Origin of the sequence: Salinarimonas sp. (assembly GCF_046292825.1) — a bacterium.
Lineage (GTDB): Bacteria > Pseudomonadota > Alphaproteobacteria > Rhizobiales > Beijerinckiaceae > Salinarimonas.
In genome coordinates, this window is record NZ_JBKBQG010000029.1 from 1 (window position 1) to 44,636 (window position 44,636).

Below are 44,636 nucleotides of genomic sequence, written 5' to 3' on the forward strand. Positions count from 1 at the left end.
GTGGGGGACGGGCGCCCGGCGGCGCCGCCCCCGGGGCGGAGGGGGGTCGTGCAGGATGATCTCTATCGCCTCATCCTGCACGACCCCCACCCCCGACCCCTCCCCCAAGGGGGAGGGGAGACCGTCGAGTCCGTCGCATACCTCTGGATCTCCAGGGGTACCGATCGGCAGCGATGTGCTCAATTCGTAGCACCTCGAAAGCCGGGTGGCGCGGAGCCTTTCCTGCAGGCTTCGTGCCCCACCCGACCCTTCTCGCTTGCGCTCGAAGGGCCACCCTTCCCTACGGGGAGGGATGCTCGCGTCCGCCTTCGCCGCCTCAATCCTCATAGGAATGCCCCGCGCGAAGGCCCTCGCGGACGCGGTGGGCGATCTCGAGGAAGCGTGGCGTCTCGCGGATCTCGAGCGGGCGCTCGGGGCCGAGATCGCAATCGATGACGTCGATGATGCGCCCGGGGCGCGGGGACATCACCACGATCTTCGTCGACAGGAACACCGCCTCGGGGATCGAATGCGTGACGAAGACGACCGTCTTGCGGGTCTTCTCCCACAGCTTGAGGAGCTGCTCGTTGAGATGGTCGCGGACGATCTCGTCGAGCGCGCCGAAGGGCTCGTCCATCAGGAGAAGCTTCGGGTCGAAGGAGAGCGCGCGGGCGATCGAGGCGCGCTGCTGCATGCCGCCCGAGAGCTGCCAGGGATATTTCTTCTCGAAGCCGCCGAGATTGACGAGCTCGAGCATGGCGCGCATGCGCGCGCGTCGCTCGGCCTTCGGCATGCCGAAGATCTCGAGCGGGAGTTCGACGTTGCGGCCCACCGTGCGCCACGGGTAGAGCGCGGGCGCCTGGAAGACGAAGCCGTATTCGCGCCGGATCCGCGCCTCCTCCGGGCTCACCCCGTTCACCGAGATGTGCCCGCCCGTCGCGCGCTCGAGATCGGCGATGACGCGCAGGAGCGTCGTCTTCCCGCAGCCGGAGGGGCCGATGAAGGAGACGAACTCCCCCTCCCCGATCGCGAGATCGACGTCGGAGAGCGCGTAGACCGGCCCGTCCGCGGTCTGGAAGGTGAGCGAGAGCCCACGGATGTCGATCACCGTCGGGCCCGCCTGCGGCAGAGCCCGCGCCGACGCGGTCGCGTCCGAGCGCGCGTCGCGCATCGCCTGCGAGGGGGCCGCCTCACCCATCCTGTCCTCCACTACACGCACCCTGCCGTCCTCGTCGCCACAACTTCCCCCGCCCGCGCACCGCGCGCAAGAACTTCCCGCGACGCGATCCCCATCGCGACTGGCAATTCGCGTGCCGTGTCCGCTCCGCGCGGGTCCCGGTGCCGCTTGCGCCGCGAAGGGCCGTCGCCATAGGCTCCGGCATCGGGTACGGAGCGGGCATGGACGAGATCGAACGCGTGCGGGAGAGCGGTGAGCCGGTCGCGGTGGAGGGCCCCGTGCGGGCGCTGCCGCGCACGCGCGCCGGCGAGGCGAATGTAGAGCGCATCCTCGACGCGGCGCTCGACGCCTTCGCGGAGCGGGGCTTCCACGGCGCGCGCATCGACGCGATCGCCGCCGCCTCGGGGCTCTCGAAGCCGAATCTGCTCTATTATTTCCGCACCAAGGAGGAGCTCTACACCGCGGTCTTGCGCCGCACGCTCGACATGTGGCTCGAGCCCCTGCGCGAGCTCGACGAGAGCCGCGATCCGCGGGTCGCGCTCGAAGCCTATATCGCGCGCAAGCTCGATTATTCCCGCGCCGCCCCGGCCGCCTCCCGCCTGTTCGCGCTCGAGATCCTCCAGGGCGCGCCGCTCCTCGGGCGCGTGCTCGACGGCCCGTTGAAGGAGCTCGTGGACGAGAAGGTCGCGATACTCGAGGGCTGGATCGCCGCGGGACGCCTCGCCCCCGTCGACCCGCACACCCTCGTCTTCGCGATCTGGGCGACGACGCAGCATTACGCGGACTTCTCCTCCCAGGTCGCGGCCGTCACGGGCCGCACGTTGGCGGACGAGGCCTTCTTCACGCGCACCCGCGACAGCCTCGTGCGGCTCCTGCTCGACGGGGCGACGGCGCGCTAGGCCGGACGGCCGCTCGCGCCGCCGGTCGGGGGCGGGACGCCCCCTCCCCTCTCACTCGGCCGGCTCGAGCGCCTCGTCGCTCGTCTTGTGAGCCGGGGTCGCGACGGGCGTCTTGACGATCGGGTCCTTGGCCATCGGATTGTTGGGGTGCTGCGTCCAATTGCGGTAGGAGCCGTCGACGAGCATGCCCGTGCGGCGGTCGATCTCGTTCTCGAGCGGCACCATGGTGATGCAATTCTCGACCGGGCAGACGACCGCGCACAGATTGCAGCCGACGCATTCCTCCTCGATCACCTCGAAATGGCGCTTGCCGTCGACGAGATGCGTGATCGCCTGGTGCGAGGTGTCCTCGCAGGCGATGTGGCAGCGACCGCACTTGATGCACAGGTCCTGGTCGATCTGCGCCTTCACCGCGTAGTCGAGATTCAGGTATTGCCAATCGGTGACGTTGGGCACCGCGCGACCGACGAAGTCGGAGACGCGCGCATAGCCCTTCTTGTCCATGAATTCCTCGAGGCCGGCGATCATCTCCTCGACGATCTTGAAGCCGTAGACCATCGCCGCGGTGCAGACCTGCACGGTGCCCGCGCCGAGCGCCATGTACTCGGCCGCGTCCTTCCAGGTCTCGATGCCGCCGATCCCGGAGATCGGGATGCCGCGCGTGTTCTGCGAGCGGGCGATCTCGGCGACCATGTTGAGCGCGATCGGCTTGACCGCCGGCCCGCACATGCCGCCATGGGTGCCCTTGCCGGCCGTGTGCGGCCAGGGGGACATCGCGTCGAGATCGACGCCCATGATCGAGTTGACGGTGTTGATGAGCGACACCGCGTCCGCACCGCCGCGCTTGGCCGCCTCGGCCGGGCCGAGAATGTTGCCGACATTGGGGGTGAGCTTCACGATCACCGGCATGCGCGTATGCGCCTTGCACCAGCGCGCGACCATCTCGACGTATTCGGGCACCTGGCCGACCGCCGAGCCCATGCCGCGCTCGGACATGCCGTGCGGGCAGCCGAAATTCAATTCGACGCCGTCGGCTTCCGTCTCCTCGACGCGCTTGAGGATCGCCTTCCAGCTCTCCTCGGTGCAGGGCACCATGAGCGAGACGACCATCGCGCGATCGGGCCAGCGCTTCTTGACCTCCTTGATCTCGCGCAGGTTCACCTCGAGCGGGCGATCGGTGATCAGCTCGATATTGTTGAAGCCGATCACGCGACGGTCGGAGGAATGGATCGCGCCGTAGCGCGGCCCCGACACGTTGACGACCGGCGGGTCCTCGCCGAGCGTCTTCCAGACGACGCCGCCCCAGCCGGCGCGAAAGGCGCGCTCGACGTTGTAGGCCTTGTCGGTGGGGGGCGCCGAGGCGAGCCAGAAGGGATTGGGCGCCTTGATGCCGGCGAAAGTCACGGAGAGATCGGCCATGTCGTCCTCCTCTTACTCGGCGGCTTGCGCGACGCGGGCGGCGAGCGCCCGGTCGATCGAGAGCGCGGCCTGCTTGCCGTCCTCGACCGCGACGACGGTGAGATCCGAGCCGCCCGCGACGCAATCGCCGCCCGCCCAGACCTTCGCGAGCGAGGTGCGCCGCTCGGCATCGACCTTGATCTTCGTGCCCTCCATCTCGATCAGCGCCTTCTCGTCGGCGAGATCGGTGGGGAGGAACACCTGGCCGATCGCCTTGAAGAGCTGATCGCAGGAGATCTCGAAGGTCTCGCCGGTGTCGACGAGGCGCCCGTTCTCGAGGCTCGTGCGCACGAAGACCGCCTTCGTCAGCGCGCCGCCCTCGCCCACGACCGCGTAGGGCCGCGCGAAATGGCGGATGACGACGCCGTTCGTGAGCGCCACCTCCTGCTCGTAGCGCGAGGCGGGCATGGCGTCGGCGCCGCGGCGATAGACGATCGTCACCTCCTCCGCGCCGAGCTTCTTCGCCTGGACGGCGGCGTCGATCGCGGTCATGCCGCCGCCGACGACGACGACGCGCCGCCCGATCGGAAGCGTCGCGAGGTCCGGCGTCTGGCGCAGGCGCTCGATGAAGGCGACCGCGTCCTCGATGCCGGTGAGGCCCGCCTCGTCGATGCCGAGCGCGTTCACCGCCTGCAGGCCGACCCCGAGGAAGACCGCGTCGTATTCGCCGCACAGCCCCGAGAGGGTGACGTCGCGCCCGAGCCGCCGGCCGTGATAAACCGTGATGTTGCCGACGCCGAGCACATAGTTCACCTCGCGCTGGGCGAAATCGTCGGTCGACTTGTAGGCGGCGATGCCGTGCTCGTTGAGCCCGCCCGCCTTCTCGCGCGCCTCGAACACGTCGACCGTATGCCCGAGCGTGGCGAGCTTGTGGGCGCACGACAGGCCCGCCGGCCCCGCGCCGACGACGGCGATGCGCGCGCCGGTCGACGGCCCCGCGCGGTAGAGCTGGCGCCCGGAGGCGAACAGGACGTCCGTCGCGTAGCGCTGGAGCCGCCCGATCTCGACGGGCTTGCCCTCGCTCTCCATGCGCACGCACGCCTCCTCGCAGAGCGTCTCGGTCGGGCAGACGCGCGCGCACATGCCGCCGAAGATGTTGGCGTCGAGGATCGTCTTCGCCGCGCCCTGCGGGTTGTGCGTCGCGATCTGGCGGATGAAGAGCGGGATGTCGATCCCCGTCGGGCACGCCCGGATGCAGGGCGCGTCGTAGCAGAAGAAGCAGCGCTCGGCCGCGACCCGCGCCTCGTTGCCGACGAGCGGCGCGTGCAGATCCTCGAACGCCGTCTCGAGCGCGGCGGCGGAGCGGCGGCCGGCTCCGATATCGGGTTGCGTGCTCATGCGACCTCCCTCGCGCGCGAAGGCGCGACGCTGGCTAGTGCGATCGACCGTTCCCTGGCCCGTCTCGTTTGGACGGGCTCTAGTTTTGACCATTCGATCAAAGGACGGGGCGGCTGTCAATTTCCAGGCAGGGACAAAAGAGAGGCAGCGATGGTCAGGGGATAGGCAGGGCGGCGGCCAGCGTCGACACGAGCCCGCTCGCGAGGGCCGGCAGAAGAGCAGGATCGTAGAGCGTGGGCCCGACGAGGCCCGCCCCCGTCGCCGCCTGGAGGACGAAGATCGCGAGGAGCCGCGTGCGGAAGGGTTCCTTGCGCGTCTTGTGGCGAAGGACGCGCTGCGCCACCAGCGCCGCCGGCGATCCGCCGACGAGCGCGAGCTTGAGGAGCGCGCTCTCGGGCACGCGCCAGGCGCCGCGCCGCGCCGCCGACTTGTCGAGCGCGAAGGCGACGTAAGCCGAGACGTTGGCGGCGACGAGCCAGGCGGCGAGCGCGTGATGGATCGTGAAAGCGGAGAGCGCGTCGAGGAGCATGGCGCAATCCTAGCGCACGAGCGCGTGCGAACCCATCTCGAAAATCGTTTCAATCCTATAACAATGTTCGCTAGACCGCCCGCCCGGTTCCGGTATCCTCCCGCATACAGGATATCGGAGACGCGCTTTGGGCTATCAGGTCGGCTGGCGTGTCGTCGGGGCGGACGATCGTGCCCTCGACGAGGACGCTTTTCCCCAAAACTTCGCGCAGCACGAGGAGGCCGTCGCCTTCGTGCTCGAGAAGCTCTCCGCCTTCCCGCGGCTCGGCTACGACCGCTCGCGCGGGTTCTGGGGCCGCGCCTGCGAGGACGCCCCCTGCGAGACGCGCTTCACGATCGCGCAGACGGTGCGGGCCGAGGGCTGAGAGCGAGCGCCTCGCCCCCGCTCACAACATCGGCAACAGATTGCGCGCCATCTCGAGCGTGCCGGCGTAATCGGTCTTGCCCGAGCCGAGCACCGGCACCGAGGCCACCACGAGGACCGCGCGCGGCACCCACAATTCGGGAAATCCCTTCTCGCGCGCGAAGGCGTGCAGGGGCTCGCGCTCGGCGTCGGGCTTGTCGGTGACGAGCACGAGCTGCTCGCCCTTGCGCGGATCGGGGAGCGCGACGACGACGTGGTCGTTCTCCGGCCACAGCTCCTGGACCATCGTCTCGACCGCGCCGAGAGAGATCATCTCCCCGGCGATCTTGGCGAAGCGCTTGGCGCGGCCGCGGATCGAGACGAAGCCGTCCTCGACGGCGACGATGTCGCCGGTGTCGTGCCAGCCGTCGACCGGGCGGACCAGTCGGTCGGGATCGTCGGCGAGGATGTAGCCCGCCATCACGTTCGGCCCGCGCACCGAGAGCCGCCCGGCCCCGGCGATCCCTTCGACCGCCGAGAGCCGCCATTCGAGGCCGGGCAGGAACGGTCCGACGCTGCCGGAGCGGTTGCGCGTCGGCAGGTTGCAGGCGAGGACGGGCGCGCATTCGGTGGCGCCGTAGCCCTCGAGGATCACCGTGCCGTGGCGCGCGTAGAGCCGCCGCGTCTCGTCCTTGACGCGCTCGGCCCCGGCGATGACGTAGCGCAGGCTCGACAGATCGCTCTCGCCCGCCGCGCGGGCGTAGCCCTGGAGGAAGGTGTCGGTGGCGAACAGGATCGTCGCCCCCGACGAGCCGATCAGTTTCGGCACCTGCCGGTAGTGCAGCGGGCTCGGATAGAGGAACACCCGCATGCCGTTGAGGAGGCCGACGAGCAGCCCCGCCGTGAGCCCGAAGGAATGGAACACCGGCAGCGGCGAGAACATCACGTCCGCCGTCGAGAGGGCTTCGTCGGCGTGCTGCGCGATCTGCGTGGCGTTGGCGATGAGGTTCCGATTCGTGAGCGCGACGGCCTTCGGGGCGCCCTCGGCGCCGGAGGTGAACAGGACGACGGCGATGTCCTCCGGCCGCCCCGAGGCACGGGCGATCGCGCGGGCGCGGGCGGTGTCGAAGAGCGCGCGGAACTTGTCGAGCGTCGTGATCGCCTTGCGCACGTCCTCGAGATAGACGACCCGCCGCCCTTCCGCGATCGCGGCGAGGGGCTCGTCGAGCCGCGCCTCCTCGACGAAGCGCCGCGAGGTGACGATGGTACTCACCCGCGCCGTCTCGCAGGCGAGCTTCAGGTTGCGGGCTCCGGCGGTGAAGTTGAGCATCGCCACCGCACGCCCGAAGGCGTTGAGGCCGAACAGCGCGATCGGGGTCGCCTGCACGCTCGGCATGAACAGCCCGACCCGCTCGCCGGGCTGCGTCCCCGCGATCAGCTTGCGCCCCAGCACGAGCGCGCCGAGCACGAGCCTGCGGTAGCTCACCGGCTGGCGCTGCGGGTCTTCCAGCGCGATCGTCTTCTTGCCGTAGGTGTCGCGCGCGCGCACGAGCGCGCCGAACAACGTCGTCTCGAGGGCCGGGACCGGCATCAGGGGCGGCGACATTTCCATAGGGAAAGCCTAAGCGGCGCCCGCTTTCGCCTCAACGCCTTTCGTCGCCGCATTGCGAAAACGCGGGGCCGCGCCGGCTCCCCGACGAAGCGCGCCCGCCCTCAATCGAGCCCCCGCGCGATCTCCCGCGGACCGACGATCCGCTTCTGGATCACGTAGGCGATGCCCGCGAGCGCGAGCCCGACGGCGTCCGTCTCCCAGCCGCCCTTGATGAGGAAGAGCGCCGCGACGAAGAGCACGAGCCTCATCACCACGCCCACGCGCCCGAAGAACCAGCCCGCGACGGCGGAGGCGAGGAGATAGATGCCGATCGACGCCGTCACGAAGACATGCGCGATCTGCCCCCAGGTGCCGTCCATCAGCAGCGCCGGGCTGAAGAAGAACATGAACGGCACGATGAAGGCGGCGAGCCCGATCTTGAAGCTCTCGACCGAGGTCCGCATCGGCTCCGACCCCGCGAGCGCCGCCCCCGCATAGGCCGCGAGCGCGACCGGCGGGGTGATGGCGGACATCACCGCGAAGTAGAAGATGAAGAAGTGCGCGGTCAGCGGGGGAATGCCGAGCTGGATCAGGCCCGGGCCGATCACGGAAGCCGCGACCGCGTAGGCGGCGGTGGTGGGCATGCCCATGCCGAGGATGATCGAGATCAGCATCGCGAAGAAGAGCGCGAGGATCTGGCTCTGCTCGGCGATCGCGAGGAGGAGCGAGGAGAAGCGCGTGCCCACGCCCGTGAGCGCGATCACGCCGACGATGATGCCGGCGCAGGCGCAGACCGCGATGAGCTGGATCGACATCTTCGCGGCCAGCTCGAAGGCCCGCAGGATCGCGCGCGGCCCCATCGCATGCGGCGTCAGCCAGGACACGACGGCCGCAGCCACCATCGCGAGCGTGCCCGCGCGGATGACCGAATAGCCGATGAACAGCGCCGAGATGAGGATGACGATCGGGATGAAGAGATAGACCTGCTTGACGAGGTTCGAGAACAGCGGCAGCTCGCTCTGCGGCAGGCCCTTCATCTTCAGCTTCTGCGCCTCGAAATCCACCATCAGGTAGACCGAGAGGAAGTAGAGGATCGCCGGGATGATCGCCGCGACCACGATCTGCGTGTAGGGAATGCCGGTGATCTCGGCCATGATGAAGGCGCCCGCGCCCATGATCGGGGGCATGATCTGCCCGCCCGAGGAGGCGCCGGCCTCGACGGCCGCGGCGGTCTGCGGCTTGTAGCCGACGCGCTTCATCAGCGGGATGGTCAACGAGCCCGTCGACACGACGTTGCCCGCCGAGGTGCCGTTGATCATGCCCATGAGGCCCGAGGCGAAGACCGCGACCTTCGCCGGCCCGCCGCGCGCGCGCCCCGCCGCCGCGAAGGCGAAGTTCACGAAGTAGTCGCCCACCTTCGACGCCTGCAGGAAGGCGGCGAAGGTCACGAACAGGATGATGTAGGTCGAGGAGATCGCGGTGGTCGGCCCGAGAATGCCCTGGTCGGTGTAGACGTAGGTGAAGAAGCGCATCGGGGTGTAGCCCTGATGGCGCAGGAAGCCCGGCAGCCAGGGGCCGACGAAGGCGTAGACGATGAACACCGCCGCGATCACGACGAGCGCGAGCCCGGCGACGCGGCGCGTCACCTCGAGGATGATCAGCACGCCCGCGAGCGCGGCGTAGAAATCCGCCGGCTGGGCGAGCGCCGTGCCGGCGCGCAGGCGCAGGCCCTGGATGTTGAAGACGATGTAGAGGCACACCGCGATCGCGGCGAGCGACAGGACGATGTCCGCCCAGTGCATGCCCGCGCGGTCCTCGGTCTTGAAGACCCAGGCGGCGCCGATCGCGACGACGGTGCCGATCAGGAGCGGCAAGCCGAAGAAGTCGAACACCCACGGCTCGGGCCGTCGCACGCCGGCGGCGTACCAGCCGACCCAGGCGACGAGCGTCATCGCGAGCGCATAGGCGACGAGGCCGCCGGCGACGATCAGGAACGGCCATTCGACCGGGCGCATCACGAGACGCGCGCGCGCGCCCTCTCCGGGCGCCGCCAGCGCGTAGGGCGCGAACAGGAGGAGGCCGAGGACGAGACCGCCGGCCACGTGGATCAGCCGGTAGGTCCACGGCTCGAGCGGGTAGAAGTTCATCACCCACAGGTGAAACGCCGTGTAGGCGATGCACAGCGAGAGAATCACGTAGCCGGCGAAGCCGGAATAGTCGCGCTGATTCGACGCGAGCGGCTCGACGTCCACCCCCTGCGCGAGAATGGCCGAGGTCGGCTCGGCGGTCGGCGCAGCCTGACCCGCGATGATCTTCTTCTCGTCCGCCATGTCACCCCTCCCGGGCCTCCCTCGCCCGACGATCTGACGCCGTCTGAGCGATCGGGGTTCTCTCGCTTACGAAAGAGGCGGGCGGCTCGTCGCCGTCCGCCTCCCGATCATGGGCGCGTCAGCCGCGCAGCTCGTCGGGGACGGTGATCCCCTGCTCCTCCAGGTAGCGCACGGCGCCCGGATGGAACGGGAGGAACGAATTGTTCTCCCAGTTCTCGATCAGCGTCTCCGCCGCGGCCTGGTGGATCGTCCGCATGCGCTCGTTGTTCTCGAGCACGAGCTTCGTGATCTCGTAGGCGAGGCTCTCCGGCATGTCCCTGTGGGCGATGGCGAAGTTCCAGAGACCGACGGTCAGCTGCTCCTCGTCGATGCCCGCATATGTGCCGGCGGGGATCGTGTGCGCGGCCATCTCGGGATGAGCCTCGAGGATGCGCTCGAGCTCGTCCTCGGTGAAGGCGAACATCACGACGTCCGCTTCCGCCGCGAGCTGGGCGAAGGCCGAGATCGGCAGGCCGGCCGCGAAGGCGAAGGCGTCGATGAGGCCGTCGCGCAGCTGGCTCGCCGCGTCCGCCGCGCCGGCATAGCTGACCGTGGCGTTGATATCGAGCGTCTCGAAGAAGCGCGGCCAATAGGTGCCGGGGGTGCCGCCGGCCGGACCGACCGAAACGCGACGGCCGTCGAGATCGGCCATCGATTCGATGCCCGAGCCGCGCAGCGCGATCACCTGGAAGGGCGTCGTGTACATCGGGAAGAGCGCGCGGATGTCGCGATGCTCGAGCCCGGGGGCGAGCTCGCTCTCGCCGTTCCAGGCCTCGTAGGCCGGGCCCATGGTGACGAGGCCGATGTCGTGGTCGCCGGTCTGGACGAGCGTCACGTTCTGCACGGGGCCGCCGGTCACCTCGCCCGAGGCGGTGATGCCGAGGCGCTCCGCGATGAAGCTCGCGAGGCCGTTGCCGTAGATGAAGTAGGTGCCGCCCTGGCTCGCGGTGCCGATCGTGATGCTCTCCGGCCAGCCCTCGCGATCCTGCGCGACGGCCGCGCCGCCGAGAACGAGGCCTGCGGCGGCGAGCGCGCCGATGATGGTCTTCTTCATGAGTTATGTTCCTCCCGTGAACGCTGACGAACGTGTCGTGCGGGTAGGCGCCGAGGCCGCATGGGCATCGACACACCCGCTTTCCGTACCCTCTTCCCGCTGCAAAGCAAAGCCGAAACGCGCGATCCGCGCACCTGTCCACGCTCAGGCGTGGTCGGGATCCGGCTTCTGCATCCAGCGGATGAGCGGCATGACGGGGATGATCCAGGCGAGCCCGATCACGCAATAGGCGATCACCTGCACCCAATGCGGCGCCTCCATGATGCGGCTCTCCGCGAGCGCCATCGCGACCGGCCCGTAGGCGAGGACGAAGAGGATCATCACGATCGTGCCGATCAGCTTGCGGGTGCGCTGGCGCATGGGGTCTCTCCTCGAACCTCCGGGGGCATCCCCGCGACCGCCGCGGGTGCGGCGATCGGAGATCTGGCGGAGCCGTTCGCGATCCTCTATGTCCGCGGCGACGACCGCGATCAAGCGCACGCGATGCCGCGGCCGAGCAGGACCGGATTGAGCCCATGCCGACGACCACCCTCGATTCCGCCGCCGCCGCGCCGGCCCCCTCCTCCGCCGCCGCAGGCGACCGCGGCGCCGTCCGCGCCTGGATCTGGACGCTCGTCGGCCTGGTCGTGCTGATGGTGGCGGTCGGGGGCGCGACGCGGCTCACGGGTTCGGGCCTCTCGATCACCGAATGGCGCCCCGTCACCGGCGCGATCCCGCCGCTCTCGCACGAAGCGTGGATGGCGGAATTCGAGCTCTACCGGCAGATCGACCAATACCGGCTCCTCAATGCCGGCATGAGCCTCGCCGAATTCCAGGTGATCTATTGGTGGGAATGGGGGCACCGGCAGCTCGGCCGCGTGCTGGGGCTGGTCTTCTTCGTGCCGCTGGTCTTCTTCTGGCTCAAGGGCCGCGTCTCGACGAAGCTCGCGGCGGTCCTCCTCGGCATCGGCGCGCTCGGCGGCCTGCAGGCGATGGTGGGCTGGATCATGGTCGCCTCGGGCCTCGAGCCCGGCATGACGGCGGTCGCCCCGATCAAGCTGACGCTGCATCTGACGATCGCGACGCTGATCCTCGGCGCGCTGGCCTGGGTGGCGACGGGCCTCTCGGACCGCGCCCGCCCGCCGGTCGCGCCCGCGATCGCGCGCGGCGCCTGGATCGTGCTGGGGCTCCTCGTCCTGCAGATCGCGCTCGGCGGCCTCGTGGCGGGCTCGCGCGCGGGCTTCGCGTTCAACACCTGGCCCTTGATGGACGGCGGCTTCGCGCCCGCGCTCTCGACCCTGTTCGCCAAGACGCCGCTCGTCGAGAACTTCGTCGACAACGTCGCGCTCGTGCAGCTCCAGCACCGCCTCGTCGCCTACGGCCTCGTCGCCTACGCGATCTGGCATGCGTTCGTCGCCTGGCGCATCGCGCCCGGCTCGGCGGCGGCGCGGCGGGCGCGGGCGCTCGCTTCGATGATGCTCGCGCAAGGCGCGCTCGGAATCGTCACCCTCCTCCTCGTCGTCCCGCTCTGGGCCGGCCTCGCGCACCAGGTCTTCGCGATGCTGATCCTGGTGATGGCGGTCGCCCACGTGCGGGCGAACCGGACGGACGCGGTCGAGGCGCCGGTGACGGCCGGGGTCGCGCGCGGCTAATCGCACGTCATTCTCCGTCGCACGGCTGTCATCCCGGACGCCAGAGGGCGATCCGGGACCCATATCCACGACGCCTCAGTCGCAGCCTGTAGGCTGCGCCTCTGCGACGGGAGCCACGGGTGTGTGGCGGAGCGAGCGCGCATGCGCGCTCGAACGATCGTCGCGTGTATGGGTCCCGGGTCCGCTTCGCGGCCCGGGATGACAGCGTCCCCTCGCTTCGAGCAGTCCGAGCCGCCCGCCGCGCTACCACAAGAGCGCGAGCGTCAGGAACGGGAAGGCGATGAGGATGCCCACGCGGACGATCTCGACGGCGAGGAAGACGGACGCGCCCTTGAAGGTCTCCCACATCGGCACGTCCTTGGCGATGCCGTTGATGATGTAGACGTTCAGCCCCACCGGTGGCGTTATCAATCCCAGCTCCACCACGATCAGCACGATGATCCCGAACCAGATCGCGGTGTGCTCGGGCGTCAGGCCGAAATCGAGCGCCATGATCACCGGAAAGAAGATCGGGATCGTCAGCAGGATCATCGACAGGCTGTCCATCATGCAGCCGAGGAGCAGGTAGAGACCGAGCAGCACGAGGAGCACGATCACCGGCGCGAGGCCGAGATCGGACACCCACGCCGCCATCGCGGCCGGCATCTGGGTGCGGGCGAGGAAGGCGTTGTAGAAATCGGCGCCGAGCAGGATGAGGAAGATCATCGCCGTCTGCACGGCGGTGTCCTTGAGCACCGCGATCACCTCGGCCGGCCGCATGCGCCCGATGATCAGAGCGGCGAGGCCGGTGCCGAAGGCGCCGATCGCGGCCCCCTCCGTCGGCGTGAAGAGCGCGCGGCCGAAGAGGTTCTCGCCGTTCATGCCGACGAAGACGGCGAGAAAGATCACGACGACCGGCCACACCCGCGCGAGCCGCGCCATCCGCTCGCCCCAGGGCACGCGCTCGGAGGGCGGGCCCGATTGCGGGGAGATCGCGAGATAGAGCCGCACCGCGATCATGAAGCCGATCACCGCGAGCAGCGCGGGAATGGCGGCGGCGAGGAACATCTTGGCGATGTTCTGCTGCGTGAGGATCGCGTAGATGACGAGGACGACGGAGGGCGGGATCAGGATGCCGAGCGTGCCGCCCGCCGCGATCGAGCCCGTCGCGAGCGCGCCCGAATAGCCGTAGCGCTTCATCTCGGGGAGCGCCACGCGCCCCATCGTGGCCGCGGTCGCGAGCGAGGAGCCGCAGATCGTGCCGAAGGCCGCGCAGGCCCCGATCGAGGACATCGCGAGCCCGCCGCGATAATGCCCGAGGAAGCCGTTCGCCGCCTTGTAGAGGCTCGCCGACAGCCCCGAGCGCGCGGCGAAATTCCCCATCATCAGGAAGAGCGGGATGACGGAGAGCGAGTAGTTCGCGAACACCTCGTAGGGCGTCTGCTTGAGATAGGCGAGGAAGGGGTTGAGCCCCGAGAGATAGACGAAGCCCGCCGCCCCCACCGCCGCCATTGCGACGCCGATCGGGATGCGCAAGGTCAGGAGGCCGATCAGGACCGCGAAGGAGACGAGGCCGAGCGTGACGTTCGACATGGGGCTGAGGCTCAGAGTTCGGAAGTCCCTTACAGGGCTGTCATCCCGGACGCCGAAGGCGATCCGGGACCCAGACCCACGACGCTTCAGTCGCAGCCTATAGGCTGCGTTTCTCCGACGAGCGCCGCTGCAACGTCGCGCAGCGAGCGCGGCATGCGCGCTCGGACGGTCGTGGAGCGTATGGGTCCCGGGTCCGCTTCGCGGCCCGGGATGACACCGTTCGAACGATTCGCACGCTCTCAGTGCTCCGAGGCGGTGGCGGGGCCGATCGGGCGGTCCACGATCAGCTCCTCGACGCTGCGCCAGACCGTGAAGGCGCACACGATCGCGAGCAGCCAGGCGCAGCCGAGCGCGGCGGCGAAGGGATAGGCTTCCGGCAGGCGCAGCACCATCGTGGTGTCGCGGAAGGCGATCTTGTCCTGCAACCCCGCGATCAGCCGCCAAGCGATCAGGCTCGCGAGCGCGAGGAAGATCGCGTTGCCGAGGAGGTCGAGCGCGGCGCGCACCCGGTGGCGGGCATTCGCCGTGAAGAAATCGACGATGACGTTGCCGCGGCGCAGCTGGCAATAGGGCAGGAAGGCGAACACGGCGATGCCGAGCCCGTGCTGGACGAGCTCGATGTCGCCGGGGATCGAGCGCGCCCGCATCGGCATCCCGAGAAGGCCCGAGATCGGCGGCAGGATCGAGCGGCCGACGATCGAGACGACCGAGACCGCGATCATGCCGACGAGGACGAGGCCGCCGAGAACGGCGACGGCCCCCGCCACCCGGTCGAGCACATGGCCGACGGCGGTGAGAGCCGCCGTCGGTCTGCGGGTGGCGGTCGCCTCGCTCATGGCCCGCGCGTCAGTTCGAGGCGTGCTTCTCGACGAGGGCGCGCGCCGCGTCGACGAGGGCCTGACCGTCGCGACCGGCGGCGTTCTGCTCCTCGATCCAAGCCTGGATCACCGGCTCGCCGGCCTCGCGCCAGGCCTGGAGGTCGTCGCCCTCGATCGTGCGGATCTCGTTGCCGGTGGCGCGGATCGCCTCGAGGCCGGGCTCGTCCCACGAATCCCACTTGGCGCCGATCTCGCGGGCGAGCTCGAGGCCGGAATTGGCGTCGATTACCGCGCGGTTCTCCTCCGAGAGGCCCTCGTAGGTCGCACGGTTCATCACGAAGAGGAACACGGCGGTGTAGAGCGAGCGGTCGCCGGTGAAGGCGCCGACATGGCTCGTCAGCTCGTTGACGCGAAGCGCGGGCACCACCTCGTAGGGGAAGACGACGCCCTGGACGACGCCGCGCGAGAGCGCCTCCGGGACGCCCGGCGCGGGGATGCCCTGCGGATTGGCGCCGAGATTGGCGAGCGTCTCGTTGATGACGCGGTTGGGCACGCGGATCGTCATGCCGTCGACGTCGGACGGGTTCACGATCGGCCGCTCGCGGGTGAAGAAATGGCCGTGGCCGTGGCCGAACACCGCGAGGACGTGGACCTCGTCGAGCTCCGCGCGCGCGTGCTCCTCGAAGAACTCGTGAGCGGCGGCCGAGGTGACCTCGCCGAGCGCGTGGGGCACGAAGGGCAGTTCCAGCGCCTCGAGGCTCGGGAAGCGGCTGGGCGTGTTGCCGGCGAGCGTCCAGACGATGTCGACGATGCCGTCGCGCGCCTGGTCGAAGAGCTGCGGCGGGCGGCCGCCGAGCTGCATCGCGGGGAAGATCTCGACGGCGATGCGCCCTTGCGAATCCTCCTCCACCTGGCGCGCCCACGGCTCGAGCCAGTTCTGGTGCGCCTGGCTGGCGGCGGGCAGGAAATGGTGGATGCGCAGCGTCACTTCCTGCGCCGCGGCGGAGCCCGCGAGCGCGACGCTCGCGACGAAAGCGAGCGCGACCGGCTTCATCGACGTCATGGATCGGTTCTCCCTTGGCAAAGACGGCCCCTTATGGAGGCTTCGTGTCCTCTCGCGCACGCCGGTCTTGCCGGCGGTCAAGGGAAATGGACATGAAATTAGTTGCGCCGTCAACCGTCCCGGCTGCGTGTTTCTCCCGATGCGCCGCCAACGGGCGAGGGGTCAGCGCGCGGCCGTGCGCCGCGGATCCGTCAGCGTCAGGATGCGCGCGGCGACGGGGCCGAGCACGAGGATCGCGAGCCCGCAGAGCACGAGCGTCGGGATCTCGCCGATCGCGGCGAAGCCGAGGCTGACGAGGGCCGGGCCGCAGGCCGCGCCGAGGAAGAAGAAGCAGGCGTGGAGCGCCGTGGCCGAGCCGCGCGCCTCGACGGTCAGTTCCGTCACCTGCGTCTGGTAGGAATTGTGCATCAGATAGAACGCGAAGCCGAGCAGCCCCAGAGACGCGGCCATCAGCCGCCAATCGGCCGCGAGCGCGACGCCGACGAGCGCGACGGCGCCCAAAACCCCGCCCGCCGCGATCATCCGCATCGAACCGACGACCCGCAAGAGCCAGCGCACGAGCGCCGAATAGAGGAGCCCGCCCACCGCGAAGGCGGCGATCGCGATGCCCGCCTCCGCCGCGCCGCCCGCGCCGCGCGCCTCGAGCAGAACCGCGATGAACGGGAAGACGCCGAACATCGCCGCCGCCTCGACGAAGACGAAGGAGAACAGAGCCCGCGCGCGCACCATCGCGAACAGCCCGCGATAGCGCGCGAGCGCGAGCCCGAAATCGAGACGTCCCGGCGCCGATGTCTGCCGCCGCGCGCCGAGCGTCACCGCCGCGAAGGCGATGCCGGCGATCGCCGCCGAGAGCACGAAGACGCCGCGCCAGCCGATCCATTCGGCAAGCAGCCCCGACAGAGCCGTCCCGGCGAGCTGGCCGAGGATGATCGCGACGAGGAAGCGGCTGATCGCGACCTGCCGCCCCTCCATCCCGACCCGGTCACCGATCGCGGCGAGCGCGAGGGGGATGATGCCGCCCGCCGCCGCACCCGAGACGATGCGCAGGACGAACAGGCTCGTCTCGTCCGGCGCGAAGGCGGCCGCGATCAGGCTGAGCCCGAGCACGCCGACGCAGACCCGCATCACCTTGAGCTTGCCGAGCCCGTCGCCGATCGGCCCCAATACCGGCTGGATGAGCGCGTAGGGCAGCGCGAAGGCGGTGGCGAGGAGCGCGATCGTCTTCACCGAGACCGCGAGATCGCCCGCGATCACCGTCACGAGCGGATCGGTGATGCGCCCCGCGAAGGTCGAGGCGAAGCCCGCGACCGCGAAGGTGAGGATCATCGCTCGCGTTCGTCTCGCCTCGTCGCCCGAACCCGTCATATCGTCGCGCCGCAGCCTCTTTCCGGCCCGTCGCAGAGCGGGCCTCGCGAGGATAGCCGCTCGCGCGCGCAACGGAATGCGCAGCCGCGCCCATCGACCTTGCGTCCCGTGCATGGCCGCGCCGCGACGCGCGGGACGGGCGCGGAGCTCAGGCGGCGCTGGCGCGGCCGCTGCGCGGCGCGGTCGGCGCCCGCGCGGCGAGAAAGGCGGCGATCGCGTCGGCGGGCATCGGGTGGCCGTAGAGGAAGCCCTGCGCCTCCGCGCAGCCGCAATCCGCGAGGAAGGCGGCCTGCCCCGGTGTCTCGACGCCCTCGGCCGTGACGCGGATGCCGAGCGCGTGGCCGAGGCCGACGACGGCGCGCACGATCAGCGCATCGTCGGCATCGCGCTCGACGTCGCTGACGAACGAGCGGTCGATCTTGATCTCGTCGACGGGAAATTGCTTGAGATGGGTGAGGGAGGCGTAGCCCGTGCCGAAATCGTCGAGCGCGATGTGGATGCCGGCCTCGGCGAGCGTCCGCAACGTCTGCGCGACGCCGTCCGCCCGGCGCCCGACGAAGACGCTCTCGGTCACCTCGAGATCGAGGCGGTTCGGGCTCACGCCGCGGCGCGCGAGGGTGGCGAGGATCCGCTCGGCGAGCGCGGCGTCGCGGAACTCGGCCGCCGCCAGGTTCACCGCGATGCGGCCGAAGGAGAGCCCGGCGTCCTCGAGGCGGGCGATGTCGCCGCACACGGCCTCGATCATCGCCTCGCCGATCGCGGCCGCGATGTCCGGATCCTCGAAAGCGGCGCCGAACACGTCCGGGCCGACGATGCCGCGCTCGGGATGGCGGTAGCGGGCGAGCGCCTCGAAGCCGACGACGGCGCCGGTCTCGATCAGGACCTTGGGCTGGTAATGGGGCACGATCGCGCCCGCGCGCACGCCCGCGGCGATCTCCGCGAGGAGGCCGACGCGCGCCTCGAGCTCGCTGCGCATCGTCCGGTCGTAGAAGGTGGCGCGGTTGCGCCCGCCCTCCTTGGCGGCGTAGAGGGCGAGATCGGCGTCCTTGACGAGCTCGCTCGGCTGCGTGTCGTGGTCGGGAAACAGGGCCACGCCCACGCTGCCGCGCGTCGCGAGCACCCGATGGTCGTGGACGAAGGGCTGGCGCAGGGCGGCGAGGATCGCGCTCGCGAGCGTGCGGGCCGCCGGCTCGTCCGCCGGTCTCGCGAGGACGGCGAACTCGTCGCCGCCGAGCCGTGCCACGAGGGCCCCCTCCCCCGCGGTCGCGACGAGGCGCGCGGCGGCTTCGCGCAGGAGCGCGTCGCCGGCATCGTGGCCGAGCGTGTCGTTGACCTCCTTGAGCCCGTCGAGATCGACGAGGAGGAGCGCCGCGCCCATTCCCGCGGCGCGCGCCTCGGCGAGAATGCGCTCGATCGCCCCTTGGAAATAGGCGCGGTTCGGCAGGCCCGTGAGCGAGCAATGGTTCGCCGCCCGCCAGATCCGCTCCTGCGCCGCCTTGTGATCGCTGATGTCGACGATCGCCGAGAGCACGGCCTCCCGACCGCCGATCTCGACGGGGATCGCCTCGACGACGACGTCGCGCAGATGGCCGTCGGGCCGCAGAGCCCGGGTCTCGAAGCCGTGCACCTGCCCATTGCGCGTCAGCTCGTCGAGGAAGGCGTGACGATCCGCCGGATCGGCGTAATAGCTCGCGATGCTCGCCGAGCTCTCGGGCGCCACCCCGCCGAGAAACGCGGCGGCGGCGGCGTTCGAGGCGACGATGCGGCCGCCCTCGCGCTCGGTCACGATCACCGGGATCGGCACGAGGCGGAACATCCGCTCGAAATTCGCCCGGCTCTCCTCGAGCGCCCGCGCCGCCTCGCGCTCGCGCCGAACCGCCGCCCATTCGAGCCGCCGCAGCCGATTGGAGCGCACGACGACGAGGAGCAGCGCCGCGTTGAGCATCACCACCGCGAGCGAGAGGCCGAAGGGCGTCGTGTTGACGCCGGGCGCGCCCTCGCCGAGGGCGAGGAAGCCGACGAGCATCGCCACCGAGCAGCCCGCGCCGGAGACGAGCCCCCAGCGGAAGGTGTTCGGAACCGCGAGGTGAAAGACGAGCGGCAGGAGCAGGACCACGAACAGAGCGAGGTCCGAGCGCGAGGAGACGAGCAGCATCACGCCGAGCGCCGTCACCAGCTGCCAGCCGAGCATCACGCCCTGGGCATGCGCGACGCTGCGCGCGGGTGCGATCGCGAAGAACGCGGCGAGCGACACCGCCACCACCGCGAGCCGCGCCGACACCGCGACGAAGAAGTGCGGGTCGCCGAAAAAGCGCGCGTCCGAGGCGAGGAAGAGCGTGTTCAGGATCGCCGAGAGCAGGAACAGGAGCCGCGCGTGGCGCACCGTTTCCGGCAAGCGCTCGGTGCGGAAAGCGGCTTCCGTGTCGGGGAGGCGGAACTCCCCGCTCAAAGGATGGAGCGCGAAGGCGGGCATGCACCCTCGTCGCACGCCCCTGGATAATGTGCGGTTAACTCGCCCGGGTTCGAACCCCCTCGGTCGCGTTCGACCTCGCTCCACCGGCCGCTCGCCTACTCCCCAAAAGCTCCTTCAAGAACTGTCGCGCACCCGGAATGCTCGACTGATGGAGACCTCGATGCATGATCTGCCGGTCGCCCTCGTCCATGTTTTGTATCCATTGCTCGACGCGCGCTCGCAGTTCCTTGAAGTCGTCGTCGGTCCAGCCCTTCTCCTCGACGCTCCGTAGGCGCTCGGCCATAGCCATGTCTTGACGGACCAGACATTCGACGGTCGCTCTTGCACGAGACTTTGCTCTGAGTGCTTGGATCGTCGCCAGAACCCCGACGAGAGCGGCGACGAACGAGAACGACGCCAGCAGGAGCGATAGTCCCGAAAGAACGACAACGGGGGACAGGCCTTCAGCCACTGAACTCATTTGCCGCCTCCGGAACGATTGAGTTCCAGCTGCTCCGGAAACGGCCGGCTCATCACCATGTGCCACCAGATCCGTTCCGACGCTTGCAAGATTACCACAGACGCCAGGAGAGAGCCCCCTATTCCCGAGACGAATTCGGGAGAGGTCGGCCCCGCCGTGAGGTTGATCAGCAGACTGAAGATACACAACAGAATGTACAGGCAGAAATACAGCATGTGGCCTGCAGTGAATATGAAGACAGACGCCAAAACCGCCGCTGTAAGAGTGGGATTATCCTCCCTAACGGCACCAGACTTCAAGAATTCGACGAACAATGGCAGGCAGGGTATCAACAAGGTCGCGATAAGGCTCAGAATGCAAACGCCGAAACGGTGAGACTGCTCCGACAGGAAACCTCCGAAGCTTTCAACCCAGTTCATCCGCCTGATTCCAAAGCCCGTTCGATGCAAGCCTGAATTTATAGACCCCGTTCCTGCATGTCAACATCGTGCCGAACCGTCGGCGAAGACAGTACCGACGGTCCGGCATTCCCGAATTCACGACAGCCGCGCGAGCGCCTCCGCGATCTTCGCCTTGCGGGCGGCGGCCGCGTCGCGGCGGTCGCGCTGCTCCTCGACGACCTCTTCCGGAGCGCGGGCGAGGAAGTCGGCATTGCCGAGCTTGGCGTCGATCTTGGCGATTTCGGCCTCGAGCTTGCCCGTCTCCTTGGTCAGGCGCGCGCGCTCGGCATCGAGATCGACGACGCCCTCGAGCGGGAGCGCCGCGGTCTCGCCGCGCACGATGAGCTGGACGCTCGCTTTCGGTGCGGCGTCGGCCTCGGAGATGTTCGAGAGGCGCGCGAGGCGCTCGATCATCGCCGACCAGCGCGGCAGGCGCTCGCGGGTCTGCGCCGAGGGCGCGATCAGCAGGAGCGGGATCTGGCTGCCGGCGGGCACGTTCGTCTCCGAGCGCGCCGAGCGGATCTCGGAGACGAGATCGACCACCCAGCCGATCTCGGCCTCGGCCGCCGCGTCCGCGAGGTGGGAGAGGTCCGGCCAGGCGGCGAGCGCCAGCAGCGGCTCGTCGCGCGCGGGCCCCTCCTGCCCCTTGGCCTCCCACAAGGCCTCCGTGAGGAAGGGCATGAAGGGGTGCAGGAGCTTGCAGACCTGGTCGATCAGGAAGGCCGCCGTCGCACGCGTCTCGTCCTTGGCCGGCCCGTCCTCGCCCTGGAGAACGGGTTTGGCGAGCTCGAGATACCAGTCGCAGAACACGTTCCAGACGAAGCGATAGGCCGCGCCCGCCGCCTCGTTGAAGCGGTAGCCCTCGATCGCCTCGGTCACCTCGGCGAAGGCCCGCGCGCATTCGGAGAGCGCCCAGCGGTTGAGCGTCTCGCGCGCGGCCGTCGGATCGTAGCCGGCGACGCGCACGCAGCCGTTCATCTCGGCGAAACGGGCCGCGTTCCAGATCTTCGTCGAGAAATTCCGGTAACCCTCGACGCGCGCGACGGAAAGCTTGATGTCGCGCCCCTGCGCCGCCATCGCCGCGAGGGTGAAGCGCAGGGCGTCGGCGCCGTAGGTGTCGATGAGGTCGAGCGGGTCGATGACGTTGCCCTTCGACTTCGACATCTTGGCCCCCTTCTCGTCGCGGACGAGGGCGTGGATGTAGACGGTGTCGAACGGCACCTCGTCCATGAAGTGAAGACCCGCCATCATCATCCTGGCAACCCAGAAGAAAATGATGTCGAAGCCCGTCACCAGGACGTTGGTCGGATAGTACCGCTTCAGCTCGGGCGTCGCGTCGGGCCAGCCGAGCGTGGAGAAGGGCCAGAGCGCGGAGGAGAACCAGGTGTCGAGCACGTCCTCGTCGCGGGTGAGCGCGACGTCGCGGCCGTGCCTCTCGCGCGCCTTGGCGAGCGCCTCCGCCTCGGTCGGGGCGACGAAGGTGTTGCCCTCCTCGTCGTACCAGGCCGGGATCTGGTGGCCCCACCAGAGCTGGCGGGAGACGCACCACGGCTCGATGTTCTCGAGCCATTGGAAGTAAGTCTTCTCCCAATTCTCCGGCACGAAGCGCGTGCGCCCCTCGCGCACCGCGGCGAGCGCGCGCTCGGCGAGCGGGCCGACGTTCACGAACCATTGGTCGGTGAGATAGGGCTCGATCGGCACGTTCGAGCGGTCCCCGTGCGGGACCATGTGGACGTTCGCCTGGATCTCGGCGAGGAGCCCGCGCTCCTCCATCAGCGCGACGACGCGTCGGCGCGCCTCGAACCGGTCGAGGCCGTGGAGCGCCATCGTCTCGTCGTCCGGCGAGGCGCCGGCGAGAAAGGCCTCGTTGCCCGCGATCTCGATGCGGGCCTCGCGATCGAACACGTTGACGAGCGGCAGCTTGTGCCGCTTGCCCACCTCGAAATCGTTGAAATCGTGCGCGGGCGTGATCTTGACCGCGCCCGAGCCCTTCTCGGGATCGGAATAATCGTCGGCGACGATCGGGATGCGGCGCCCGACGAGCGGCAGGATCGCGTACTTGCCGACGAGATCGGCATAGCGCTCGTCGCTCGGATGCACCGCGACGGCGGTGTCGCCGAGCATCGTCTCGGGGCGCGTCGTCGCCACCGTGATGAAGCGCCCCTCCTCGCCCTCGATCGGGTAGCGGAAGTGCCAGAGATGGCCCTTCACCTCGATCTGCTGCACCTCCAGATCGGAGATCGCGGTCTGGAACTTCGGGTCCCAATTGACGAGGCGCTTGTCGCGGTAGAGGAGGCCCTGGTCGTGGAGATCGACGAAGACCTTGGTGACCGCGGCCGAGAGGCCCTCGTCCATGGTGAAGCGCTCGCGCGACCAGTCGCAGGAGGCGCCGAGCCGCTCGAGCTGGCGGCGGATCGTGCCGCCCGACTGCTCTTTCTGCGCCCACGCCTCGCGCAAGAACGCCTCGCGCCCCATCTCGCGCCGCGAGGGCTTGCCCTCGGCGGCGAGGCGGCGCTCGACGACCATCTGCGTCGCGATGCCGGCATGGTCCGTGCCCGGCTGCCAAAGCACGTCGCGCCCGCGCATGCGCTCGAAGCGGCAGAGCACGTCCTGCAGCGTGTTGTTGAGCGCGTGGCCCATGTGGAGCGAGCCGGTGACGTTCGGCGGCGGGATCACGATGGTGTAGGGCACCGCCCCCGCGCGCTCGGGCCGGCCGGCGCGGAAGGCACCGGCCTGCGTCCAGGCATCGGCGATGCGCGCCTCGACGGCGGCGTGGTCGAAGGTCTTGTCCATCATGACGGGTCGGCCGATCGTGTCTCGTGCGAATGGCATGCGCGCCGCTGGGGCTGCCGGTAGAAACCGGACCACGGCGCGCAAGTCAACGGGGCAAGTCGACGAGACAAGTCGACGGGGCTGATCGATGGGCGCTGCGGAGGACGGGCGTCGACGGCTGCCCGCCGCGCGCCCCGCGCCGGTCAGCGGCCGCGCGAGACGCGCTCGATCTCGGCCCGCACGAGCCGCTCGACGATGACGGGCAGGTTGTCGTCGAGCCAGACCTTCAGCATCGGCCGCAGCATCTCCTTGACGAGATCGTCGAGGGTGCGGCCGTTATTGGCGAGAACCGTGTGGGCGAGCATGTTGAAGGCGCCGCTCACGGCCGCGTCCGTCGTGTCCGAGAGGAGACGTTCCTCGTCGAAGTCGCGCCGCGGCGGCGGGGGCTCGAAGGCGGGGCGCGGACGCGGGGGCGGCGGGGCCGGCATGGGCTCGGGCGCCGCGAAGGAGAAGGCGTCCTCCGGCTCCGGCTCGGGCTCCTCCTCCTCGATCTCGGGCTCGTCGAAGCCCGCGAGCGGCTCGAGATCGGGGCCGGCCTCGCGGAAATCGATGTCCTCGTGGTCGAGATCGAGCGGCGAGGGTTCGCGCGCCTTGGCGACGGGCTCGGCCACCTCGGCGAGATCGAGCACGTCGTCCTCGTCATCGTCGCCGCCGGCCTCGGCGAACATGTCGTCGATCGCCGATTGGGATTGCGGCTCGTCGTCCGCCGGCTCCGGCTCGGGGTCGGGCGCCTCGTCCTCTTCCTCGACGGCCTCGGCCTGCGCCGCCGCCTGATCGTCGGCGATGATCCGGCGGATGGAGGCGAGGATCTCCTCCATCGTCGGCTCTTGAGTCTTGGGACTGGCCGGGCTCATGCGCGCCTGCAACGAAACGAGTTACCCTCCGACGAGCAAGACGCCCGCCGCACCGAATCACATTCTACCAAGGAGCGGCTTGTCGGTGCAAAGACGAACCCGTCCGACGCACAGCTTTTCGCGGGCGACCACCTCGGCTGAGAAACCTCGGCGGGCGCGCCGCTCATCAGTCGCCCGTCGGAGTCTGCGTGCCGAACCAGAGGCCGCGAACCTGGTCGAAGTGGACCGAGGGATCGTAGAGCTGCGTGGCGAGCGCGAGACGGGTCGGCGTCAGGCGGCCCATCGCCTGGATGACGCTGAAGCCGGCGACCACGCGGTCGCGCTGCGCGGTGATCAGGTTGACGCGCGCGACGAGGAGCTCCTGCTGCGCGTTGAGCACGTCGAGCGTGGTGCGCTGGCCGACGCGGGCCTCCTCGCGCACGCCCGAGAGCGCGGTCTCGGCAGCCGCCACCTGAGCCTGCGCCGCCGCGATCTGCGCGGTCGCCGCGTCGAACTGGCCCCAGGAGGCGATCACCGCCGCGCGAACGCGCTCGCGCTCGATGTCGATCTGGAAGCGGCGCTGCGCGGCGATGTGCTTGAGCTGACGGATGCGGGCGAATTCCTCGCCCGCCTGGTAGATCGGCACGTTGAGCTGCGCGGTGACGCGCGCGTCCGTCGTGCTGCGCCCGCCCGTCGCCGAATGCGACAGGCCCGCCTGGAGGCCGACGGTCGGCAGGAGCGCGCCCTCGGCGACGCGGACCTCCGCCTGCGCCACGTCGAGCGCGTGCATGGCCGCGGCGATCGCGGGATTCTCGGACAGAGCGATCTGGATCGCCTGCTCGACGGAACCGGGCACGAGCCGCTGCGGGACGCGGCCCGGCGCGAGCTGGCGCGGCTCGGTCCCGACCACCTGACGATAGATGGCGATGCTGGCGCGCAGATTGCCCTCGGCGACGTTCACCTGAGCCCGCGCCGCCGCCTCGCGCGCCTCGGCCTGGGCGACGTCGGTACGGGTGACCTCGCCGACGTCGAAACGGTCGCGCGTCTGCCGCAGCTGCTCGCCGAGCACGTCGATGTTGCTGCGCTGCAGGTTGAGGATCGCGGTGTCGCGCAGGACGTCCATATAGGCGCGTGCGGCCTCGAACAGCACGCTCTGCACCTGCGCCTCGAGGTTCTCGCGGCCCGCGAAGACGTTGCTCTCCGCCCCCCGGACGGCGCTCGCCGTGCGCCCGCCGTCGTAGAGCGTCTGGTTCAGCTGCACGCCCACCGAGACGGGGTTCGTCGTGTCCGTCGTCGTCGGCAGGCCGGGAACGCGCGTCTGGGTCCACACCTGCGCCGCCGAGGCCGTCGCGCTCACCCGCGGCCGATAGCCGGAGAGCGCGACGTTCACGCCCTCGTCGGTCCCGCGCAGGAACGCCCGCTGGCTGTTGATGATCGGGCTCGAAGTGTAGGCGCGGGCGAGCGCCGATTCCAGCGTCTCGGCCGACACGGGAAGCGATCCGGTCGAGAGAAGACCGGCGGCGATCAGCATCGAGGCGAACGTTGCCGCTGTTCTCTTGTGCATTGCTTCTTCCAAACACGCCCCGCGACACGGCTTCTGCCCGACGCGAGAATCGAGAGGCTGCATCCTTCTTCGAGCGAAACAATACCGATGCGTCGCATTGCGGCAAGCCGCGGCCTCGCCTTGGCCGCAATTATGCAAAGGGCGTGGCATTTCGGGCACGCAAGCGCGACGGGCGCGAGGAGACGCACGCGTGCACGAACGCGCACGCGATAGCCGGAATTGCGTATGTCGCGGAAGTCGCGGAAGGCGTGCGCGCGCGCCGCCCTCAGAACACGAAGCCCGGCTCCTCGCGGAAGGGCGCGAGCACCGGCGCCGCCGCGTCGAAGACCGCACGCGCGCCGAACGCGTCGTGGCTGCGCACGAAGACGCTCGCGCGGGAGGTGCGGCTGCCGTCCCCGACGATCGCGCCGAGGCGTCCGCCGTCCACCAATTGCTCGAGGAGCGCGCGGGGACGCACCTGAACCGCGCCGTTGACCAGAATCGCGTCGAACGGCGCCTCCTCGGGGCAGCCCTCCGCCATCGGGCCGATGGAGACGACGACCGCGCCCGCACCGTGCTCGGCGAGATTGGCGCGGGTGCGCTCGGCGAGCGCGGGATCGGGCTCGCGGACGACGACCCGCGCGCCCTGGCGCGCGATCACGACCGCCTCGTAGCCGAGCCCGCCCCCGACGACGAGCACCTTCTCGCCGTGGCGGATCGCGAGGTTCTGGAGGAGGCGGGCGAAGATCATCGGCGGCAGGAGGTGTCGCGCGCCCTCTGCGCTCTCAGGCCCCGCGACCTCGAGGCTGCGGTCGGTGTAGGAGAGATCGCGCAGGGGATCGGGCACGAAACGCTCGCGCGGCACCTCGTTCATCGTGCTCAGGATGCCGAGATCGGTGATGTCGTAGGTGCGCAGCTGGTTGTCGATCATCATGCGGCGCACGCGGGCGAAATCGATCATCGGAGCCTCGTCCAGTAGCGGAATGGTCCGGCTTTTGGTGGATCGGCCGGAAAAAGGCAAGCGCGCAAGAGCCCTGAGGGCGCCTGCCCGTGATCCTATCCGATCCCGCGCCCGCGAGCGCCTCAGGCGGCGGCGCGCGCGAGGCGCTGACGGAACGCGTCGCGGATCATCTCGGCGAGCACCTCGGCCGCGCGCAGATCGAGGCCCGGACGGCGGTAGAGGCTCACGCGCAGCTCGGGCAGCGCCGGCAGCCCGGCCTCGCGGGGGAGGATCGCGAGCCCCTGCGGCAGCGTCGTCGAGAGGCGCGCGCTCACCGCGAGATCGCTGAGCACCGTCGCCTCGTGCGCCTCCACGTTCGAGATCTCGCCGACCTTGCGCCAGGAAATGCCCGAGGCGTCGAGCGCGGTGACGATCGGCTTGCGGAACGAGCAGGTCTCCGAGCCGACGGTGACCGGCAGCGGACGCTCGCGCCAGGCCTCGCCGCCCTCCGCGCCGACCCAGACGAGGGCGTCGATCATGATCGTCTCCCCGTGCGGGAGCGTCTCGAGCTCCTCGACGAGGCCGAGATCGACCTCCCCGCGCGCGACCGCCGTCGCGACCGCCTGCGAGGTGACGCAGGTGAGCTGCAGGCGCATCCGCGGGTAGCGCTGGGCGAAGCGCTTGAGGACGCGCGGCATGATCCCCGGCACGAGGTCGTAGGGAATGCCGAGGCGCACCTCGCCCGCGCCCAGGGGCTCCGTCATCTCGGCGATTACGGCGTCGTTCGCCGCGAGCATGCGCTTGGCGAGCGGCAGGAGCCGCTCGCCGGCGGGCGTCGGAACGAGGCCGCGCCGATCGCGGTCGAAGAGGCGCAGGTCGAAGGTCTCCTCCAGCCGCTTGATCTGCTGGCTGACGGCGGCCTGCGTGAGGTTGAGCGCCCCCGCCGCGGCCGTCATGCCGCCGGCATCCGAGACGGCGACGAAGGCCCGCAGGAGGGCGGTGTCCAGATTGCGCGGCACGGTTCGGCTCCGTTGGCATAAAGGCTCTTTATCGTTCGCATCATAAACAATCGTTTCCCTTATGCAACGTGTCTTCCTACCCTCTCCTCGTCACGCCTGCCAGGAGAGGAGGCTCCCATGTCGACCTGCTTGTCGCCCGAATGCGCATCCGCCGCCTACCCGCCCCGCTCCGCCGCCGCCTGGCCGATGTCGGTCCTGCGCAGGTCGGGCGCCGCGCTCGCGCAGGCATTGCGCGCGTTGGAGCGGGCGCATCGCCTGCGCAGCGACGCCCAACGCCTCCACGAGATGTCCGACGCCATGCTCTCCGACATCGGCGTGTCGCGCGGCGACATCGATCACGCGGTGCGCCACGGCTCGCTGCCGGGCGAGCGCGGGCGCCGCCCGGACGGGTGCGGAATTCACGCGCCGCGTTGAGGCGCGTGCGGAGGCCCCCCCGTCCGGACGGGAATGCGAGCAGAAACCCGGACGGGGGTCACTCCGCATGGCGGCGCCGGCTCGAGCGCTCTAAGTTCGTCGTCGCGGGATGTGCCACACGGCGCGTGCGACCCTCCCGCGACGATCGAAAAAGGACCTCGATGCTGCCGTCGGCCCACATACTCGTGGAAGATCCGTCGCTCGCGGACGCGCTCGACGCGTTCCTGGCGGCGCACGATTACGTGGTCGCGGCCCATGCCAGCGCGGACGACCTCCTGCGCGCGCCGCGCCCCATGCGCCCCGTCGCGGCGATTCTCGACATCTTCCTGTGGACCGCGCCCGCCCAGGCGCTGTCGCGCTGGCTCGGCCGACCGCTCTCGACGCCGGGCATCGTCGGGCTCTCGGCGCGCTCGGCGCACGAGACCGCCTCCCGCAGCGCGGCGCTCGCGGGCCTGCGCATCGTGCGCCTGCCCTTCGACGGGGCGATTCTGACGGCCGCGCTCGCGCAGCCGACGCCGGAACCCCGGATGCTTCGCGCGCGGGCCGGCTCAGGGCGAGCGCACTAGGAGCCCTCCCCTCTTCCACCACGGCAGACCGCCCCCGGCGCGGCCGACAGCTTGCGTGCGCCGGCTGCTGCGGCGACCCGGCGGTAATCGCATCGGGCTCCGGACGATGCGGGAGGATGCAATTCCTTGTCGAGCACGTCATCTTAGAATATGGCCATACTACGACCTTAGATACCTCATATTGTCGCATTGCCTGCACCTTTCGATGGCTTTAAACACAACCTGCCGCCAATGATCGGGCCGGTGCGGCGGCCCTCGAAGCACTCGGCCGTCGAACCAAGGAAGGAAAAGCTATGCAGAACGATCGCTACGTGAAGCCCGCCTTCGTCTCGATCCCGGTTGCGGGGTGCATGAGCTCGCTCACGGCTTCCGATCCCTGGGGCTGAGCAAGATCATCGTCGACGGGGTCAGGCCAACAGGCCTGACCCCACCGGGTTGAATTGGCAAGAATGGGAGTCTCGCGACATGAATACTGCGAAAACAGCTGCGCCTGTGCCCGTCTTCAGTCTGAACTTCCCCCTTTTCGCGAATTGGTACATTACCGGCAAGTGCAACCTCCGTTGCACTCACTGCTATTTGACGGACTACACGAAGGACGCACCTTTGGAGACCGTGCTGCGCATCATCGATTACGTTGCGAAGAACGGAATGCGCAATATGAGCTTTCTCGGCGGAGAGCCACTCGTCCGGCAGGATTTCGAACAAATCGTCGCCGCCTGCAAGTCGGCAGGAATGGGAACCAAGCTCGCAACCAATGGTGTCCTCATCGACGCGAAGCGAGCCGCCCGGCTGAAGGCCGCCGGCCTGGACAAGGCGCAGATCAGCCTGGAGGAACACTCGCCGGAACTGAGCGATCCCGTTCGCGGCGAAGGCACCTTCGACGCGGCGCTGGCGGGTATCGAGCTGTTGAAGCGCGAGGGGATCTGGACCGCCATCTCGCTGGTCCTCAGCCACCAGAACGTTCCCCACCTCGAGACGATCTACAGCCGAGCCGCCGAGGTGGGCGTTCGCCAACTCAAGCTCGCCGCATTCGTTCCCGTCGGCACGGGCCTGGCGGCGGCACCGGAATTCATGCTGACCGAGGCGGACGTCGAGGAGGTCAAGGCGCGCTTGCCCGCACTCCGGAAACGCTACCCGCACGTCGCATTGAATTCCGCGTTCAGCCCACGGCGAGAGCACCCGAAGGAGACCTGCGGCACGTTCGGCTGCGGCGCGGGGACCCATACGATCGTCATCAACAACGACCTGTCGATATCCGCCTGCGACCTCCTCACCGAGGAGGATCGCTCCAAGGAGCGGATCGAGGAGCCGGAAGACATCGGCCGGATCTGGCGGGAGCACGCGCTCTTTCGCAAATGGCGACGCGAGGCTCCGGGCTCGACGCGAACCGTCGGCGACTTCTCGCAGGTGCATGCGCAGGGCTGCCATGTCGCATTCTCGACCTACGGTCGGAACATGCTGGCGGAGCGATGAGCCAAACGCGTCTCCTGCTCGTCAGGCGGTACTATCTGGCCTGCGCGCTGACGCCCCTCGAAGCGGTCCTGGCGCCTGTCGTCGTCCTCTACTATGTCGACTTCCTGGACAAGAGCTTCGCGACCTATACGGCCTTCCTCTCGCTGATATTGGTCATGAATCTCGTGCTCGAAGTCCCGCTCGGCATGCTGTCGGACAGGATCGGCAGAGCCGCCGCGCTTCTCGTCGGGAACGCCGTGTCGATCGCGGCTCTCGCCGCCACCTTGTTCGTGTCCGCATCGTGGCAGCTGTTCGCGATCGCCGTAGCGCTGAGCTTCGGCCAGAGTCTGACGAGCGGAAATCTCCAATCGATCGCTTTCGAGGTCTTCTCTCGTGCAGGCGTGAGGGATCAGTTCGGGCGGTTCCTGGCGCGCAACGCGTCGATCACGATCCTCGCGTCGGCGGCGGCGGCGCTCGTGGGCGGCTTCTTGGCGGATCTGTCGCTGGCGCTGCCGATGCTCGCGGATATCGCGCTCGCTGCGGTGCGCTTGGGCATCGGAATCGTCGTCTTCGTGCTCCTCTGGGGAGCGGCATCCGGGGCGGAGCGTTCCTCGGCCGTGCCGTTGCGACCCGACCGCCTCGGAGCGCTCGCTCAGATCGTCGATGTCGTCGCGGTCGTCAGGCTGCCGAGCTTCTGGGCCGCGGCGTGCGCGGGCGCGATCTGCTTCGCCGTCCTGCGCGCGAGCCTGAACTTCTATCAGCCGTTCCTCGCGAGCAGGGATTGGAGCGGGAGCGAGATCGGTATCCTGTTCTCCGTCGCGATCGTCGCCTCGGCCCTCCTGTCGCGACTCCTGGTCCAGGACGGAAAGGAAGTGACGGCGCAGAGCACGGTGTGCGTCCTGATCGCCGCGCTCGTCGTCTCGGGCCTCTGCTTCGCGCTGGCGGATGTCGCGATCGGCTTCTTCCTCGTGGCATTCGCCCTCCACCAGATGACGCGGATCACGGTGCCGTCATTCGCGACCGGCGCGGAGCAGGCGTCGATGCCGGAAGGATATCCGCATCGGACGACCGCCGCATCGCTCTCGATGGCGCTCAGATCCGTCGTCGCGGTCGTCGCGATCAGCGTCTCGGGGCAGCTCGCCGCGCATATGGACCACGCGCTGACCCTCGCTGCCCTCAACATCGTCGGCGCGCTCCTCTGCGGCGCCGTTCTGTTGATGTTCTGGCGAAGCCAAAGGCCGAAAGGGGTGAAGTCATGATCCGGGTCCCGATGAGCGCCACCCTGTACCTCACCAATCATTGCCAGTACCGATGCGATCACTGCTTCCTCACCGATAGCGGAGCGTTGAATTCCTTCCATCTTCCGACTGCCGATGCACGCAAGGTCATCGACGACTTGTCCCGAAACAAGGTCTTGATGGTGGTGATCTCGGGTGGCGATCCTATGCTCCACCCGGATTTCATCGAGATCGTGAGATATACGCGATCGCGATCTCTCGTGCCGTTGATCGGCATCAACGCGCTCGAGTACGACGAGGAGCGCCTCGATGCTCTCCTCTCGATCGGCATCACCGACTTTCAGGTGAGCATCGACGCGGTCGCCGGTCACCTCCACGGCTCTCGGACCCTGGAGGATCACGAACCGGCGCTGCGCCGGATGACGACGAAGGGCTTCCGAGTCGCGGTCGCGGTCACGGTCCATTCCGGAAACGTCGACGGCTGTCCCGCTCTTGCCGCGCGACTCTTGGAGCTGGGCTGTGCAAGCCTGAAGATCTCGATGTGGCGGGAAACCGGGACGGGTCGGTCGAGGGGCCTGCGCCAGGTGACCGACGTCGAAGCGGCAGACCTGCGTCGGCGCCTGGTCGATATCGCCGGCGCGCGTTCGGACGCCTTGAGGTTCCCGGAGATGTACCAGGACGCGGACGGCGTCTGGCGCCTCGAGAGGTTGCCGCCCGAGCGTCTCGTGATCCGCGCGGACGGGACGATCGGATCGTCGGAGACCAGCCGGGCCATCGGTCGCATCGGCGACGGCGACGTCGTGCGTCTCTATCGCGAGACGAAGGCGAGGAGCGCGCAGGACGCGCGCACCCGCGTTCTCGGCCGCGCGATGGCGGAAGTGGGCGTCGGGCGCGTGTGGGACGTCCCCCGCTCCGCGCTGGGGGCGGGCGGCGCCGTCGCCGCGAGCGAGACCGAGCGCATCATCATGATCGCCGACGATCTTTCGCCGGCGGAGCGGCTGTTCACGGCGCTCCACGAGATCGGTCACCTGAAAGCGGGCACGCTGTCGCGGGAGCCGCGATCCACCCCACGTCGCGTCGAGATCGACGCCAACCTCGCGGCGATCGAGACGCTCGCCGAGATCATCCCGGCGCGTTTCGCGGAAAAACTACGCCTGATCGCCCGCTCCGACGATGAAGACGCCCTGTTTCGAGAGATTCGCCACAAGCTCGACGAGCAGATCGCGACGCTGGAGCACGCACCGACCTGATGGAAGCAGGGCGAAGTCTTCGTTTCCGAGCATCGTCCCGCCCGCCGACCGGCATCCTTCGGCGGAATGGTGCTCCCAACACGAGAGGATCGAGAGCATGAAGTACAGAATCGCCTCCCACGTCGTGATCCGCGAAGACGAGGGCGTGGCTTTCGACTCGCAGAGATTCGTCGTCCACAAGCTCAACGAGACGGCGATGAGGATCGTCGCCGAGATCGTCGCCGAAGCGAAATCCGTCGACGCATTGTCGAGCGCGTTGCCCGACATTCCCCAAGACGACGTCGGCGAGTTCCTCGCCGCCGCGGCTTCGGCGGGCTTCGTGAGCGCGCAGGACGACGGAGCCGATGGTGGCGAGGGAGCCGCTGCGGCCCGTTGAACCGACCGGGCGCCTCGACTATCGCGATCGGGCGGCCGCGACCTGCGCGCGCATGAAGGCGAGCGCGTCGCGGGCGAGGCCGAGCTCGTCTTCGAACATCCGGCGCCAGATCCGCGTCGCGGCGGCGAGGTCGGGCAGCGCGAGCCCGAAGGCTTCGACGACGAGCGGGCCGTCGTAGCCCGCCTGCGCGAGCGCGTCGAAGGTCTCGCGCCAGCGCACCTGGCCGAGGCCGGGGGTCGAGCGGTCGTTCTCGGAAATGTGGACGAGGGTAATCGCGCCCGCATGGGCGCGGATCGCCGCCCCGGGGTCCTTCTCCTCGATATGCGCGTGGAACGTGTCGTAGAGGATGCCCGCGTCCGAGCCGATCGCCGCGACGTAATCCGCGGCGGAGGCGACGTCGTTCAACAGATGGCACTCGAAGCGGTTGAGCGGCTCGATCGCGAGCCGCACCCCGTTCGCGCGACCGTGCGCGGCGGCCTCGGCGACCGCCTCGACGCTCCAGGCCCGCTCGTCCCCGGTGGGCGGCTGCCCGGTGAAGGCGCCGATCGCCGAGTGGAGCGGCCCCGACAGGCTCGGCGCGCCCATCGCAGCCGCGCAATCGATCATGCCGCGCAGAGCCGCGACGCCCGCGCGCCGCACCTCCCGATCGGACGAGGCGACGTTCTGCCCTTCGTTGAGCGCCGAGACCGCGAGCGGCGCGAGCCCGAGCGCGCGGATCTCCTCGCCGAGCCGCGCATAGGCCTGCGGGTCGGCGTGGTCGAAGACCGGCACCTCGACGAGGTCGTAGCCCATCTCGGCGAGGCCTGAGAGGATCGGCCGGTGCTCGGGGCCGACCCGCGTCGTCCAGAGGAGGAGGTTCATCCCGAAGCGCATGGTGGGGCCTCTCAGCGGTAGAGGAGATCGCGCAGAGCGAGCGAGATGCCCGGCACGAGCGCGATCGCGACGAGGCAGGCGGTCACCACGCCGATGAAGGCGATGGTGGGCGCGATGATCTTCTGCACCGGCAGCTTGGCCACCGCGCAGGCGGCGAACAGGTTGAGCCCGAAGGGCGGCGTGATGAAGCCGATGGCGAGGGTGACGATCATCACGAGCCCGAAATGGACGGGATCGATGCCGAGCGCGATCGCCACCGGAACGAGGATCGGCGCGAGCACGATGATCGCGGCCGCCGCCTCGATGAACATGCCGACGAGGAGGAGGACGGCGATCACCACGAACAGGAAGGCCTGCGGCGAGGTGAAGTTCGCGACGAGCCAATTCCCGATCGCCATCGGCACCCCCTCGCGCGTGATGATGAAGGCGAACAGCCCCGCCCAGGCGATGATGAACATGATGATCACCGACGAGATCACCGAGCGCTCGAGGATCGGCAGGAGGTCGCGCCAGCGCAATTCGCGATAGACGAAGATCCCCACCACGAGCGCGTAGGCGACCGCGACGGCGGAGGCTTCCGTCGGCGTGAACACGCCGCCATAGATGCCGCCGAGGACGACGACCGGCATCAGCAGCGCGAAGAAGGCGCGGCGGAAGGCCGGCCACGGCTCCAGCCCGGAGGCCGCGTCCGCCTTGCCGTGGCCGGTGACCCGCGCCCAGATCAGCACGTAGGCGATGAGCGCCCCGCCGATCAGGAGCCCCGGCCCGAAGCCTGCGATGAACAATTCCCCGATCGAGACGTCGGCCGAGACGCCGTAGAGGATGAGCGGGATCGAGGGCGGGATGACGATGCCGAGCTCGGCCGAGGTCGCCTGCAGCGAGGCCGCCCACGGCCGCGGATAGCCCGCCGCCACGAGGGCGGGGATCATGATCGCACCGATGGCGAAGGTCGTCGCCGTCGAGGAGCCGGAGACCGCGGCGAACAGCATGCAGGTGACGACGCAGGTCGCCGCGAGCCCGCCCTGGGTGTTGCCGACGATGACGCGCGCGAAATCGACGAGGCGGCGCGAGATGCCGCCCGTGTTCATCAGGTTTCCGGCGAGGATGAAGAACGGGATCGCGACGAGCGGGAACTTGTTGAGCGAGACGTAGAGCTGCTGCCCGATGATCACCGGATTGATCGCGCCCATCACCTGGATGCCGAAGATCGCCGCGAGCGCGATGGCGACCGCGATCGGCACGCTCAGGACGAAGAGCGTGCACATCACCACGATCAGCGAATGCGCGACCATGGCTCAGCCCTCCCCGCTCGTCTCGGAGGGCGGCGGATCGAGATGGTGCGCGATCGCCGCGATCGCCGCGAAGACCGCGCCGACGGGGATCGCCGCGAAGGCGTAGAGCATCGAGATGCCGAGCGTCGGGTGGATGTTGTTCTGCGCGCGGGCCGCCATCGCCCAGCCGTACCAGAACATGTGGCCGAGCACCGTGAGGATCGCGAGGAGGATGGTCCAGCGCAGGAGCGTCGCGAAGCGGCCCCTGGCGAAGGTGACGAGGATGTCGATCGAGACGAGCGCGCCCTTCCGGAAGGTGATCGCGAGCCCGAGATAGACCATGTAGATGATCGACAATTGCAGCACCGGCTCCGACCAGGCGATCGGCTGGCGGATCACGTAACGCATGAGGATCTGATAGCAGGCGAGCCCCGCCGCGAGCGCGAGCGCCGCGCAGGCGAGCAGCGTCACGAGCCGCGTGGCCAGGCGCTCGATCGTCAGGAATCCGCGGCGGAGATGGCTCGTCATGCGGCGGCTCTTCGCGAGGCTCGGCGGCGGGGACGGCGGGCCGCAACGCGACCCGCCGCCGCTCTCTGCGCGTCAGCGGAAATCGCGGATGCGCGCGATGTTCTCCTCGCCGAATTGCTGGCCGAACTCCGCGTAAGCCGGCGCGAGCGCCTCGACGAAGCCCTCCTGGTCGAAGCTCTCGGTGATGGTCATGCCGCGCTCGCGCAGCGTGTCGAGAGCGGCTTCGTCCTGCGCGTCGGTCGCCTCGCGCATCACGGGGATCGACTCGCGGGCCGCCTCGCGCAGCAGCGTGCGATCCTCCTCGGAGAGGCCGTCGTAGACGTCCTTCGAGACGAGGAAGAGCGCGGAGGCCATCAGGTGGCCGGTGAGGGTGAGGTCGCTCTGCACCTCGTAGAAGCGGCTCGCGACATGGATCGAGAGCGGCTGCTCGTTGGCGTCGACGACGCCCGTCTGCAGCGCCGCGTAGAGCTCGTTGAAGCCCACCACGGTCGGCTGGAAGCCGAGCGCGCGATAGGCGGCGAGGTGGATCGGGTTGTCCTGCGAGCGCAGCTTGACGCCCTCGACCGCCTGGACGGTGTCGAGCGGGCGCGGCCCCGTCATGTGCCGGAAGCCGATGTCGCCGAAGGCGAGCCCGACGAGGTCGCGCGCCTCCATCGCCGCGAGGAGCTCGTCGCCGATGTCCCCGTCGAGCACCGCGCGGGCATGCTCGAGATCGCGGAACAGGAAGGGGATGTCGAGGATGCGCATCTCCGGCACGAACGGCCCGAGCGCGGCCGAGGAGGTCACCACCATGTCGATCGTGCCGATCTGCGCGCCCTCGATCATGTCGCGCTCGTTGCCGAGAGCGCCCGAGGGGAAGACCTCGACGGCGAGCCGCCCGTCGCTGCGCTCGGCGACGAGCCCGGCAAAGTGCTCGGCGGCGAGATGGTAGGGCGAGCTCGTCGAAATGTTGTGGCCGAGCCGCAGCGTCTGCTGGGCCTGAGCGGCCGGGACCGTCACGAGGATCGCGGCCGCCGCCGCGGCGAGGCTCGCGAGGAAACGAGAATTCATGGCGTTCTCTCCCTTGTCTCTCGGTTTGTCGTTTCTGGTTCTCCCCCACCGGACGGCGTGTCGAACCCGGCCGGTCGTACACCTGTGACGCGTCGTTTCCGCGGGATCTCAGCGTTCATCGAGATCTCGACGGTCTCCCCTCCCCCTTGGGGGAGGGGCCGGGGGTGGGGGTCGTGCAGGATCGAGCGATCGAGATCATCCTGCACGACCCCCATCCGTCTCCGGCCGGCTATCGCCGCCCGGAGCCACCTTCCCCCAGGGGGGAAGGACAAGAGCCGCACCCGCCTGCCGCAGAGCCCTCCCCTCGCCGCTCTCGCGCCGTCACGGCGCGAGTTCGACGAAGGTGGCGCCGGCGCGGGAGGAGCGCAGGCAGGCGTCGATGAAGGCCATGCCTTCGAGCCCGTCGGCGATGTCGGGGAGCAGGCTCTCCCCTCCCCCGCCGCCGGCGCGATGCGCGCGGATCGCCTGCGCGGCCTCCGCGTAGAGCGTCGCGAAGGCTTCGAGATAGCCCTCCGGATGCCCGGCCGGCAGGCGCGTCGCGGCAGCTGCCGCATCGAGCGCGCCCGGACCGCCGCGGGTGAGGCGCTGCGTCGGCGCGCCCCGCGGTGTGTGCCAGAGCACGTTCGGCTCCTCCTGCGCCCAGGCGAGCCCGCCCTCCTCGCCGAAGACGCGCAGGCGCAGACCGTTCTCGCAGCCGACCGCGACCTGGCTCGCCCAGAGCGCGCCGCGCGCGCCGCCGCGAAAGCGCAGGAGGACGCGCACGTCGTCGTCGACCCGCCGGCCCGGCACGAAGGCGGTGAGCTCGGCGGCGAGCGCCTCGGTCTCGAGCCCCGTGACGAAGCGGGCGAGATGGTAGGCGTGGGTGCCGATGTCGCCGAGCGCGCCCGCGCCGCCGGTGCGCGCGGGGTCGGTGCGCCAATCGGCCTGCTTCGAATGGCTCTCGGCCGCGAGCCAATCCTGCGCGTACTCGACCTGGACGAGCCGCAGCCGCCCGAGCCGCCCCTCGCGGATCATCTGCCGCGCCTGGCGGACCATGGGATAGCCCGAATAATTGTGGGTGAGGACGAACAGAGCCTCGCTCGCGCGTGCCGCCTCCACGAGCCCGCGCGCCTCCTCGACGCTCGTGCAGAGCGGCTTGTCGCAGATCACGTGAATGCCGCGGGCGAGGAAGGCGCGGGCCGGCGCGGCGTGGAGGTGGTTCGGCGTGACGATCGCCACCGCCTCGATGCCGTCCGCGCGCGCCGCCTCGGCCTGCGCCATCGCTTCGAAATCGTCGTAGATGCGATCCTCCGCGAGGCCGAGATCGCGGCCCGAGGCGCGGGCGCGCTCCGGGTCCGACGACAGCGCGCCGGCCACAAGCGTGAAGGCGCCGTCGAGCCGCGCGGCGATCCGGTGGACGGCGCCGATGAAGGCGCCGCGCCCGCCGCCGACCATGCCGAGACGAAGGGGCCGAGAATTGCTCATCGCCTCACCTCTCGATGCCGAGGATGCGGCGGTTGGCGGCGGGGTCGCCGCCGCCGGCGAAATCGTCGAAGGCGCGCTCGGTCACGCGGATGATGTGATCGCGCACGAAGCGCGCCCCCTCGCGCGCGCCGTCCTCCGGGTGCTTGAGCGCGCATTCCCACTCGACGACCGCCCAGCCGTCGAAATCCTGCGCCGCGAGCTTCGAGAACACCGCGCCGAAATCGACCTGCCCGTCGCCGAGCGAGCGGAAGCGGCCCGCGCGGTCGACCCAGGACTGGTAGCCGCCATAGACGCCCTGGCGGCCCGTCGGGTTCAGCTCCGCGTCCTTGACGTGGAACATGCGGATTCGCTCGGCATAGATGTCGAGATTGGCGAGATAATCGAGGTGCTGGAGCACGTAGTGCGACGGGTCGTAGAGCATGTTCGCGCGCGCATGCCCGCCCACCCGCTCGAGGAACATCTCGAAGGTGATCCCGTCGTGCAGGTCCTCGCCGGGATGAATCTCGAAGCACAGGTCGATTCCGTGCTCGTCGGCGAGGTCGAGGAGCGGGCGCCAGCGGCGCGCGAGCTCGTCGAAGGCCTCCTCGATCAGGCCCGCCGGGCGCTGCGGCCAGGGATAGACATAGGGCCAGGCGAGCGCGCCGGAGAAGGTCGCGAGCGCGTTGCAGCCGAGATTGCGCGAGGCGCGGATCGCCTTCTCCACCCGCCCGACCGCCCAGGCCTGGCGCGCGGCCGGGTCGCCGTGGACGGCGGGCGGCGCGAAGGCGTCGAACATCCTGTCGTAGGCGGGGTGGACCGCGACGAGCTGGCCCTGCAGATGGGCCGACAATTCGGTGACCTCGACGCCGTTCTCGCGGGCGACGCCGGCCCATTCCTCGCAATAATCGCGGCTGTCGGCGGCGCGGTCGAGATCGAGGAGGCGCGCGTCCCAGGTCGGCACCTGCACCCCGACATAGCCGCATTCGGCCGCCCAGGCGGTGATGCTCGGCCAATCGTCGAACGGATGCGCGTCGCCGACGAACTGCGCCAGGAACAGAGCGGGCCCTTTGAGCGTCCGCATGGTTCGGCTCCTCCCCAGGAGACGGGAGTTTCCATGTCGCGCCTGTGGAAAGAAGCGCGCTGGAAACGATTACAGAGGATGATATCCGACTTGTAACCGATTACAAGAGCCTTGTGGCATGCGGGGAGACGGATCGGGGATGAGGGGTCGCAGCGCCAAGATCGTGGACGTGGCGCGCGTCGCCGGGGTGTCGGTGGCGACGGTCAGCCGCGCTTTGTCGACGCCCGAGATCGTCTCCGCGGAGACCCGCGCGCTCGTCCTCGCCGCGGTGAGCGAGACCGGCTACACGATCAACCAGGCGGCGCGAAACTTGCGCCGTCGCCAGACGATGAGCGTCGTCGCGCTGGTGCCGAACCTGTCGAACCCCTTCTTCTCGCAGATCCTCTCGGGCATCGCCGGCGTTCTCGCGCCGGCGGGATACAATCTCCTCGTCGTCGACACGAAGGCGCCCGGCGCCGATCCCCACCTCGTCCTGAGGCTCGACCGCAGCCGCGCGGACGGGCTCATCGTGTTCGACGGGCTCGTGCCTGCGGCCGATCTCGAGCCCGACGGCGAGCGCCCGCCGGTCATCATGGCCTGCGAATGGATCGACGGGCTCGACCTGCCCTCGATCCGCGTCGACAACGAGGGCGGCGCGCGGCTCGCGATCGATCACCTCGTCGGGCTCGGCCACCGCGCAATCGGCCACGTCGCGGGCCCCGCCGGCAACATCCTCGCGCGCAGCCGCGCGGAGGCGACGCGCGCGGCGCTGCGCGCGCACGGCCTGCCGGTGCGGCCGGACTGGCATTTCGACGGCGATTTCTCCCTCGAGGCCGGGCGGCGCGCGGCGCTCGCCTGGCTCGCGCTCGAGGAGCGGCCGACGGCGATCTTCTGCGCGAGCGACGAGATGGCCTGCGGCTTCATCGGCGAGATCCAGACGCGCGGCCTCGTGGTGCCCCGCGACGTCTCGGTGGTCGGCTTCGACGACATCGAGATCGTCGCCCACATCACGCCCGCGCTCACCACCGTGCGCCAGCCCCGCCGCGCCATCGGAGAGGCGGCGGCGCGCGATCTCCTGCGCCTCGTCGAGCAGCGCACGCCCGCGCCGGCCCCCGCCGGGGAGTCCGCGCCGCACGCGACGATCCTGCCGGTGGAGCTGATCGCCCGCGCGAGCACCGGCGCGGTGGGCTAGGCGACGGCGGCCCTACTCCTTCCCCTGAGACTGAGAGCCTGTGAGTCTTTCGGAGGTTGTCATCCCGGGCCGCGAAGCGGACCCGGGACCCATATCCGCGACGATCGTCCGAGCGCGCATGCCGCGCTCGCTGCGCGACCGAGCGAGGTCCGCGAAACGCAGCCTACAGGCTGCGACTGAGACGTCGTGGATATGGGTCCCGGATCGCCTTCGGCGTCCGGGATGACACCGCAACGAAAGATTTTCAGACTCCGAGCGGAAGGACGGCGTCGGCCGCGCATCATATCGGCGCGGCGGCGGGGAGCGCGGTCGCTCCCCTGCCGATCAACCCTCGCGGCTCTCCGCCGACGACTCGTCCAACCCCTCGTCCACCCCCTCCTCCGCCTCCGCGACGGCCGGCGCCGCGAGCTGGGCGGGGGGCGGCTGGGTCGCGCCCTCCTCGAGCTTGGGCCCGACATTCCGGTCGAGATAGGTGCCGACCGCGCCCATCAGCTCGTCGACCTTGCCGTCGAAGAAGTGGTTCGCGCCCTCGATCACCGCGTGCTCGATCTGGATGCCCTTCTGGGTCTTCACCTTCTCGATGACGCTCATCACCTCGCGGACGGGGGCGACGCGATCCTCCGATCCGTGGACGAACAGACCCGAGGACGGGCACGGCGCCAGGAAGGAGAAGTCGTAGCGGTTCGCCATCGCCGCGATCGAGACGAAGCCCTCGATCTCGGGGCGGCGCATCAGGAGCTGCATGCCGATCCAGGCGCCGAAGGAGACGCCGGCGATCCAGCAGGCGCGCGCGTCCGGGTTCACGGATTGCGCCCAGTCGAGCGCGGCGGCGGCGTCCGAGAGCTCGCCGGAGCCGTGGTCGAAGGCGCCCTGCGAGCGGCCGACCCCGCGAAAATTGAAGCGCAGCACCGAAAATCCGCGCTGCACGAAATCGTAGTAGAGGTTGTAGACGATCTGGTTGTTCATCGTCCCGCCGAATTGCGGGTGGGGATGCAGAACGATCGCGATCGGCGCCCCCTTCTTCTTCGAGGGCTGGTAGCGCCCCTCGAGCCGTCCGGCGGGGCCGGCGAAGATCACCTCAGGCATGCATCGTCCTCTCGTCGCGAAAGACGCGTCGGGCTCGTTCGCGTGCGCATGGCACACGCCGTCATTGTCGCACGCGGCGAGAGCGCGCGCGCTGCGGAGGGTCAAATCGCGACGGAGCGCTTGACTCCACGCGGGTGGCCTCCCTAAATCCGGTCTTAGAATAATTCTAACCGCTTAGAACCGTTCTAAGTCCGGCGCCGATCGGACGGTCCGCTCGGACCCGACCGATGTGGTGAGGTGCCTGTAGCACGGCAAGCGGGGTGGCGTGCAAGGTTTTCGTGTGGTTTCGCGCATGTGTGCGGGGTCGCGAGCGAGGAGAGGACGACGAGGACCGATGGTGGAGGCGAGCCGCGCCTATCTCGACTACAACGCCACCGCTCCGCTTCGCGCGGAAGCGGCGTCGGCGCTCGTCGAGGCGCTCGGCGCGTGCGGCAACGCCTCCTCGGTCCACGCGGAAGGCCGCGCTGCCCGCGGGCGGATCGAGGCGGCGCGCGAGGCCGTCGCCGCTCTGGTCGGCGCCGATCCGAAGGGCGTGATCTTCACGAGCGGCGGCTCGGAGGCGAACGCGCTCGCCCTCTCCCCCGGCTTCCATCGCCCGGGCGAGCGGGCGCCGGAGGTGCTTCTCGTCTCGGCAGGCGAGCATCCTTGCGTGCTCGAAGGCCATCGCTTTCCGGACGGCGCCGTCGCGGTGCTGCCGCTCGATTCGCGCGGTGTCGTCGATCTCGACGCGCTCGCCGCGCGCCTCGCCGCCATCGCACCGCGCCGCGCGCTCGTGTCGATCCAGGCGGCGAACAACGAGACGGGCGTGATCCAGCCCATCGCCGAGGCCGCCGCGATCGCCCGCGTCCACGGCGCGACGATCCATTGCGACGCCGTCCAGGCGCCCGGCCGGATCGCGGTCGACATGGCGGCGCTCGGCCTCGATGCGCTGAGCCTCTCCGCCCACAAGATCGGCGGGCCGCAGGGCGTGGGTGCGCTCGTTCTCGCCGACGATTCGATCCGCCTCGATCGGCTCGTGCGCGGCGGCGGCCAGGAGCGCGGGCGGCGCGCGGGGACCGAGCCCGTCGCGGCCATCAGCGGTTTCGGGGCCGCCGCGCGCGCCCTTCTCGCACAGGGAGAGGGCGAGATCGCACGCATTCTCGGCTTGCGCGACCGCCTCGAGGCCGCCATCCGGAACCACGCGCCGCAGGCTTTCGTCTTCGGAGACGGCGCCGCGCGGCTGCCGAACACGGTCGCCTTCGCCGTGCCCGGCCTGAGGGCCGAGATCGCGCTGATCGATTTCGACCTGAAGGGCGTCGCCCTCTCGTCGGGATCGGCCTGCTCGTCGGGCAAGGTGAAGGCGTCCCACGTGCTCGCGGCGATGGGGGTCGAGCCCGCGCTCGCCGCCTGCGCGCTGCGGGCGAGCCTCGGCCATGCGTCGACGGAAGCCGATGTGATCCGTTTCGCATCGGCGCTCGAAGATCTGATGCGCCGGCGCGACAGAGGTGCCCGCGCCGCCTGAGGCGCCGTGGTTCATGTGTATACGAAACCGTTCCACGGTCCTTGAAACCGTGAGAGGAGGGATCCGATGCCTGCCGTTCAAGAGACGATCGATCGCGTCAAGGCCATCGACGTCGACCAGTACAAGTACGGCTTCGAGACCATCGTCGAGGTCGACAAGGCGCCCAAGGGCCTCAACGAGGACGTCATCCGCTTCATCTCGGCCAAGAAGGACGAGCCGGAATGGATGCTGGCCTGGCGGCTCGATGCCTACAAGCGCTGGCTGACGATGCAGGAGCCGAACTGGGCGCGGGTCTCCTACGACAAGATCGACTACAACGACATCTATTACTACGCCGCGCCGAAGCTGAACGCGGCGCCGAAATCGCTCGACGAGGTCGATCCCGAGATCCTCAAGACCTACGAGAAGCTCGGCATTCCGCTTCGCGAGCAGGAGATCCTCGCGGGCGTCGCGCCGGAGAACCGCGTCGCGGTCGACGCCGTGTTCGATTCGGTCTCGGTCGCGACCACCTTCCGCAAGGAACTCGCCGAGGCGGGGGTGATCTTCTGCTCGATCTCGGAGGCGATCCGCGAATATCCCGAGCTCGTGAAAAAGTACCTCGCAACCGTCGTGCCGGTGACGGACAATTTCTTCGCGACGCTCAATTGCGCCGTCTTCACGGACGGGACGTTCGTCTACGTGCCGCCGGGCGTGCGCTGCCCGATGGAGCTGTCGACCTACTTCCGCATCAACGAGAAGAACACCGGCCAGTTCGAGCGCACGCTGATCATCGCCGACAAGGGCTCCTATGTCAGCTATCTCGAGGGCTGCACGGCGCCGCAGCGCGACGAGAACCAGCTGCACGCGGCGGTCGTCGAGCTGATCGCGCTGGACGACGCCGAGATCAAGTACTCGACCGTGCAGAACTGGTATCCCGGCGACGCCAACGGTAAGGGCGGCATCTACAATTTCGTGACGAAGCGTGGCGATTGCCGGGGCAAGAACTCGGTCATCACCTGGACCCAGGTCGAGACCGGCTCGGCGATCACCTGGAAATACCCGTCCTGCATCCTGCGGGGCGACGGCTCGCGCGGCGAGTTCTACTCGATCGCGGTGTCGAACGGCATGCAGCAGGTCGATTCCGGCACGAAGATGATCCATCTCGGCAAGAACACGACGAGCCGGATCATCTCGAAGGGCATCTCGGCCGGACGCTCGCAGAACACCTATCGCGGCCTCGTCTCCGCCCATCGCAAGGCGTCGGGCGCGCGCAACTTCACCAATTGCGATTCGCTCCTCATCGGCGACCAGTGCGGCGCGCATACCGTGCCCTATATCGAGAGCAAGAACGCGTCCGCCGTGTTCGAGCACGAGGCGACGACCTCCAAGATCTCCGAGGACCAGCTGTTCTACTGCATGCAGCGCGGGCTCGACGAGGAGGAGGCGGTGGCGCTCATCGTCAACGGCTTCGTCAAGGACGTCATCCAGAAGCTGCCGATGGAATTCGCCGTCGAGGCGCAGAAGCTGATCTCGATCTCGCTGGAAGGCTCGGTGGGCTGAGGCGCGCGCGGCGAGAGCCGCGCCCGCCCGCCACCCCACCCGTGGTAATAGAACCAACCGACCGGCAACCAC

Annotated in this window: 38 protein-coding genes; 12 read left to right on the forward strand and 26 right to left on the reverse strand. The window is 69.4% G+C overall.

The features are described 5' to 3' along the window. Positions 1-316: 316 nt before the first annotated feature. Positions 317-1,150: an ABC transporter ATP-binding protein gene (locus ACK4UM_RS14170; protein ID WP_409800356.1), complete on the reverse strand. Its 834-nt coding sequence runs from the start codon at positions 1,148-1,150 to the stop codon at positions 317-319. 227 nt (positions 1,151-1,377) lie between these two features. On the opposite strand from ACK4UM_RS14170, the gene rutR reads away from it, so the two are divergent. Then, entirely contained in the window at positions 1,378-2,055 is a 678-nt protein-coding gene (gene rutR / locus ACK4UM_RS14175) for an HTH-type transcriptional regulator RutR (RefSeq protein WP_409800266.1), read from the forward strand. Between the two features lie 51 nt (positions 2,056-2,106). Here the strand turns inward: rutR and preA are convergent, their stop codons facing one another. The 3 genes from preA to ACK4UM_RS14190 all read right to left on the reverse strand — a co-directional run bounded on the left by preA (position 2,107) and on the right by ACK4UM_RS14190 (position 5,380). Next, positions 2,107-3,474 (reverse strand): NAD-dependent dihydropyrimidine dehydrogenase subunit PreA, encoded by a 1,368-nt coding sequence (gene preA, locus ACK4UM_RS14180; RefSeq protein ID WP_409800269.1) that lies wholly within the window; start codon positions 3,472-3,474, stop codon positions 2,107-2,109. 12 nt (positions 3,475-3,486) lie between these two features. Beyond that, the gene (locus ACK4UM_RS14185; protein ID WP_409800273.1) at positions 3,487-4,851 is read right to left on the reverse strand and encodes an NAD(P)-dependent oxidoreductase; all 1,365 of its coding nucleotides are present in this window, start codon (positions 4,849-4,851) and stop codon (positions 3,487-3,489) included. A gap of 154 nt (positions 4,852-5,005) precedes the next feature. Next, entirely contained in the window at positions 5,006-5,380 is a 375-nt protein-coding gene (locus ACK4UM_RS14190) for a DUF1294 domain-containing protein (protein WP_409800274.1), read from the reverse strand. A gap of 127 nt (positions 5,381-5,507) precedes the next feature. On the opposite strand from ACK4UM_RS14190, the gene ACK4UM_RS14195 reads away from it, so the two are divergent. Beyond that, complete coding sequence (locus tag ACK4UM_RS14195; protein ID WP_409800277.1) at positions 5,508-5,744, forward strand: hypothetical protein; 237 nt, start codon at positions 5,508-5,510, stop codon at positions 5,742-5,744. 21 nt (positions 5,745-5,765) lie between these two features. On the opposite strand, the gene ACK4UM_RS14200 is transcribed toward ACK4UM_RS14195, so the two are convergent. The 4 genes from ACK4UM_RS14200 to ACK4UM_RS14215 form a co-directional block, all read right to left on the reverse strand. Beyond that, entirely contained in the window at positions 5,766-7,313 is a 1,548-nt protein-coding gene (locus ACK4UM_RS14200) for an AMP-binding protein (RefSeq protein ID WP_409800279.1), read from the reverse strand. Between the two features lie 122 nt (positions 7,314-7,435). After that, positions 7,436-9,643 carry a TRAP transporter permease gene (locus tag ACK4UM_RS14205; protein ID WP_409800282.1) on the reverse strand — a complete coding sequence of 736 codons (2,208 nt, stop codon included), beginning with the start codon at positions 9,641-9,643 and terminating at the stop codon, positions 7,436-7,438. A gap of 118 nt (positions 9,644-9,761) precedes the next feature. Continuing rightward, entirely contained in the window at positions 9,762-10,736 is a 975-nt protein-coding gene (locus ACK4UM_RS14210) for a TAXI family TRAP transporter solute-binding subunit (RefSeq protein ID WP_409800285.1), read from the reverse strand. Between the two features lie 144 nt (positions 10,737-10,880). Continuing rightward, positions 10,881-11,096, reverse strand: a complete 216-nt coding sequence (locus ACK4UM_RS14215) for a DUF2842 domain-containing protein (RefSeq protein ID WP_409800287.1) — start codon at positions 11,094-11,096, stop codon at positions 10,881-10,883. A gap of 155 nt (positions 11,097-11,251) precedes the next feature. On the opposite strand from ACK4UM_RS14215, the gene ACK4UM_RS14220 reads away from it, so the two are divergent. Continuing rightward, positions 11,252-12,367, forward strand: coding sequence for a COX15/CtaA family protein (locus ACK4UM_RS14220; RefSeq protein ID WP_409800290.1), 1,116 nt, complete (start codon positions 11,252-11,254; stop codon positions 12,365-12,367). A gap of 243 nt (positions 12,368-12,610) precedes the next feature. Here the strand turns inward: ACK4UM_RS14220 and ACK4UM_RS14225 are convergent, their stop codons facing one another. The 11 genes from ACK4UM_RS14225 to ACK4UM_RS14275 all read right to left on the reverse strand — a co-directional run bounded on the left by ACK4UM_RS14225 (position 12,611) and on the right by ACK4UM_RS14275 (position 27,725). After that, positions 12,611-13,939 (reverse strand): TRAP transporter large permease, encoded by a 1,329-nt coding sequence (locus ACK4UM_RS14225; protein ID WP_409800293.1) that lies wholly within the window; start codon positions 13,937-13,939, stop codon positions 12,611-12,613. 239 nt (positions 13,940-14,178) lie between these two features. Further along, positions 14,179-14,775: a TRAP transporter small permease gene (locus ACK4UM_RS14230; RefSeq protein ID WP_409800295.1), complete on the reverse strand. Its 597-nt coding sequence runs from the start codon at positions 14,773-14,775 to the stop codon at positions 14,179-14,181. 10 nt (positions 14,776-14,785) lie between these two features. Next, positions 14,786-15,820, reverse strand: coding sequence for a TRAP transporter substrate-binding protein (locus tag ACK4UM_RS14235; RefSeq protein ID WP_409800297.1), 1,035 nt, complete (start codon positions 15,818-15,820; stop codon positions 14,786-14,788). Between the two features lie 162 nt (positions 15,821-15,982). Then, complete coding sequence (locus ACK4UM_RS14240; RefSeq protein WP_409800299.1) at positions 15,983-17,146, reverse strand: MFS transporter; 1,164 nt, start codon at positions 17,144-17,146, stop codon at positions 15,983-15,985. 187 nt (positions 17,147-17,333) lie between these two features. Continuing rightward, a complete protein-coding gene (locus ACK4UM_RS14245) occupies positions 17,334-19,658 on the reverse strand; it encodes a putative bifunctional diguanylate cyclase/phosphodiesterase (RefSeq protein ID WP_409800301.1) in 2,325 nt (774 codons plus the stop codon). Positions 19,659-20,114: 456 nt separating this feature from the next. Continuing rightward, positions 20,115-20,537 (reverse strand): hypothetical protein, encoded by a 423-nt coding sequence (locus tag ACK4UM_RS14250; protein ID WP_409800303.1) that lies wholly within the window; start codon positions 20,535-20,537, stop codon positions 20,115-20,117. 117 nt (positions 20,538-20,654) lie between these two features. Continuing rightward, the gene (locus tag ACK4UM_RS14255; RefSeq protein ID WP_409800305.1) at positions 20,655-23,354 is read right to left on the reverse strand and encodes a valine--tRNA ligase; all 2,700 of its coding nucleotides are present in this window, start codon (positions 23,352-23,354) and stop codon (positions 20,655-20,657) included. Between the two features lie 179 nt (positions 23,355-23,533). Beyond that, positions 23,534-24,244, reverse strand: a complete 711-nt coding sequence (locus tag ACK4UM_RS14260; protein WP_409800307.1) for a PopZ family protein — start codon at positions 24,242-24,244, stop codon at positions 23,534-23,536. A gap of 166 nt (positions 24,245-24,410) precedes the next feature. Further along, positions 24,411-25,787, reverse strand: coding sequence for a TolC family outer membrane protein (locus tag ACK4UM_RS14265; protein ID WP_409800309.1), 1,377 nt, complete (start codon positions 25,785-25,787; stop codon positions 24,411-24,413). 265 nt (positions 25,788-26,052) lie between these two features. Beyond that, the gene (locus tag ACK4UM_RS14270) at positions 26,053-26,727 is read right to left on the reverse strand and encodes a protein-L-isoaspartate O-methyltransferase family protein (RefSeq protein ID WP_409800311.1); all 675 of its coding nucleotides are present in this window, start codon (positions 26,725-26,727) and stop codon (positions 26,053-26,055) included. A gap of 122 nt (positions 26,728-26,849) precedes the next feature. Beyond that, entirely contained in the window at positions 26,850-27,725 is an 876-nt protein-coding gene (locus ACK4UM_RS14275; protein WP_409800313.1) for a LysR family transcriptional regulator, read from the reverse strand. A gap of 117 nt (positions 27,726-27,842) precedes the next feature. On the opposite strand from ACK4UM_RS14275, the gene ACK4UM_RS14280 reads away from it, so the two are divergent. The 6 genes from ACK4UM_RS14280 (at position 27,843) to ACK4UM_RS14305 (ending at position 33,021) form a co-directional block, all read left to right on the forward strand. Then, positions 27,843-28,139: a DUF1127 domain-containing protein gene (locus ACK4UM_RS14280; RefSeq protein WP_409800315.1), complete on the forward strand. Its 297-nt coding sequence runs from the start codon at positions 27,843-27,845 to the stop codon at positions 28,137-28,139. 161 nt (positions 28,140-28,300) lie between these two features. Next, entirely contained in the window at positions 28,301-28,705 is a 405-nt protein-coding gene (locus tag ACK4UM_RS14285; protein ID WP_409800316.1) for a hypothetical protein, read from the forward strand. Positions 28,706-29,170: 465 nt separating this feature from the next. Beyond that, positions 29,171-30,178 (forward strand): radical SAM protein, encoded by a 1,008-nt coding sequence (locus ACK4UM_RS14290; protein ID WP_409800318.1) that lies wholly within the window; start codon positions 29,171-29,173, stop codon positions 30,176-30,178. Next, the gene (locus tag ACK4UM_RS14295; protein WP_409800320.1) at positions 30,175-31,416 is read left to right on the forward strand and encodes an MFS transporter; all 1,242 of its coding nucleotides are present in this window, start codon (positions 30,175-30,177) and stop codon (positions 31,414-31,416) included. The genes ACK4UM_RS14290 and ACK4UM_RS14295 overlap by 4 nt, the downstream gene beginning before the upstream one ends. Positions 31,417-31,427: 11 nt before the next feature. Then, positions 31,428-32,645 (forward strand): radical SAM protein, encoded by a 1,218-nt coding sequence (locus tag ACK4UM_RS14300; RefSeq protein WP_409800322.1) that lies wholly within the window; start codon positions 31,428-31,430, stop codon positions 32,643-32,645. A gap of 97 nt (positions 32,646-32,742) precedes the next feature. Further along, the gene (locus tag ACK4UM_RS14305; RefSeq protein WP_409800324.1) at positions 32,743-33,021 is read left to right on the forward strand and encodes a hypothetical protein; all 279 of its coding nucleotides are present in this window, start codon (positions 32,743-32,745) and stop codon (positions 33,019-33,021) included. An 18-nt stretch (positions 33,022-33,039) separates the two neighbouring features. Here ACK4UM_RS14305 and ACK4UM_RS14310 read toward each other — a convergent pair whose 3' ends face one another. From ACK4UM_RS14310 to ACK4UM_RS14335, 6 genes are all read right to left on the reverse strand, one after another. Then, positions 33,040-33,894: a sugar phosphate isomerase/epimerase family protein gene (locus tag ACK4UM_RS14310; RefSeq protein ID WP_409800326.1), complete on the reverse strand. Its 855-nt coding sequence runs from the start codon at positions 33,892-33,894 to the stop codon at positions 33,040-33,042. An 11-nt stretch (positions 33,895-33,905) separates the two neighbouring features. Beyond that, positions 33,906-35,186: a TRAP transporter large permease gene (locus ACK4UM_RS14315; RefSeq protein WP_409800328.1), complete on the reverse strand. Its 1,281-nt coding sequence runs from the start codon at positions 35,184-35,186 to the stop codon at positions 33,906-33,908. A 3-nt stretch (positions 35,187-35,189) separates the two neighbouring features. Next, positions 35,190-35,693, reverse strand: a complete 504-nt coding sequence (locus tag ACK4UM_RS14320; RefSeq protein WP_409800330.1) for a TRAP transporter small permease — start codon at positions 35,691-35,693, stop codon at positions 35,190-35,192. A gap of 72 nt (positions 35,694-35,765) precedes the next feature. Next, positions 35,766-36,743, reverse strand: a complete 978-nt coding sequence (gene dctP / locus ACK4UM_RS14325; protein WP_409800332.1) for a TRAP transporter substrate-binding protein DctP — start codon at positions 36,741-36,743, stop codon at positions 35,766-35,768. A 321-nt stretch (positions 36,744-37,064) separates the two neighbouring features. Next, positions 37,065-38,207 carry a Gfo/Idh/MocA family protein gene (locus tag ACK4UM_RS14330; RefSeq protein WP_409800334.1) on the reverse strand — a complete coding sequence of 381 codons (1,143 nt, stop codon included), beginning with the start codon at positions 38,205-38,207 and terminating at the stop codon, positions 37,065-37,067. 4 nt (positions 38,208-38,211) lie between these two features. Next, the gene (locus tag ACK4UM_RS14335) at positions 38,212-39,267 is read right to left on the reverse strand and encodes a sugar phosphate isomerase/epimerase family protein (protein ID WP_409800336.1); all 1,056 of its coding nucleotides are present in this window, start codon (positions 39,265-39,267) and stop codon (positions 38,212-38,214) included. A 139-nt stretch (positions 39,268-39,406) separates the two neighbouring features. Here ACK4UM_RS14335 and ACK4UM_RS14340 point away from each other — a divergent pair, with 139 nt between their 5' ends. Beyond that, on the forward strand, positions 39,407-40,438 hold the full coding sequence (locus ACK4UM_RS14340) for a LacI family DNA-binding transcriptional regulator (protein WP_409800338.1): 1,032 nt from the start codon (positions 39,407-39,409) through the stop codon (positions 40,436-40,438). 324 nt (positions 40,439-40,762) lie between these two features. Here ACK4UM_RS14340 and ACK4UM_RS14345 read toward each other — a convergent pair whose 3' ends face one another. Continuing rightward, entirely contained in the window at positions 40,763-41,524 is a 762-nt protein-coding gene (locus ACK4UM_RS14345; protein WP_409800340.1) for an alpha/beta hydrolase, read from the reverse strand. 334 nt (positions 41,525-41,858) lie between these two features. Here ACK4UM_RS14345 and ACK4UM_RS14350 point away from each other — a divergent pair, with 334 nt between their 5' ends. Then, positions 41,859-43,025 carry a cysteine desulfurase family protein gene (locus ACK4UM_RS14350; protein ID WP_409800342.1) on the forward strand — a complete coding sequence of 389 codons (1,167 nt, stop codon included), beginning with the start codon at positions 41,859-41,861 and terminating at the stop codon, positions 43,023-43,025. 66 nt (positions 43,026-43,091) lie between these two features. Next, entirely contained in the window at positions 43,092-44,564 is a 1,473-nt protein-coding gene (sufB, locus tag ACK4UM_RS14355) for a Fe-S cluster assembly protein SufB (protein WP_409800344.1), read from the forward strand. Positions 44,565-44,636 lie beyond the last annotated feature (72 nt).

Bases quoted from the DNA above. Each gene is read 5' to 3' on its own strand.
- ACK4UM_RS14170 (WP_409800356.1), bottom strand. From the start codon at position 1,150: ATGCGCGACGCGCGCTCGGACGCGACCGCGTCGGCGCGGGCTCTGCCG.
- rutR (WP_409800266.1), top strand. From the start codon at position 1,378: ATGGACGAGATCGAACGCGTGCGGGAGAGCGGTGAGCCGGTCGCGGTG.
- preA (WP_409800269.1), bottom strand. From the start codon at position 3,474: ATGGCCGATCTCTCCGTGACTTTCGCCGGCATCAAGGCGCCCAATCCC.
- ACK4UM_RS14185 (WP_409800273.1), bottom strand. From the start codon at position 4,851: ATGAGCACGCAACCCGATATCGGAGCCGGCCGCCGCTCCGCCGCCGCG.
- ACK4UM_RS14190 (WP_409800274.1), bottom strand. From the start codon at position 5,380: ATGCTCCTCGACGCGCTCTCCGCTTTCACGATCCATCACGCGCTCGCC.
- ACK4UM_RS14200 (WP_409800279.1), bottom strand. From the start codon at position 7,313: ATGCCGGTCCCGGCCCTCGAGACGACGTTGTTCGGCGCGCTCGTGCGC.
- ACK4UM_RS14205 (WP_409800282.1), bottom strand. From the start codon at position 9,643: ATGGCGGACGAGAAGAAGATCATCGCGGGTCAGGCTGCGCCGACCGCC.
- ACK4UM_RS14210 (WP_409800285.1), bottom strand. From the start codon at position 10,736: ATGAAGAAGACCATCATCGGCGCGCTCGCCGCCGCAGGCCTCGTTCTC.
- ACK4UM_RS14215 (WP_409800287.1), bottom strand. From the start codon at position 11,096: ATGCGCCAGCGCACCCGCAAGCTGATCGGCACGATCGTGATGATCCTC.
- ACK4UM_RS14220 (WP_409800290.1), top strand. From the start codon at position 11,252: ATGCCGACGACCACCCTCGATTCCGCCGCCGCCGCGCCGGCCCCCTCC.
- ACK4UM_RS14225 (WP_409800293.1), bottom strand. From the start codon at position 13,939: ATGTCGAACGTCACGCTCGGCCTCGTCTCCTTCGCGGTCCTGATCGGC.
- ACK4UM_RS14230 (WP_409800295.1), bottom strand. From the start codon at position 14,775: ATGAGCGAGGCGACCGCCACCCGCAGACCGACGGCGGCTCTCACCGCC.
- ACK4UM_RS14235 (WP_409800297.1), bottom strand. From the start codon at position 15,820: ATGACGTCGATGAAGCCGGTCGCGCTCGCTTTCGTCGCGAGCGTCGCG.
- ACK4UM_RS14240 (WP_409800299.1), bottom strand. From the start codon at position 17,146: ATGATCCTCACCTTCGCGGTCGCGGGCTTCGCCTCGACCTTCGCGGGG.
- ACK4UM_RS14245 (WP_409800301.1), bottom strand. From the start codon at position 19,658: ATGCCCGCCTTCGCGCTCCATCCTTTGAGCGGGGAGTTCCGCCTCCCC.
- ACK4UM_RS14250 (WP_409800303.1), bottom strand. From the start codon at position 20,537: ATGAACTGGGTTGAAAGCTTCGGAGGTTTCCTGTCGGAGCAGTCTCAC.
- ACK4UM_RS14255 (WP_409800305.1), bottom strand. From the start codon at position 23,354: ATGATGGACAAGACCTTCGACCACGCCGCCGTCGAGGCGCGCATCGCC.
- ACK4UM_RS14260 (WP_409800307.1), bottom strand. From the start codon at position 24,244: ATGAGCCCGGCCAGTCCCAAGACTCAAGAGCCGACGATGGAGGAGATC.
- ACK4UM_RS14265 (WP_409800309.1), bottom strand. From the start codon at position 25,787: ATGCACAAGAGAACAGCGGCAACGTTCGCCTCGATGCTGATCGCCGCC.
- ACK4UM_RS14270 (WP_409800311.1), bottom strand. From the start codon at position 26,727: ATGATCGATTTCGCCCGCGTGCGCCGCATGATGATCGACAACCAGCTG.
- ACK4UM_RS14280 (WP_409800315.1), top strand. From the start codon at position 27,843: ATGTCGACCTGCTTGTCGCCCGAATGCGCATCCGCCGCCTACCCGCCC.
- ACK4UM_RS14285 (WP_409800316.1), top strand. From the start codon at position 28,301: ATGCTGCCGTCGGCCCACATACTCGTGGAAGATCCGTCGCTCGCGGAC.
- ACK4UM_RS14290 (WP_409800318.1), top strand. From the start codon at position 29,171: ATGAATACTGCGAAAACAGCTGCGCCTGTGCCCGTCTTCAGTCTGAAC.
- ACK4UM_RS14295 (WP_409800320.1), top strand. From the start codon at position 30,175: ATGAGCCAAACGCGTCTCCTGCTCGTCAGGCGGTACTATCTGGCCTGC.
- ACK4UM_RS14300 (WP_409800322.1), top strand. From the start codon at position 31,428: ATGAGCGCCACCCTGTACCTCACCAATCATTGCCAGTACCGATGCGAT.
- ACK4UM_RS14305 (WP_409800324.1), top strand. From the start codon at position 32,743: ATGAAGTACAGAATCGCCTCCCACGTCGTGATCCGCGAAGACGAGGGC.
- ACK4UM_RS14310 (WP_409800326.1), bottom strand. From the start codon at position 33,894: ATGCGCTTCGGGATGAACCTCCTCCTCTGGACGACGCGGGTCGGCCCC.
- ACK4UM_RS14315 (WP_409800328.1), bottom strand. From the start codon at position 35,186: ATGGTCGCGCATTCGCTGATCGTGGTGATGTGCACGCTCTTCGTCCTG.
- ACK4UM_RS14320 (WP_409800330.1), bottom strand. From the start codon at position 35,693: ATGACGAGCCATCTCCGCCGCGGATTCCTGACGATCGAGCGCCTGGCC.
- dctP (WP_409800332.1), bottom strand. From the start codon at position 36,743: ATGAATTCTCGTTTCCTCGCGAGCCTCGCCGCGGCGGCGGCCGCGATC.
- ACK4UM_RS14330 (WP_409800334.1), bottom strand. From the start codon at position 38,207: ATGAGCAATTCTCGGCCCCTTCGTCTCGGCATGGTCGGCGGCGGGCGC.
- ACK4UM_RS14335 (WP_409800336.1), bottom strand. From the start codon at position 39,267: ATGCGGACGCTCAAAGGGCCCGCTCTGTTCCTGGCGCAGTTCGTCGGC.
- ACK4UM_RS14340 (WP_409800338.1), top strand. From the start codon at position 39,407: ATGAGGGGTCGCAGCGCCAAGATCGTGGACGTGGCGCGCGTCGCCGGG.
- ACK4UM_RS14345 (WP_409800340.1), bottom strand. From the start codon at position 41,524: ATGCCTGAGGTGATCTTCGCCGGCCCCGCCGGACGGCTCGAGGGGCGC.
- ACK4UM_RS14350 (WP_409800342.1), top strand. From the start codon at position 41,859: ATGGTGGAGGCGAGCCGCGCCTATCTCGACTACAACGCCACCGCTCCG.
- sufB (WP_409800344.1), top strand. From the start codon at position 43,092: ATGCCTGCCGTTCAAGAGACGATCGATCGCGTCAAGGCCATCGACGTC.